Raw genomic sequence first — 57,671 nt, forward strand, 5'->3', positions numbered from 1 at the left:
CCACTTAAAAGTTGTTCATTTTGTACTTTCCAATTTTCCACCTTAATATCTTTAATGGATAAGTTGGACTTTATAGTGTTAGATAATTCATCTGCTTTAAATGGATCATCTACTTGCATTTCTATAGAAGAAATCTTATTATCAAGAGAAAATAAATCCTGTGAAGTTTTTAATGTAGTTATAACCCAGTTTTTATTTATACTAGCTACCTTTAAATCATAAAAACCTACTATTTTAACTTCCTTTTTATTACCTTTCGCAGTAGTTATGTTCACCTTATCTCCTAATTTTACACCAGATTCTTTTTGAAAGTCTTTTCCCAATATTATTTCGTTTTCTTCTTTTGGGTAACTACCTTCATAAATTCTATTTTTTAGATTATATATTTTATCCGCATCTTCAATGTTGAACCCTCTAACCAATATGGCATAATCATTGCTACCATTTTTAAGAAAGGCATTGAAATCTGCAGACACAGAAATATTTTTAATTGCAGAAATAGATTTTACTTTCTCAACTTTATCCTTCCAATTATCTATTAATTTGTCATCTTCTTTAGATAATATTGTTATTTGAGAAGAATTCCCTATAGTTGTATCAATTAAGCTCTTTTGAAGTCCTTGTATAAGAGAACCTATAAATATTTGCACTGATACTCCTATAGCTATTCCCAAAGCTATAAATAAAGTTTGTATTTTACTTGATTTTAAAAATCTAATAGCTATGTTATAAGCTAGCCTCATTATACCCTTCCTCTCCATTTTTTAGTTTTTTATAATTTTTTTAATCACTATAATCCATATAATACTTTTATTTAAAAATATTATAGAGTAATATATGTTATTTTTCAATAATAATTACGTTTTATTATTGAAAAAAATAAAAAGGCCTGATTTAATCAAAAACCTTTTTATTTTAGTAAAAACTATTTATTTTTAATATTTATAATGCTTCTATAAAATATATTTACTTCATTAATTCACAAAAATATATCTACTTCATTAACTCACAAATATTATTTGTAAACTCTACAGGGTCATTTATACTAAGTCCTTCTATTAACAATGCTTGATTATATAATAACTCAGTATATAATTGAAGCTTTTCTTTGTCATTTTCATAAGCGTCTTTTAGTGCTTTAAATACATTATGGTTTGTATTTATTTCTAAAACCTTATCAGCCTTTATATTTTGGTTATTAGGCATAGCACTTAATACCTTCTCCATTTCAATTGAAACTTCACCCTCATTAGCTAGGCATACAGCATGATTTTTCAATCTCTTAGATGCCTTAACCTCTTTAACCTTATCTTTTAAGATTTCTTTCATATGTTCAAATAGTTCTTTATTTTCCTTGTTTTCTTCTTCATTTGAGTTTTTATTTTCGTCTGAGTCTATACCTAAATCTCCACTTGAAACTGATTTAAACTCTTTCTCTTTATATTTTGCAAGGATTTTTATAGCAAACTCATCTACATCTTCTGTAAAGTATAGTATTTCATACCCCTTATCTAATACAACCTCTGTTTGTGGAAGTTTTTCAATTCTTTCTATGGACTCCCCTGTAGCGTAATAGATGTATTTTTGATCTTCTGGCATTCTAGAAACATATTCCTCTAGAGTTACATTCTTTTTCTCCTTTGAGGAGTAGAACATTAATAAGTCTTGTAATTCCTCCTTATTCATGCCAAAATCACTATATACACCATATTTTAATTGTAATCCAAAAGAGTCATAGAACTTCTCATATTTTTCTCTATCATTTTTTAATAAGTTTTCTAACTCACCTTTTATTTTATTTTTTATGTTTTTAGCAATAAGCTTAAGTTGTCTATCATGTTGTAATATTTCCCTGGATATATTAAGGGATAAATCTTCTGAATCTACTACCCCTTTTACAAATCCAAAATAATCTGGCAATAAGTCTGCACACTTATTCATAATTAGAACACCATTTGAATACAATTCTAATCCTTTTTCATATTCTTTGGTATAGAAATCATATGGAGTCCTTTCAGGAATAAATAAAATTGCATTATAGCTAACCACACCATCAACACTTATATGAATATGTTTTAGTGGAGTGTCAAATCCATAATGTTTTTCAGCATAAAAATTATTATAATCTTCCTCTTTAAGTTCCCTCTTGTTTTTTCTCCATATAGGAACCATACTATTTACAGTTTGTTCCTCTTTATACTCTTCATATTCTTCTTCACTGCCTTCTTTAAGTCTTTCTTCAGTTATGTCCATTTTTATTGGGTATCTAATAAAATCAGAGTATTTTTTAATTATAGATTTTAGTTTATATTCTTCTAAATACTCATCAAAGTTTTCATCTTCCGTATTTTCCTTTATTTTAAGTATAATTTCTGTTCCTACAGAATCTTTTTCACATGGTTCAATGGTGTAACCCTCTACCCCTTGAGATTCCCATTTATAAGCTTCATCACTACCTAAAGCTTTACTTATAACCGTAACCTTATCAGCTACTAAAAAAGCTGAATAGAATCCTACACCAAATTGCCCAATTATATCATAGCCTTCCTTAGCTTCAACTTCTTTTTTAAATTGAAGAGAACCACTCTTTGCTATAACTCCAAGATTTTCATCTAATTCTTCCTTTGTCATTCCAATACCAGTATCGGAAATCTTTAATGTTCTATTTTCTTTATCAGAACTTATCTTAATATAATAATTATCTTTTTCAAAGATTAAAGAATCGTCTGATAATGTCTTATAATAAATTTTATCAATTGCATCACTAGCATTAGAAATTAATTCTCTTAGGAAAATTTCCCTATGAGTATAAATTGAGTTAATCATAAGATCTAATAGTCTTTTAGATTCTGCTTTAAATTGTTTTGTTTCCAAGTAAACCTTCCCCTTTCGTAATAAAGAAATAAATAAATCTTATTAATTTTTTAAAATTATTAGCACTCTCTCTCCTTGAGTGCTAATATCTAATTATTATATACCATAACCTACATCTTATGTCAATATTAAATGACTCTCTTGTTTATTCTACTAAAGATATAATTGAAGCTGGTGGAGTGTTCTCCTATTCATAGCCTAAACATATTCCCCCTCCAATATCTCCAGAAATTTTTTTGAAGCTGGAGAAAGGGAAACACTCTTTAAAAAACAAAATCCAATGCTTCTTTTAGGTATCTCTTCTACTGTGGTAACTTCAAATAGGGTTCCATTATTAAGATATTCCTTAGAAAACTCCTTAATAACGCAAGCTATACCTAAATTTATTTTTGCAAATTCTAATAATAAATCATGGGATCCAAGTTCAATTTCTGAGTTTATTTTAATTCCTTTTGATAAAATATACTTTTCTACATATTTCCTAGAGTTTGACTTGGTGTCTAATAATATTAAGGGCAGCTTTGCAAGCTCTTCAAAATTTAAGGGCATAGAAAGAATACTTTTGTACTTATTGCCACAAACAAAAATATCTTGTACTTCCATACATTTTTTTATCTCCAAAGAAGGGTCTTCAATAGGAAAATTACAAATGGCAATATCAATTTCCCCTGACTTTAACATAGCACAAAGCTCTAAAGTGGTTTTATTTGCAATCTTCAGTTTAATATTAGGATACTTATTATGAAAACTATCTAAATATGGCAAAAGAAAATATCTTGAAATAGCATCTCCCACCCCTATTTTTAAATCTCCTAACATTACATTTTTAGATTCTAAAATCTTTTTTTCACCTGCCTTAATTAAATTAATAGCAGAGTTTGCATGCTCGAATAAAAGTTTACCTTCATTAGTGAGGGTTACTCCTCTTGCAGTTCTTGTAAAAAGTCTTACATCCAGTTCCTCTTCTAGCTGCATAATAGCTTGACTTGCAGCAGGTTGAGTCATGTAAAGCGCCTTTGCACCTTTAGAAAAACTTTTACATTTAGCTACTTCACAAAATACCTTATACAAATCTAATTTACTTATCATATAAGCACTCCTTATAACTCACATTACATTTATTTATTTTACTTATATCATAAAAGTATTATATAATACAAGTATAAGATATTAATTATACAACTTATATAAATTGAAAGTAGTTAAGGAGATATGAAAATGGAAAGAATGGTTGGAACTGTAGTTAGAGGTTTACGTGCCCCAATTATCAATAAAGGAGACGACATTGCAGAAATAGTGGTTAACACTGTTTTAAAAGCTTCTGAAATAGAAGGCTATTCTATTAATGATAAGGATGTAGTAACTGTAACAGAATCTGTAGTAGCTCGTGCTCAAGGAAATTATGCAACTATTGATAACATTGCAAAGGATGTTGAATCTAAGTTTGGCAAAGATACTGTAGGAGTAATATTTCCTATTTTAAGCCGTAACCGCTTTGCTATTTGCCTTCGTGGTATAGCAAAAGGGACTAAGAAAATTGTTTTAATGCTTAGCTATCCTTCTGATGAAGTCGGTAACCATTTAGTAGATATGGATATGCTTGATGAAAAAGGCATTAACCCTTGGACAGATGTGTTAACTGAAGAAGAATTCCGTAAACATTTTGGATATAAAAAACATGTTTTCACTGGAGTAGATTATATTGATTACTATAAATCTTTAATTGAAGAATACGGAACAGAATGTGAAGTTATCTTCTCCAACAATGCAAAAACCATTTTAAATTATACAAAAAATGTTCTAACTTGCGATATCCACACAAGATTTAGAACTAAAAGAATTTTAAAAGCAAATGGTGGAGAAAAAATATACAGCCTTGATGATATTTTATCAACATCTATTGATGGTAGCGGTTATAATGAAAACTATGGACTTTTAGGTTCAAACAAAGCTACAGAAGAAACTGTTAAGCTTTTCCCACGTGATTGTCAACCAATAGTTGATAAAATACAAAATATACTTAAAGAAAAAACAGGTAAGACTGTAGAAGTTATGGTTTATGGCGATGGAGCTTTCAAAGATCCAGTAGGTAAGATTTGGGAACTTGCTGACCCTGTGGTATCACCAGCTTACACTTCAGGACTTGAAGGTACACCTAGTGAAGTTAAGTTAAAATATCTTGCTGATAATAACTTTGCCCACTTAAAAGGTGAAGAACTTAAAAAAGCTATTTCAGAATATATTACAAATAAACAAGAAGACCTTGTTGGATCTATGGAATCACAAGGAACTACTCCAAGACAGCTTACTGACCTTATAGGTTCCTTATCTGACTTAACTTCAGGTAGTGGAGATAAAGGTACTCCTATAATATACATCCAAGGTTATTTTGATAACTATACAAAGTAGTAAGCTAATCTTATACTAGTTTTAAGGCTATCTTATGTTATTTGAAGTTGAGTACAAGGCTTTAAGAAACTAGATTATGGATTATTACTTATTATAATTAAATTGGGCTGTGGCATTAAGAATAAATACTGCAATATATTGTGCTAATTTAAAATTTGCAAATCAATATATTGCATGTAAATCCTTAGTTCCACAGCCCATAACTTATCCAATTGATAACCACTCTAATAATAAATCAGAATTCTATAGTTCTAAACCAATTTTTCACCACAATTAGAACAGAAGTTACCTTGTCCAGTTTTCTGCCCACAATTAGGACAGAAGTTAGGAATATTTTTATTTTCATTAGAGTTATTATTAGAATTTGTGTTTGTACTTTCATTTTTATTTTGGTTTATATTTTTCATCATCTCACTTGCCATATTCATGCCCATCATCATACCAGCCATATCAGAAGCTGCACCACCTCCCTTAACCTTACCAGAGGATATACCATCTACCATAGACACTTGCTGGTATTTATTAAGGTCTCCAACCATTCCATGGGAAGCTACCTTAGTTATCATATCTTGAATTTCTTCTGGATAGTTAAAACTCATAATGTTAAAACCTGTTATAGTAATTCCACTATCCATGCTTTGCATGTCCAAATCTTCTTTAATACCCTGTGCAATATCAAAAGCATTTGCTTGAAGATTAAACATGTCCTTTCCTTCTTTAGAAATCCACTTCATTAAAAGTTGATCTAAAATAGAAGTTATTCTTAGCTTAACATCATCTACAACATAACTATCCTTTACCCCTGCAATTTTATCTATTAGAGAAATATAATCACTAACTTTAAAATTAAAGGTACCATTGGCACGGATAGGCATACCACCAGGAAGTTGAGGTGTCGGAATATTAATAGCATTCTTTGTACCCCATTTTACGGTAAATTCCTTTGTATTTACAAATAATACCTCAACCCTCATACCACTGTTAAAACCAAACTTAAAACCTTTTAAAGTTGATAAAAATGGTATAATGTCGGATTCTATGTTATATTCACCTTCATCCTTGAATATTCCTTCTATTTTACCATTGTTTAAGAATATAGCATCTTGACCAGGACGAATAATCAATTTACTTCCCTTTTTAATCTCTCTATTGTTCCACTTCCAAAAAATCATATCATCCCTAAATTCTTCCCACTCAACTACATTAGCAAATTGTTTTGTAAAAAATGCCATAAGCTATCCTTCCCTTCATTTTCTTATTTCTTACAATATTTTAAAAGCTGCCTCCACTACCACTATGTGAGTGCCCACCTGATGTAACTCCTCCACCACCTCCAGAGCTACCCCCACTTGAACTATTATCGGATGATTTTTTAGTCCTTGTAACTGTGGTTCTTATGTAATCATCCCTTCCTTCAATAACTCTAGAATTTTTAGAATCTATATAAGTGTTTCCATTAACAGTTACTGTTCCGCCTGAGTTATAAACCATAATTATTACAGAAATAGCTGCTACTCCCAAAGAAACAACAATTTGAAACCATATTTGTAAAAATATATTATTAGGATTAACTCCAGGTCTTATCCCCATATATTTATAGGATGTTTTAATAAAAGTCTCAGAAGCCTTATAATAATTTTTATTTGTTAAATCAGAAGTAATTTTTTTTCTTATAATGGCAAGTCTATTATCATCTAAATATTCCTTAGCTTTATAAAAGCCCGCTAAGTAAACATATCTATTTTGCATATCTATAGTCAATATGGCACAGTTACCATGGGGTTTATCATATCCTAGTGCTTTTTCATCATAAAAGTCTTGCATATATTTTATAGTTTCCCTACCACCCGTTTCATTGGTAGTTAATATAATAAAATCTGTCTCCTTTTTAGAACTATATTCATTGCACATAATTTCAAGATCTTTTATTTCATCCTTGCTAAAAATTTCTGCAAAGTCATAAACCCTTTGCTTATTCTCAGCAAAAGCTATAACTGTATTACTTGCAAGTGGAATAAACATAGATAAACAAAGAAGAAAAAGAATAACCTTTAAACTTATTTTATTCTTCACCAAAAAACTCCCCCTATCATAAATGAAATCAATTTAAATAATAAAAATATAGTACTAAAAATGCCAGTAAACCACATGGCAACTTTAGGATAACTAATAGGGGGTTTCCCAACAACCTTTCCAGTCTGCCCATTCATAGCAAATATATGTTCAGATTTATTATAATCATAACAAATCATCCATATTGGAAAAAGTGTGTAATAGGAGCTTCTTTCTATAGTATTAATGTCTTTATTCCTATAGTCAACTGTATTATATCGTGTAATGGTTGAATTTATATACTCATTTATATATTGATCTATTTTATATTGAGCCCTTGGAAAAAGCTGATTATTATCATAATTATACTTTTCTGCAATATATCCCGCAAGATACGGTGTTTTAAAATCTTTTAGATTATTATAATCGTATGGTTCAAGCTTGTCCATAAGTTCATCATTCATTTTTATAGAAGCATCCACTGGTACCTTTAAATAGTTAAGATCAATATTTCTGTATACCTCATAATGCTTAGTTTCCGTATATATATAATCTCCTTCAGTATATGTTCTAACCTTAGTACAGTGAGCATCTACCTGAACCTGACTATTTAGGTCATATAACCAGAAAGGCACATACATTCCTGTAATATTCTTTACTCTATTAGCTGTCATAAATCCCTTTGGAGTAATACGTCCCTTTTTGCACCACTTTTTAAAGGCTTCCATAGCCTGTTCCTTACTAATAGTAAAAGGAATAACCTTCACTGGTGCCATGGTTCCTGATAACCTATCTAAAAGAACAACTCCTGAGCCACAAAAACTACAGGTAGTTGCTGTGGTTTCTGCTTCTGTAATAATTACTGCTCCACAATTCTTACAATGATATTCTTTAGCCTCATCTTCTGAAAAGTTAGTGCTTATAAATTCTTCTGAAAACTGCTCTATATTATCCTTTCTTCCACAACTATGGCAAGATAACATTTCTGATTCACTATCAAAAACCATATCACTACCACAACTAGGGCATTTATAGCATATTACCATTATTTATCCACCTCTTACTATTAATCTGATGACTATCCCCTTAGAATACCCTTTATTCTTCAAAGTTGGAGAAAAGAGCCACTACAAATTGTGCAGCTCTTATAAGTATTAGGTATTATTTACTTATTTAATCTTGCCTTAAGTTTAGCTAACTCATCATCTACATCTGTACTATCATCATATTTAGCCTCTAAATCTTTTATGTCATCCTTAGGCCCTCTATTTAATTCTGCCATAGCATTAGCTTCATCTAAAGCTCTATTAGCCTTTTCTTCCATTCTCTCAAAGGCAGATACAGATCTATTAGCATCATTTATAGAAGAACCCATTTTATTAAGCCTCTCCTGAGTTCTAGCCACAGACATTTTTCCCTTAATCATAGATTTGCGTGACTCTAATTCTCCTATATCCTGTACAAGTTTATTATGCATTTCTCTCATTTGAGCTGCATTGGTGGAAGCTAAATTATATGCTCCTCTAAGTTCTACTTCCTTATTTGTTAATTGAGATTTTTTTTCTAAGAACTTTCTAGCATCTTCTTCATTGTTAGCTTCTAATGCCTTTATTGCATACTTTTCCATCTTATTAGTCTCAGATATACATTCATCTAACTCTCTCTTTGCCCTTTGTTCCTCTGCCATAATAGAAGCAGTTTCAGCCTTTACTTTTCCTAGATCACTATTTAAATTTCTTAAACATTGATCAACCATTTTTTCTGGATCCTCAGCCTTATCTAATAATGCATTAATATTGCTTGACATAATTTCCCTAAACCTTGTTAGAATTCCCATAGTAATAACCTCTCTTATTCTAATTTATTTTACTAATATATAATTATAATCTATTAAATATCAAAGGGTTCTTAAGAAATTAAAGCCTAAATTTACTTATTACTTAGTATATAATTTCTTAAAGTCATCTGTAGCTTGCACAAGTTCACTTAAAATACCTGGCTCCATACCTGAATGTCCAGCATCCTTAACTATTATAAGTTCAGACTTCGGTAATAATTTATGAAGTTCCCATGCACCTGATATACGACAATCCATATCATATCTTCCATGAACTATTCTGCAAGGAATATGTTTTATTTTGTCCGTATTTTCTAATATATAATTATCAGATTCATTAAACATATTGTTTATGAAGTAATGACACTCTGTTCTTGCCATTGAAAGAGCTAGGGATGATGCTCCAAACTCCTCTATAGTTTTTTCATTTGGAATTAAATTTACCACATTACCTTCCCAAACACTCCATGCTTTAGCTGCTTTTAATCTTTCTTCTTCATTCTCACTAGTAAGTCTCTTATAATAAGCTTTTATCATATTCCCTCTTTCTTCTTCAGGGATTAAATTATAATATTCTTCCCATTTATCTGGGTAAATATTAGAAGCCCCTTCTTGATAAAGCCAATCTATATCCGTCTTTCTTCCTAAGAAAATTCCTCTTAAAATAAGCCCTACTACCTTTGAAGGATGATTTATAGCATAGTTTAGTGCTAATGTAGTTCCCCAACTGCCGCCTAAAACTATCCACTTTTCAATATTTAAATGCTCTCTTAATTTTTCAATATCAGAAACCAAATGTGCAGTTGTGTTCTCTCTTAATTCTGCATGAGGAGTGCTTTTACCTGCCCCACGTTGATCAAATAAAATAATTCTATAAAATTCAGGATCAAAATATCTTCTATAATCTGAACTTAAACCAGCCCCTGGGCCACCATGTAAGAATAGTATAGGCTTTCCCTCCGGATTTCCTACCTCTTCATAATACATTGTATGTAGCTCTGATACCTTTAACATACCTGTATTATATGGCTCTATTTCTGGATATAATTTTCTTTGTGACATAGCCTTTCCCCCCCATGATAATTTCTATCATTTTACTATAATTATAGCATATTGTCATTGAAAAAATATTATTTTTATGATTGGAGTTATAAAAATCTTACTAATAATATATTTTACTAAATTATAGATTATCCACTTAATATACGTTAAAATAATGATGTATAAGGAAGCTTGAGGTGATTATGTATGAAAAACAATCAAGTTATTTCAGTAAATATTGAAGAAAACATTGGTGAAAAGGAAATTGAGTTAGGTAAATTAAGTGAAAACTGTATTATTGGAAATAGTGATTACCTATTACCTAGATTAAAAGATGCATTTAAAAAAGCTACGTCTGTAGATATAATCGTAGCTTTTTTAATGGAATCTGGTGTTAAACTTTTAGAAAAGGATTTAAAAGAAATAATCACTAAAAATATTCCCATAAGGATTTTAACAGGAAATTATTTGAACATTACTGAGCCATCAGCATTATATAAGTTAAAAGATATTATGGGGGATAAAGTAGATTTAAGATTCTATAGTGAAACCAAAAGATCCTTTCATCCTAAAGCATATATATTTCAATACGAAAATGGAGGAGATATTTTTATTGGTTCTTCTAATATATCAAAATCCGCTTTAACATATGGTATTGAATGGAATTATAGAATTACAAAAGACCATAGTGAGGAAGATTTTAATTATTTTAGAACTGTTTTCGAAGATTTATTTTTAAATCACTCAATAATAATAGATGATGTAGAATTAAAAAAATATTCTGCTTCTTGGATAAGGCCTAAAGTCCATAAAGAAATTGAAAATACTACGGATTCTAAAGAAGATAAAATTATAAATATGTTTGAGCCTAGAGGGGTTCAAGTAGAAGCTATATATGAACTTAAAAAATCTAGGGAAGAAGGATTTAATAAAGGTATTGTAGTAGCTGCTACAGGCATTGGAAAAACTTATCTTGCAGCCTTTGATTCTAAAAATTTTACTAAGGTATTATTTGTAGCTCATAGAGAAGAAATAATAAAACAAGCTGCTAAATCCTTTAAAAATATAAGGCCAGATGATACCATAGGATTTTTCTATGGTGATTATAAAGATACTAGTGAAAATTTAATATTTGCAACAGTGCAAACCCTAGGTAAGGAAGAGTATTTAAATGAGGACTATTTTAAAAGTGATTATTTTGACTACATAGTTATAGATGAATTTCACCATGCCATCTCATGTAATTATCAAAATATATTAAATTACTTTAAACCTAAGTTTTTACTTGGACTTACAGCTACCCCTGAAAGATTAGATAATGAGGATGTATTTTCTATATGTGATTATAATGTAGTCTATGAATCAAGGCTCCATACTGCTATAAATAAGGGCTGGCTAGTACCTTTTAGATATTATGGAATATACGATGATAGCGTGAATTATAGTGAAATACAAATAAAAAAAGGTAAGTATGATGAGAAGCAACTTGAAAGAGCCTTAATGATTAATAAAAGAGCAGATTTGATTTTAAAGAATTATTTAAAGTATAATAGTAAATGCGCTTTAGGTTTTTGTTCCTCCAAAGAACATGCTGAATTTATGGCTGATTATTTTAATAAAAATCATATTAAAGCTTGTTCTGTATATAGCGGAAAACATGGAGAAAATACTTTTAATAGAGAAGAGGCTATCTCTGAATTAACTAAAGAAAATTTACAAATTATATTTTCAGTAGATATGTTTAATGAAGGAATAGATATCCCAGCAATTGATTTAGTTATGTTTTTAAGACCAACCGAATCTCCTACAGTATTTTTGCAACAGCTTGGAAGAGGTCTTAGAAGATTTAGATATAAAAAATATTTAAATGTCTTAGACTTTATTGGAAATTATAAAAAAGCAAATTTAATTCCTTTTTTACTAAGTGGCAAAAACAAAGACTATGATAAAAATAGAGTATTGGGAACTCAAATAAATGAAATAGACTATCCTGAAGACTGTTTTGTAGACTTTGACTTTAGATTAATTGATATATTTAAGAAGCAAGAAGAGCAAGAAAAAACTATTAAAGATAAAATTATAGATGAATTTTACAGGGTTGAAAATAAAGTTGGACATATACCTACCAGAGTGGAATTTTTTAAATATATTGATCCTGAAGTTTATAAAATGATGAAAAAAGTATCAAAATTAAATGTATTTAATGATTACTTAAGTTTTCTAAAAAAACTAGGAAAATTAAATATATCCGAAGAATTATTAGTTGAATCAATAGGTCATGATTTTATTAAAATTATTGAAACAACCTCCATGAGTAAAACTTATAAAATGCCCGTACTTTTAGCTTTTTATAATAGTGGAAATTTAAAATTAAACATTGATAATGAAGATATCTATATAAATTTTAAAGAGTTTTATTCTAATAATTCCAATGCCATTGATATGTTGAAACACAAAAGTACTAAAGATTTTAAAACTTGGAATAAAGACAAATATGTAAAGTTAGCAAAGGATAATCCAATAAAATTTCTTTCTAAAACTCATAGCGATTTCTTTTATATTCATGGAGACAAATTTTGTTTAAATGATGAATTAGATAAGTATAGAAATGATAAATATTTTTTAATGCATTTTAAAGATGCAATAGATTATAGAACCATACAATATTATAAAAACAGATTAGAAATGAGGGAAAGTGACTATGAAAATTTATGATAAACTAGTAAGAGACAGAATACCTGAGGTAATTGAAAAATCAGGTAAACAATGTGAAGTAACTTTAGTTAAAAATGAAGAAAAGAAAAATTTATTAGAAAAAAAATTATTAGAAGAAGTAAATGAATATATAGAAGATAAAAACTTAGAAGAATTAGCAGATATAATGGAAGTTCTATTTGGCCTTGCAGACTCCTTAGGATATTCTGAAGAAGATTTAATGAAAAAAAGAGACGAAAAAAGAGAAGAAAGAGGCGGATTTAAAGAAGGCATAGTTCTTAAAAAAGTTTGGTAATACGCATACGAGTTTTTTCTTAAATAAAGGTAATTTTAAAAGAACCCTCTTCTTTTAAATTACCTTTTTAATGTTTTATATTAAGTTTAAGCTTTGCTAACTTATGATTTTTATTCATCTATTAACCTATACCCAACTCCAACTTCTGTATAAATATATTCTGGTTCTGCTGGATTCTTCTCAATTTTCCTTCTTAAATTCGCCATAAATACTCTAAGTGATTGAGTTTCGTTTCCCACAGGTGCTCCCCAAATATCGTGGATAATAAAATTATGAGTTAGTACTTTTCCTGAATGTTTACAAAGTAATACTATTATTTTATACTCTATAGGTGTTAGATGTATATCTTCATTGTTTATGGATACTCGTCTCTTTTCAAAATCAACAACTAAATTTTTAACTTGAAATTTATCCTTGTTTTCATTTTCATTTTGATTTAATATTCCATGTCTTAAGGCTACTCTGATTCTTGCTAATAACTCCCCAATTCCAAAAGGTTTGGTTAAGTAATCATCTGCTCCTTTATCTAAGGCTTCTACCTTCTGTCTTTCATTGTCTCTTGCAGAAACAATTATTATAGGTGTTTTAGACCATGCTCTTATTTCCTTAATAACTTGAATTCCATCAATATCAGGGAGACCTAGGTCTAATATTATTAAATCAGGATTATATGACATTGAAAGTGCTATGGCTTCCTTTCCTTTATCTGTTTCAATATATTTAAATTCTTGTGCTGCTAAGGATGCTGTAATAAAATTTCTTATAGGTCTATCATCTTCAACTACAAGAATACAAGGTTTATTATTCACATTCACCATCCTCCTTTGGAATATAAAATCTAAAAATAGCCCCTCCCTCTTTTCTATTAAAAGCAGTAATTTCTCCTCCATGGGCTTCAACTATTGATCTGCAAATAGCAAGACCTAAACCTACACCTCTTCGTGAATCAGATATATCACTTCCATTTGTAAAAAACCTTTCAAATATATATGGTAATATTTCTTTTGATATCCCTGTGCCTTCATCAATAACTTCAAAGAAAACTTTTTTATTTTCTTCATAAGCTTTTATTTCTATTGTTGAGTTTGATTTTGTAAACTTTAAAGAATTATCAATTAAATTTATAAGAACTTGTTCCATTAAGGCACCATCCATAGGAGCCATTATTACATCTGCAGGAATAGTTATCTTAATCTTATGATCTTTACATTGCTTTGAAGTTCTTTGAACTACTTCGTAAACTACTTCTTCTACTAACTCCATGCTTTTCTTTATTTCTACTTTTCCTTCATCAAATTTTGTCATACTAAGAAGATTTTCTACTAATCTTATCAGCCATTCCGTATCATCATATATACCTTGAAGAAGTTCTTCATTTTTTTCTTTAGATATAAGTTTTCCATTTTCAATAATAGTACTTACTGATCCCTTAATTCCTGCAAGAGGACTTCTTAAATCATGTGAAATTGATCTTAGCAAACTGCTCCTTAGTCTCTCACTCTCTATTTCTAGTTTAGAGTTTTTCTGAATTTCTGAGAGAATCTCTCTGTGCAGAGCAATAGAAATCTGACTTGCAACAGTTTCAAAAATAAACTTTTGCTCTGGTTGAAGTATACCATTGGCACAGGAAATCCCTATAACACCTAATATTTTACCCTGACTTTTTAAAGGCATATAGTATCCTTTTAATCCATAAAATGTGTTTGTGCCTGCTCCTGATTCTTTATCGTTTAAAAATGTCCAATGTGCTGCTGCTTCCTCTTCATTATTGAGAATAATATCATTTTTCCCTTTTTTATCTAAATTATAAATAAAGGGAGTTGATAATTTATTTTCTTTTACTAAATAGCAAACAACATTCCTCTCTAAAAGCCTGGACATATATTTTATTCCTATAACCACCACATCTGCTGTACAGGTTGCACTTAATAGCTTTCTACTTACTCTATATAGAGATTGCGTTCTTTTTTCTCTTAAGGAGGAATTTCTAGCTTCTTTTTGAATTTTATTTGTAAGAGTTCCTATTATAAAGGTTACTGCTAACATTATAGGAAAGGTAGCTAAATAACTTTTATCAAAAAACTCTAATGAATACCTAGGTTCAGTAAAAAAATAATTAAATATTGTTATTCCTAAGGTAGAACATATAATACCTAGTGTATAACCAGTGGTCTCAATATGAACAATTATTACCCCTAAAATAAAAATCATAATTACATTTGCTTCACTAAACCCTAAACGATCAAAGATTATTGAAGTTATAGTGGTAATAAGCATTATTAATATTGATATTAAAACTTCTTTAAAGGAAATTTTATAATTTATTCTTTCCCTTAATTTTAGTCTACTAATTTTTTTATTATGAGTGGAATTAGGTATAACATAGACATCTATATAAGAATTGGAATCCATTATATTATCCACTATGTCTTTTGCATAAAAATTAAAGAAGTTATTAAGTTTTCTATGGTTCTTACTTATGATTATTTTGGTGACATTTCTGAATTTTGCATATTCAATTATTTGCTCAGCTATGTTGTCTCCATATAGTGTAACTATTTCTCCACCTAATTCTTCTGCTAAATTAAAGTTTGCAGTTAATTTTTCTTTTTCCTCTTTGCTTAATTTTTGTGATTTAGTTGTTTCTACATATAAAGCTATCCATTTAGAATGATGTGCCTCTGCCATTCTAGCAGCAGTACGAATAATTCTTGAAGATGAAGAGGAATTACCAATACAAGCTAATATTGAGTCTGCTGTAGGAACTACTGTTATTTGTCCTTTTGAGAGTCTTACACTTTCCACCTCATAATTTACTCTATCGGCGGTTCTTCTAAGAGCAATTTCTCTAAGAGCAAATAAGTTATTCATAGTAAAAAAATTCTTAAAAGCTTTCTTAGTCTGTTCCCTGCTGTATATCTTCCCTTCACTAAAACGCTTTAAAAGTTCTGTTGGCTCAATATCTATTAATTCTACCTTATCTGCATTATCAAATATCTTATCTGGAATCGTTTCCCTTACAAAAACATGGGTTATACTTTCCACTATATCATTTAAACTCTCAATATGTTGTACATTTAAAGTAGTATACACATCTATGCCCATATCCAGAAGTTCCTCTATATCTTGCCATCTCTTTCTATGCCTTTCAGTTGTAACATTGCTATGAGCAAGTTCATCTACTAATATTATTTCTGGTTTTCTAACCAAAGCCTTGTCTAAATCAAACTCTTTTAAAATTATCCCTTTATAATTAATAGTTTTAGGTTCTATAATTTCAAGTCCTTCTAATAGTGCCATGGTTTCTGGTCTTGCATGGGGTTCAATATAACCTATTACTACATCTTTACCATCTTTTTTAAGGTCATGAGCTTCCCTTAGCATTGCATAACTTTTTCCTACTCCTGCTGAATAACCGAAAAATATTTTTAATTTTCCTCTTATTGATTGATCTTCTTCCTTATTTACTTGATTTAAAAGATAATATGGGTCAGGTCTTCTATCCTTAATTATTAAACTCACTCCTTAATCTCACTTTTGAATAAGCATAAAGTACTTCTCTATTTATTTTACCTTTAATCTTGATGATATTTCAATGTTTACTTTTAGTACATTAACTCTCGGCTCTCCAAATATACCAAGGCTTTTTCCTTCAGCATGTTTATCTATTATTTTTTCCAGTTCCTTTTCACTTATGCCAGAAGCTTTTGAAACTGCAGGTATTTGAATCTTAGCAGATTTAGGACTGATATTAGGGTCAAGACCTGAACCTGAGCTTGTAAGTAAATCTGCTTGAATTTCTTCAGCTTTAACCTTTGGATTGGCTTTTAAAAATTCTTCCATATCCTTTTTTACCCTCTCTTGAAGGGCTTTATTTGATGGTGCTAAGTTTTCTGAACCTGAACCTACTCCACTATATTTTGCTTTATTATCCTCATCTAGTTTTGTATCTAATTCTGTATAGGTATTATAATCTATATATGACACTCTCCCCTTAAAAAATTTAGGATTTGTGAATTTTTGCCCTATAAGCTCTGAACCAACTTCTTTTCCATCAACTACAATAATACTTCCATTAGCTTTCTTATTGAAAGCTAACTGACTTATTCCTGTCATAAAAGCTGGGTATATAAGTCCACAAAGTATCATTAATACACAACTTACTAAAATGGATTTCTTTATTATTTTCATTTTAATATCTCCTTTTGCTTTTTCAAATATATCTTATCCTAAATTAAGAACTCTAACTAATGGATAAATTACCATGTCTATAATTTTAATACCTATAAAAGGTACGATTACTCCTCCTAAACCAAAAATAAGCATATTTCTAAGTAACATAGTTTCTGATTTCATAGGCTTATATTTTACGCCCTTCATCGCAATTGGTATGAGTAGTGGGATTATAATTGCATTAAATATTAATGCTGAAAGTATTGCACTATAGGATGTTGAAAGTTTCATTATATTCATAGCTTGCATTTCAGGTATTGCTGCTGTAAAAACTGCTGGTATTATGGCAAAATACTTAACTACGTCGTTTGCTATGCTAAAAGTAGTTAAAGCCCCTCTAGTTATAAGTAACTGTTTCCCAATCTCTACGACTTCTAGGATTTTTGTAGGATCGGAGTCTAAGTCCACCATGTTTGCAGCTTCCTTAGCAGCGGTGGTTCCACTATTCATTGCAAGTCCCACATCTGCCTGTGCAAGTGCAGGGGCATCATTGGTTCCATCTCCTGTCATGGCTACAATTTTTCCTTCTTCTTGTTCTTTTTTAATTGCTTCTATTTTATCCTCCGGTTTACATTCTGCAATAAAGCTGTCAACCCCTGCTTCCTTTGCTATGGTTGCTGCAGTTAAAGGATTGTCTCCTGTACACATTACAGTCTTAATACCAATTTCTCTAAGTCTTTGGAACCTTTCTACTAAGCCTGGTTTAACTGTATCTTTAAGATAAATTACACCATATACCCTATTATCAACAGAAACCACAAGAGGAGTTCCTCCTAGTTTTGCAACTTTATTAACTTCATCTTCTAAATCCTTTGGAAGTTCTCCACCCATTTCTTCTATTCTATTTTTTATAGCATCATAGGCACCTTTTCTAATCATGACACCGTTGCTTAAATTTATTCCACTCATTCTAGTTTGAGCTGTAAACTCTATAAATTCTAAGCCCTCATATTCTTTAGGCTCTAGGGTTGCCCCTAGTTTTTTTCCAAGTTCAACTATGGACTTTCCTTCTGGAGTATCATCTTTTAGTGAGCTAATTACAGCATAATTTATTAAATCTAAAGTCTTTGCTTTACCCACTGGTATAAATTCTGCTGCAAGTCTATTTCCAAAGGTTATAGTTCCTGTTTTATCAAGCAACATAGTATCTACATCACCACAGGATTCAACTGCCTTACCGGACATTGCTATTACATTAAATCTTGTAACTCTATCCATACCAGCAATTCCTATAGCTGATAAAAGACCACCTATAGTTGTAGGTATTAAACATACAAGAAGAGCAATTAATGTAGATATTTCAATTTTTACCCCTAAATAATTAGCAATAGGATAAAGTGTTACTATGACTATAAGAAATATAAGAGTTAAACTAACAAGTAGTGTATTTAATGCTATTTCATTTGGTGTTTTTTGTCTTGAAGCTCCTTCCACAAGTTTAATCATTTTATCTAAAAATGATTCTCCTGGTGTTGCTGTTATTTTAATTTTTATCCAGTCACTAACAACCTTTGTTCCCCCTGTAACTGCTGAGAAATCTCCTCCACTTTCCTTTACCACAGGAGCAGATTCACCTGTTATAGCTGATTCATCAACCGATGCAATTCCCTCTATTACTTCTCCATCATTTGGAATTATATCTCCGCTTTCTGCTAAAACTATATCTCCCTTTTTTAAGTCAATTGCGTTTATAACTTTAATATCTCCCTTAGAGTCTAAAAGTTTTGCTATGGTATCCTTTCTAGTTTTCTTTAAATTTTCAGCTTGTGCTTTTCCACGTCCCTCTGCTACGGCTTCTGCAAAGTTTGCAAAAATTACAGTTATAAATAATATTATTGATACTATTAAATTATAAATTCTTAAGTTATTACCTTGATCTCCAAATAAATTAGGTAAAAAAGTAAGCAATAAAGATATTATAAAACCAACTTCAACAACAAACATAACAGGATTTTTTATCATATATTTAGGGTTAAGCTTTTTGAAGGCCTCTCCTATAGCTTCTTTTAATATTTCCTTTGTAATAAACTTAGATTTGCCTTTTTTATTGTCCATATTATTATTCTCCTTGTCTAATTATTTCACAATAATTATGTCCTTCATCATTTCCAAAGTGTAAGATGTTCTGCAATAGGTCCAAGAGATAAAACAGGTAAAAATGTTAAGGCCCCTATTATTAAAACTATAAATACTAAGGTTATGGTGAACATAGTGTTATCCGTTCTAAAAGTTCCTGAATTCTCAGGTATAGCTCGCTTATATGACAATGACCCTGCAACAGCAAGAAGTATTACTGTAGATAAGTATCTACCATAGAACATTACAATTCCTGCGGCTGTGTTCCAAAAGATAGTATTGTCAGCTAAACCCTCAAAGCCAGAACCATTGTTGGCAGCTGCAGTTGTAAATTGATATAAAACCTGTGATAATCCATGGAAACCACCATTGCTTATACCTTCTAATCCCTGCTTGAATATTAAGGCTCCTGCTGAGAACATTAATATTAAAAATGGATGAATGATTATAGCAAGTGCAATTAACTTAATTTCCCTTCCTTCTATTTTCTTTGATAAAAATTCTGGCGTCCTTCCTACCATAAGTCCACATAAGAAAACAGTAAGTATTGCATACATAATCATATTCATAAAGCCTGCACCATTTCCTCCAAAAACTGCATTTAGCATCATATTAACAAGAGCTACAGCACCACCTAAAGGTGTTAAGGAATCATGCATATTATTAACAGACCCTGTAGTAAATGCCGTAGTTACACTAGTAAATAGGGAAGATTGTGCTATTCCAAATCTGACTTCTTTTCCCTCCATATTGCCCATTGCCTGACTTAGCCCTATACTTTCAAGAGCTGGGTTTCCTGCCTTCTCTGCAAAATAGCATATTGGAAGCCCTATAAGGAATAAAATTGCCATGGCAATAAATATAGCTCGTCCTTGTTTTTTATTTTTAACCATTAAACCAAAAGTATATACTAAGGCACCTGGTAATATCATCATCGATAACATCTCTATTATATTTGATATAGGTGTAGGATTTTCAAAAGGATGTGATGAGTTAGCTCCAAAAAATCCTCCACCATTAGTCCCTAAATGCTTTATAGATTCAAGAGCTGCTACAGGTCCCACTGCTATATCCTGCATTTTGCCCTCTATGGTAGTTACTGTTTTTGTTCCTGAAAAAGTTTGTGGCACTCCTTGAGATACTAAAAAAATCCCTACTATAATTGAAAGTGGTAATAAAACCCTTGTAACAATTCTAATTAAGTCTACAAAGAAATTACCCATGGTTTTTTTCTTTCCAATAATTCCTCTAATAAAAGCAAGAGCTGCTGAAAGTCCTGTGGCTGCTGAAGTAAACATCATAAATATAATAACAACCATTTGACTTAAATGAGAAAGCCCTGATTCACCAGCATAATCTTGTAAATTTGTATTTGTTATAAAACTTATTATGGTATTAAAAGATAAACTCTCTTCCATACCTCCTATTTTATTAGGATTTAAAAAATTAGTACCCTGAATGCGAAGTATAATATATCCTATAATCACCATAACACCATTTACTACAATAAGTGAAATCACATACTGCCTCCAAGTCATTTCTTCTTCTCTATCAATTCCACAAATCCTATATAGAAAATTATCTATTTTATTAAAAAGCTTGTCCCCAAATGCCTTTTCTCCAGTGCTTACATAATATAAGTATTTACCCATAGGTATTACAAGCAATACAAAGAGTATTAAAGTTATAAGTATTTGTAACCAGTCCATAAAAGTTGTCCTCCTATATTGATTAATTTCTATTATCTAAATTCTTATACTTAAAATTTCATCATATTAAGCCTTTCTTTTTTAGCCATTTAAATTAAAATTTTTCTGGATTAAATAATGCATAGCTTAAATAAATAAAAAGTAATATAATAATTACAATTAAAAACCACATTGTTAATTCCCCCATATAAATTCCATAATTCTATTTTTTTATAATTTGCTTTTCACACCAGTCTGCAAATGACTTAATAGATACATATCCTAGCAGTAAAGATAAAATAAAAATAACATCTAACATATAAACTAGCCCTCCATCACTTATTTTTTATATTTCATATAATATCATCTATAATATTAAGATGGTGTTAAGACTACCTTATGACGTATAAAGATTGTATAAAGATTTTTAGCTAAACATTTTGTATATTTTTCAATCTAGTTATAATAGTATTATCAACTAAAAGGTATCTACATAGTAATTCATAAAACAAAAAGACTATGAAGTTTGTAAGAGTATAAAACTTCATAGTCTTTTATATTTTTAAAATAATCTCATCTGCTCTTCAATTTTTAACCTTGAAGACACCATAAATTCATTCTTTTCCTCATGTTCTTCCTTACCTTTTACATGGTCCCCTTTTAAATACTGGGTTCCTGCCTTAAGTTTTGACTGAACTGTATTTAGTACATATATGTTGTTAAACCTATTGTATATAGAATCTCCACCTAAGCCAGTAAAACATATTAACTGAGTATTGCTTTTTTTAGCAATATCCATTAAAGGTTTTAAAAGGTGAGAGGAACTTGTTTGAGCAAATGGGTTATCCATTATTAAGACCTTTCCACTTTCATATTTAGTGAATATATCTTTAAAATCCTTTCTTATATAAGTAAGAAGGCTTGATAAAATTACAAAGGCTGATAGGAAACCTTCTCCTCCTGAATTTTTTGCAACTTCATCCCAGCTTATTTGTCTTTGCTTTTCTTCTTCGATTTTATATAGTTTTATTTTAACATTGCTAGTTCCTACGATTTCATTGTAGAGTTTATAGCTTGTTATTTTTGTGCTAATTGTATCTTCTATATTTTCATTTTTATCTAATATCAATAAACAATGCTCTCTAAGTTCTTCAATATAATCTTTTAATTTAATCTTATAGGACTCTTTATTTTCTTCCCATTCGGGAACATATATAAGAAGCATTTTAATTCTTTTAGCTCCTATATTTATAGTGGAGTTATTATCTATTTGGCTTAAATTATCATTAATATCTTTGATATACTCTAATAAACTTTCTATAATTTTTTCTTCCTCTTTGTTTATTAAGGATATATCTTGTAATAATTTTTTTATAAGGTCACTATATGATTGTTCTACTATATTTAATTGTTTTAAAAGCTCCCTTGGTTTTTCTAATAAATTATTAAAGGTCTGTATAGGCTGCCTAAAGGTTTCATCCTCAATAAAATTATTTTTTTGATATAACTTATAATTTATTTCCCTTGAAACTTTATTTATAACACTTTCTTCGTCTTTTGCTAGATTTCTTAAATCTCTTTTCATCATGCCTAAGGTGTCACTTAAGGTATTAATATCAAGTTCAATTTTTATTTCTTCCTTTATTTTTAAATCATTGTATTCTTTTAAATTATCAAGATTTTTATCTAGTTCCCTTCTTATTTTTGAAGTTTTTTCTTTTAATCCTAGGGTATTTTTAATTCTTAACTTTATTTTTTCTCTCTCTTCTTCATAATTTTTTTCAAATATAAGTTCTCTTTCTTTTAATAATTCTGTATTAAATTCTTCCTTTATTCTTTTCATCATAGCAGTAATTTCAGTTTCTAGTTTTACTATATCTTCTTTTAATTTTTCTGATTTTTTTCTTATTTCTTTTAAGTATTTTTCTTCACTTTTTAAATTTTCTTCTAATTCTTGTTCCTCGTGGATGTCATACTTAACTTTTGTATACTCCTCTTCTGAAAGAAGATATTGATTTTCTTTTAGACTAAGATTTCTTTGAGCCTCTTTAAACTTTTTATCTGATTCTGCAATTTCTCTAATTAATTCCTGTTCTGTACTGCTTATTTCCTTGTTAAGGGCTTCATATTCAGCAACTAAGTCCTCTTTATCTTTAAGTATTATTTCTCCTGTCTTATATATACTATACTTAGCTTTTTCCTCTTCAAGCTTTTGTCTTTCATTTATATAATTGTTTAAAATATTTCTTCCATCCTGAAGTCTATTTTCTATATCTTTTATTTCTGTGCTTAAACTATTAATTTTCTCACTTGTTACCTTAATTAATTCTTTTGCTTCTGAAAGTTCAAACCTTTGTTTTTTGTATTTACTATATTCTTCTTTTAATTCATTGAAATCTATAGATTTTTCTCTATTTAACTTTAGGGATTCCTTTATTTTCTCTATAGTATCTTTTAAATTATAAATTTCTTCTTTAACTTTTGTTAGTTCTTTACTTATTTTAATTTCATTTTCTCTTAATTCTTCTGCCTCGTTGTTTAAATCTTGTAATTGAATTTTTATATTTTCATAAGCTGCCTTTGTTAATTTAGAGGTTTTTATTATGGATTCCTTATCTCTATATAATTTTATATCTTCTTTTATTCTATTTAATTCTTCATTTTTTTCTTCTAAAATTCTCTTATTTTCTAGAATTAATTTTTTTAATTCTTCTTCATTAAGTAGTTTATTATTAAATGATATAAGAAACTCTATGCCATCTAAACTTACGATTGATTCCTTATAATCCTTCATATCATTTTTAATGCTTTCTCTCTTTATAATTACTATAGGGGTAGAAGTAAAAATATCTATGGGTTCTTTTTTTAGTATTTCTATTTCCCTCCAATCCATAATTAAGGAATATGGAATAAAAGGGTTATTTTTTATAATATCTAAATTTTCTTCCTCAGAATAACCATTTTTCTTTAACCACTCCATACCATATACTATTTTTATATCACGTTTTTTAAATTCATTTTCTAACTTAGTAGAAAGTTCTAATACCTTTCCTGTTTCAAGTTTAAATATTTCATTTTCTATATTTTCTATAGAATTTCTTATTTTTCTTTCCTCATCAGCAAATCCATTAATTTTACTATTAAAGGCAAAAGCTATTTTTTCAAGATTAAATAATTCTTCTTCCTTAAAATCAATATATTTTATAATTTCTCTACGTTCTTTTAGTTCTTCTTCAGCAAGATTTAATTCTTTATTTTTTTCGTCTAAATGCATAGCTATCTTAGTTTGGTTACTTTTATTTTTCTCTTTTTCACTTTCTAAGATTTTCTCTTCTTCTTTAGACTTAATTAATTTTTCTCCAAATTGCTTTTCTTCCTTATCTAAGCTTAAACTCTTATCACTTATATCTTTTTCTAAGTTTAAAACTTTCTCTTCATCTAATAAACCTTCAATATTTCTTTGAAGACTTTCTTTGTATTTTTTATTGAACTTTTCTTCTATTTTATTAAAGGATTCTAAATAAGCTATTAACCTTCCCTCTTTACCCTTTAATTCATTTATGCTTTTGTTATTATTTTTTAAATTTACTTCTGCAGTAGTTTTTTCTTCTTGCAAACTTTTAAGTTCTTCACTTCTCTTATCTTCTTTTTGCTTTATATCTTCTATTTCATTATTTATAATTCTTCCAATATTAAAACCTATATTATCTCTTCTTGGTGCCTTATCCTGATTTTTTTCTTTAAGAATTTTTAGCTCATTTTCAAGTTTTAAAAGCTTTTCTGAACGTTCAATATATTCACTATGAAGTTTTGAACATGTAAAAATATTTATTTTTCTCTTTAAGTTTTCAACCTTTTTTTCAAGTTCTTCCTCTTCTTTTTTGCTATGCTCATACTTTTCATTAAAATTACTTTTCTCTTCTTCTTTTTTATATACTTCTAAGGACTTTTCTTCATATTCTAAACTTTTAAGCTCTTCTTTAAGATTATTAAATTCTTCTTCTAAGCCCTCTTCTTCTCTAATTGATTTTTGAAGTTGACTTTCTAAATAAACTATGGTATTAGCTATTTCATTTTCTAGTGCTTCTCTATTTTCAATAATTTTTATAGCTTCCATAGTAGTTTCTTTTATTTCCTTTGAAAGTTTATTGAAGAGTTCTATTTTTTCTTTTTTATCTATTTTACTTTTATTTTCTTTGTATTGCTTTATATAACTATTTAAAATATCTCTATAATTTTTTATTCTATTTTCATCCCTAGTTATCTTGTCTTCAATTGCAGGTATAAACCACTCCTTAACCAAGCCCTCTACATTTTTAGCATTAGAAAAAAGCTCTGATAATCCTGACTCTTTTAAATTTATTTTCTTTATAATATTTTCCCATTCTTTGTGATTTATATCATAGATCATTAATTTATCAAAATATGCCCTTGTAGTTGTAGAACTTGTCATATCATAATAATTAAACTCAAAGTTTTTATCCTTCTTTAAATCTTCAAATAGCTTTTTACTATTTGCAAAGCTTTTAACCTTTTTCTTTCCCTCTATGTTTTCAATTATAGGTATATTTTCTATATCATATCCATTTTTATTTTTATACTCATAAATAAAGTTTATTATATCTAGTTTATCCTTTGAATCTTCATCACTAATATCTTGTTTTTTTCTAACCATCATACCAGTTAAAACATAGCCACCACCATTGTCAAGCTTCCATTCTACTAATATATATGTAGGTACCTGAGAGGTAAAATAACTCTCAAAGTTTCTCTCTTTTACATTTCTAAATCTTTTATTAACAAAGGGCGCCATTATCATCTGAACTAGAACAGACTTTCCCCCTCCATTTCTTAAGCTAAACATGGTATCTTCACTATCAAGATTAAATATCTCATCATCAACTCTCATAGAATTATTATTATAATTTAAGTTTACAATTCTAATACTATTAATTTTACTCATCTATTTTCTCTCCCATTACTCTTAAAACTCTTTCATAATTATTTTTATTAAGTAAGTTCCAATCCATAAAACTATCTAACTTAGGTGTAGTTTTAATAATATCATCATTTTGTATATAATAAATTAGTCCTTGTTCATCTAGAAATCTTAAAATCCCATCTACAAAACCTTCTTTTGTGGTTTTAGATGTAGTCTTTTTATCTAAGCTCTTTAAGGATTCAAATTTCTCTAATAAATCTTTAAAAATTATTCCTGAATCATTTTTATAATCTTCATCCTGTTCCCTATCTGCTTCCTTATTAGCTCCTTCTGTTAATCTATCGCTTATAATATTTAAAAATTCTCCTATTTTTATGTAATCTCTAGATTTACTGCTTATACCTTGTGAACTATAAAAATTTATAAGCAAGGTTAAGATTATAAACTGAGATAAATAATAATCCTTGTCCGTAGCTCCTGATTTACAAAGTACTCTTTTAAGCTCCCCCTTTGAAAAGCCTAAAAAATCATTTTCTTCCTTTGGAATCATATATATAACTCCACCATATTTTTTAATCATGGCATCTGAATCTTCTCCAAGTTCCTTTACCAAAGCTTCTATATTTTCATTATCTGAATACGCCTTGTACAATTCTTCTTCTCTGATATTTAATTCTCCATGCTTTAAAAGATAATAGTATATTTTATTACTTATTTTAATTTCTTCCATTAAATAACTCACAAAAATCCTCCTCTACTGTGTAACCCTAAATAAAATGTCTGAACAGATGAAATTTTTCAGCTCTCCGTCCTCATCTAATACTCCTGTAAGATGTATATCCTCATTACCACTTAACTTTTCTACTGAAATCTCTTTGATACTTTTTAAATTTATGTTTTCATCTATTATATCAAGAATGGTTTTATTTAATTGAAATTCTATTTCCCCACTTTCCACAGTATTTTCTCTCTCTTTTTTTATGTCCTCTATATTTATCTCTCTGTTTTTAATAAGCTCAATAATAACTTCTCTAAAAATTCTAACATTTGGTATTAACTTTTTAATAAGTATAGAACTGTCTTCAATTAGTTTTTTAATTTCACTAAGAGAAATATGCTGTTTTTCCTTTGCTAATTCTAATATAATTTGCAAAACACCTTTATATTTTTCTAATTTCTCTAATTTTCTTCTATTCTCTTCTTCCATAAACTCTTCTTCATTAAAAGTTAATAGTTCTTCCTCTTCATCACTATTATTTTTTCTACTCATTTTATATAAAAAGGCTTTATTTATATTGTAGGTTTTACGCAGCTTATTTTTAAATATAGGTCTTAAAAATATATGTATATCCCCTATTTTGCTTATATCTTCAATGACTTTATCATATATCTCATTTTTAAAATTAAAGCGTTCAATTAATGCCATTTTAGATATGTCTTCTAATTCTTTTCCATAAATATCTTTTATGTCATAGTGTTTTAAAAGAACCCTCTGATCTTCATCAATGGTTCTGCTTAAATACTCCTTAATAATCCTAAGATTATTTAAATTCTCTTTCTCTTCCTTATTTAATTCCTCTATATTAATATCCTTATGGATAAATTCTTTAATCTTCTCTTCCACATTTTCTCTATGTATACTAAACTTTTGCTTACTATTATTTATAAGTTCTAAGTTTCCATCTGTAAGTTTATTATACTCATCTACAGAGTAACTAAGTGGATTTTCTCTAATCCTTCTTATATCATCCTCAATTTTCTGAACTCTTATTCTAAATTGATTAAATATATTTTTTATATCATTAACTGCCTTATCATAGTCTGCCTTCTCTAAGTGCATTTTAAAAATAATTTCATCAATAGTAATCTTTAAGTTTTCTTCTACCTCTAAGGTTGAAAGCAACAGGGAATAACCTTCTTCAGTTAGAGAATAAGTAACTCTCCTAACTCCTTCTATATATTCCATTTTATTTTTTATAAAACTTATATTTATATCATTATATTCTCTTTCTTTAAAATTAAAGGCTCTAAAATACATTGCCCTTCCTTCATCGCAAAGTATTGTATTTACAATAAACTCTCCAAGTGCCTTACAATCTTCATAGGTAATTTCTTTTTTAAAATATAGTGAATTTATTTCATCAATAAAAACACTAATATGATCTAAGGTGCAGATCTCTTCCTTTAAAGATTGTTCCATTATATAAAGTAGTACTGCAAATATCATATTATCTTGCTCATATCCCTCTTCAAAACCGTATTTTTTCCAAGTTCCCTTAGCTATACTGTTTCTAAAAAGCAAAGCATATGCCCCTATTTTCTTCATTCTTATATGATGTGAATCTAAGAAACTAAAATCCATATTCCTCTCCTTATTACTTTTAAAAATTTTTATGTTAATTTAAGCTATACCCTTTAATAATTACTATAAATCAGTTCTCTTTATAGTAATGCCCCTAATCTATTCCATATTTATATATAGAGTCCTATAAATCATTAATATTTATAATTTCCTGTGGTATATACAGGTCTTCCTCTAATATTTCTAAAATTCTTTTTCTAATCTCTGGTGTAAAAGAATTCAAAAATTCATCACCTATATTTCTATTTTGTCCCTCTTTGGTCTTTTGCAAAGGAATATTTTCTGTAAAAGCCTTAGAAATCATGGCTTCATAGCCTTTAACAAAGGGAGTAATTTTGTAATTATTGTGATTTACCCTGCAAAGTCCTTCATATATTACGATGCCCTCATAATCAAGATCTCCAAAATATAATATTTCATTTTCCCTATTTGAAACATACTCCTCTACAGAAATTTGAAAATCTTTAAATGCCTTATTTATATTTTTTCCACCACCATAGATTACAGTGCTTATATCTTCCCCTAAAATATTATCTCCCTTACTAATTAAATGTCTTCTAAGGGTATAATAGGTATCCTTATTTTCTATAATTAAAACCTTCTGAGGTATATGCTTTGACGCTGAATAGTAAGCTAAGGGTTCCGATGTATCATAGTAATTTAGAAAGTCTAAGCTTAAGCCTAAATTTTTTAATATGGTTTTACCTTCACCCTTTTGAAGAAACTTCTCCATGCTCCATATCTGAAAGGCTCTTTCATTCATAGAAATTGGATTTAATAACTCCTCTTTATGATTTAAAATAAAATCATTAAGCTTTAAAATATACTCTCTATGTTCCTTGTATTTATCAATATGTTTTTTATAATAAGAAACATCAAAATCTACAGTGACTTTATAAGTTAATTCATCTATTAAAGCACTATTATCTTCTTCTTTTTTAATTATTCTATATCTACTATGTAGTGGTGGATTTTTTCCATTTAAATTACTACTTTTTACAGGCTCTATTTCACCTAATTCTATAGAATTGCAAATTTTATTATATAGGTTTAAATAATCATCTATCTTAAACATCTCTTTAATTTCATCTAGTGCAATAAAAGTATTTTTAAAATTTTGAAATTTAGACATTTTTCTCTCCTATTTATATTATTACATACAAAATAATTGTTCTATTCCTCTTAAATTTACTATAAGTTAATTTTTATGTCAAAATATTTTCTAAAAACTAAGGTTATATCTTATTCTTTAGAAAATGAACCATATAAAAAAGCAGTTATCATGTAATTCATGTAATAACTGCTTTTTAGATATTAAGCCTTATTAGAGGTTTCTGTAATAAATATTATACTAAGAGTTTTAATATTTGAACCTAGGCTGTTTTAAAACTTTAGAAATATTTTTCTAAATCTTTTATATCATCCATTTCAAAAATTTCTATTGCTATTATATCCATGGTATCAGAGGATAAAGTTTTAATTTTTTCCCTGTATTCATTAGGAACTTTCTTAAATTTTTTTATTAATTGTTTAATTAATATTTCATATTTGCCTTCAATCTTCCCTATAGTTTCTCCTTCTTTAAGACCTTCCTTAAGACCTTCTTTAAGACCTTCCTTAAGACCTTCATCTCTTATCATTTTTCCAATTTCAGTCATAGTAAATACCTCCTTAAATCTTCTTCTACTTTCATGGTCACCAAACTTTTCTAAAAGAGCATAAAGTAAACTTAAGCATTGAAGTTTATTGTTACCTTCTTTAATTTTACCAGCAAGTTCGATACTCTTTATAGTTCTTACTGATTTATCATCTTTACCACTCATAAGAGGAATAAATGTTAAGCTAAGAATCTCTTCTTTTGTTAATTCATCTCCTCTTTCTATCTTTTCTTTTAACTCATTATATTTTTTATCCCCATCTAGGCTACTCATATAAAAAGCATCTAATTCGTATTTTATAGTTCCAGCATCTAATTTTGTTTTTGCTTCTTTTATATTTGAAGAGTATATTACTAATGTTTTTACTTTTCTATTATGTTTATAGAAAAGAGATGCATCATAAAATTATTATAGCATAAACTTTCCTATAGGGAGTACTTCTTTAATTCACGTTTAATAAAACTTATAATGCCAGCATATAACCATCTTTTATACTATTTATAGTAAGTTCAATCATATATAGCATCCCGTTAAATCCTATAAATGGAGTTCTATTATATATTAAAACTTTACTTAAATTAGGATTGGATATTTGTATTTTTATAGGACTATCTGACATTTTAAGAAGAGCCCCATCTCCAACTATAATTTGTGGACTATACTGGTTAATTAATTCCATTTGTTCTTCTTCTGAAATGTTAATTTTTATTTTATCCTCTAGTCCTTCTTCTATATTAAAGTAGTTATTTCCCTTTTTATTATGTTTTACAATGCCACAACATATATTAAATCCCATTTCTTTAAGCATAGGATAAATTCCATTTACCATATCATAATATCCAGAGATTATAGTACTTTCACATTTATTCTCTTTTATAATTGTCTTTATCTTCATAATAGCATCTTCAATATATAATATTTTTTCATCTAAATAAGTTTTATTTCCTTCTACTCCTATAACATCTTCAATATCTCTAATCCATTTTAATGTATTCTTTAATCCATAAGGTCTTCCTAATATATATTCTTGATTATATCTTTCCTTAAGAATTTTAGCCCCATCTATTCCTTCTGACCTAATTACAATATTAAACTCTGCTTCTGATGCCTTTTTAATCTTTTCTAGGGATGTATCTGATGTAAATATGCAGTTACATGTATACCCAAAAACCTCTTTCATGATTTCCTTAATTTCATTTACATCAGATTTATAATTAAAATAATCTACTTGGCTTCCTATTATATTGTAAGTCTTAGCTTTCTTTTCTAGGGGAGCTTCTACGATTTCTTTACACAATAATTTAATTGTATTTCTAACTCCTAAGGTAAAATCTCCTTTAAAGCCTCCTGTATCAATAGGAATCAATGTTGCATTTACCTCTTTTTGAAGCATAAAGCAAATACTTTTAATATCAATACCTATAATTGCTGTAATAGATGAACCCATTACAAATATAACTTCTGGGTTATGAATTTTATCAACTTCCTTAATAGCTTTTTCTAATCTTTCATGGCTTCCAAAGGCTATATCTGATTCATCTAAATGAGTTGTAAAACACTTAGCTTCTTCTTGGGCATTTAATTGCATAAATCCTTCAATGGAAAAATGGGTTGTTCCTGCTGGTCCAAATTCCACAATATATGCATCTTTAATAGATCCAAGTGTCCATAATGTTCCCATTCTATCAGAAGGTACTGGAAAATATCTATATAAATTCATTACTTTTCCCCCTCTTTCATGTGTTTTTTCATCATGTAATTTGCCATTCCCTTTGGAACAACTTTCATCATCCTCATGGCTTTTAGCATTTGTGGAGGAATACTATCCATTTTAGATATGATTTCTTTCATCTCAGCTGATAAGAAATCCATGTTCATTATTTCTTCCATTCCTTCTGGCATACTTTTATCTTCGCTTTTATTTTCATTATCTTCATTCTTTTGATTTTTCATTTTCTCTAAGATTTTTCTAGCATGAAGCGGTATGTTGTCCACTTTTCCCATAAGAGAGAAGATATTTCTTCCACTTAATAGTACATCTATTACAGTTATAGGTACTTCAAAACCTAATTTTTCTCCTACTTCATCCATTACAATTTGCTTTATTCCTCTTTGTATAAGTTCCATAGGATTTTCATGACCTATATAATAATCTACTTTTAGCTTATCATAAAATTGTCTTAAAGGAGCTACATTTGCAATTCTTGAGATATATGGATTGTAGTTTTCCTTTATTTTTTCTATATAAATATTATCATTTTCATATAATTCTCTTACTTGTATTATTAAAGGTTCCATACCTAAGTCACATAAAAAACTTGAGAATTCAAAGGCATTCATAGGTGTATTTCCATATATAAAGGTTTTTCCTTTTAATTTTTCTTTGCTTCTATCTATGGTTTCTTTTAATTTTTCTTTTAATATTTTAATGTCTTCTGATAGGTCTATTTCTAAAACTCTTTCAATTTTTCTATAGGACTCTTCAATAGTATTTAAATCAAAATGCTTGTCAAAATACACATATTCAATATTAAAATCCTCTTTCATTTTTTTAGCTAATTTAAGTGCTGTAAAATCTGTAACTATATTCAATTTAGCTCTAGTTGCCTTTTCTAAACCCTCAATAGTACAATTGGAAGGTATACTTAAGTTTATATTTACATTATTTTTCTTTAATAATTTATATAATTCCGTATTTTCAATACCTGAATATCTGTAACCTAATATATTTATAGTTTTTTCTATACCCTGTGATGGTTTCATTAATTGTGTAAATGCTTCTAAGGTTCTTTCAATGCCTGGAATATGGCTGTTACATTTGAAATGCTCAGTTTTTACAACCATAAGTTTAGAATTAACTTTAGGTTTAATTTCTTCTACAATGGCTTCAAAATCTTCTCCAATAAGTTCAAGTACACAAGTTGTTACAATTAATATACCCTTAGGCTTAATTTCTCTATCTATTTTTAAAATAGCTTCTTGTGTTTTTTTATTACATCCAAATACTATATCATTTTTATTTGCTACAAAAGATATTACATTATCCTTTCCTTTTTGCCTAACATGGGCAAAATCCTTTGCATAGTATGTACATTCTTCTGTGCCTGCTACTAATATTACTAAATCTTTTACATAGGTACTTGTCATTATGCTACCAAATAAGGGACAATGTGTTCCTGGAAATTGAGCATAGGATAATTGTTTTATATCTTTATCTTCTTTAATATTATCTAATCTAACTGCTTTTGATAAATCATATAAATACTCCAATTTTTTCTCCTCCTATGCTCTTTCTATTATTTTATCTGCTAATTTAAAATAAATTTCACTCATATCTGAATCCGGAAAGGCTTCAACCACTGTTTTTCCTTGATGTTCTGCCTCTTGAATAGTTCTATTCCTTGGTATATAATGAACAACTTCTGTTCCTATTTCACAAGCTGTTTTTTGAACTAATTCTTCCTCATTTTCTACGTTTTTTGCATTTAAAATAAGTCCTTCTAATTTTGCATATCCTCTACTTTTAAACTGATTTACCGCATTTGAAATATTAGTAGCTGCATACATGCTCATCATTTCACCACTAGTTACTATATACACTTCCTTTGCATAGCCATTTCTAATTGGCATAGCAAAACCGCCGCAAACCACATCTCCAAGTACATCATATATAACTATATCTGGTTTATATTCTTCAAAAGCTTCAAGTTCTTCTAACTTTTCAAAAGCTGTTATTATGCCTCTTCCCGCACATCCTATACCTGGAGTTGGTCCCCCTGATTCTACACATAAAACTCCATTAAATCCTTCAACTACTATATCTGAAAGTTCTACATCCTCATCCTTTTCTCTTATAACATCAAGAACTGTAGGAATAAATATTCCTCCAACTAAATTTTTTGTAGAATCAGCTTTAGGATCACATCCTATTTGCATTACTTTATATCCTTTAAGTGATAGCGCTGCTGAAAGGTTTGAAACTGTAGTAGATTTCCCTATTCCTCCCTTTCCATAAATAGCAATCTTCCTCATATAAATCTCCTCCATTAGTCCGTCTATATGCTTTTTATTTATTGCAATTGATTTAATTTCATATGAAAACCTTAAATAAATGATATCAATTATCAATATTTATTGCTTATAATTTTTTTGGAGTTTTTATAATTTCTTTATATTCTCCCTTAATTATTAGCCTTTTTTCTCCCCCATCAGTACAGGTAACTATGGTTATATTTTTTTTATTTTTATCTTGTTCTAACACATTTATTTCAGTTGGCTCTACAACAAATTTATCAGTTATTTTATATTCAAATTTACCTTTTAAGGTTTTTAATATAATCTCATCTCCGATTTCTACTTTATAAAGATTATTTAAAATTTCTTTATATATAGAACTACTATGTCCTGCAACAGAAAAATTTCCATATTCTCCTGGCATAGCTGTATCTTTAAAATGACCTAATGCATACCGTAATTGATCTTTTCCTATTCCCTCTACAATTACAGATTTTAAATTTATAGAAGGTATTTCTATAGTTGATATTTCATCACCAATCTTAACTTCTTTTTTATTACTCTCATCTTCCCCATGCTTATGCTCAATTAATTCTCTTTCATTTTTTTCCGCATTTAATCTACTATTAAAATTATCTATTAATTGGGATTCTTTATTTTTAGAGTATACCTTTATACTTAAGGATGCTAAAATTAATGTTATTCCTAATATAATTAATAGAATAGATATAATATTTTTTTTCATGTTAGCTACTCCTTTTTATAATTGTTATATACGAAATAACATAGTTTTTTTGTAGTTTGTAATTTTTTATGGTTTAGCTATAGTTCTTAACTGTATAATTTTCACTACTTTCAGTGCAAGTCTTCTTAGGAATAAAAATAAGCTTTTCTCCAAATTGATTTCTCAATATGTTCATCTCCACGTTATAAACATTTTTTATTAATTCTTCATTTAATATGTCTTCTGGTCTACCTACAGCTTGTATCTCACCATTTTTTAATACCAAAACTTTATTGCTATACTTAGCTGCTTGATTTAAATCATGTAAAACCATGATAACTGTTAATTTTAAGTTTTCATTTAATTCCTTTACTAACTCTAATATTTCTATTTGATTATTTATATCTAAATAAGTTGTAGGTTCATCTAATAATAAAACCTTTGGTTTTTGTGCAAGGGCCATAGCTATCCAAGCCCTTTGACTTTCTCCGCCAGATATGCTAACTATTTTTTTGTTTTCCATATGCTTAAGATTAGTTTTTTCAATTGCCCAATCTACTATATCTTCATCTTCCTTGTTTAACCTTTCAAACCATGCTTTATGAGGGTTTCTTCCAAAGCTAACTAATTTTTTTATGGTCATATCCCCCTCAGCCATATTTCTTTGAGATAAACAGGCCATTTCTTTTGCTATATCTTTACACTTCATATCCCAAAGGAATTTTTTATCTAAATAAACAGTTCCATTCATAGGTTTAATTAATCTTCCTATGGCTTTTAAAACCGTTGATTTTCCTGAACCATTGGGACCAATTATGGTTATCATATCCCCTTTTTTTACATGCATATTAAAATCTTTAACTATAACCTTTTCTTCATATCCTATTTTAAAATCATTTACTTTAAGCATTACACTTTTTCCTCCTTAAAAGAAATAAGAAGAATGGGCAACCTATCATTGCCATCATTACACCTACAGGTAATTCTATAGGTCTTGCAATAAATCTAGCTAAGGTATCTGCTAAAAGTAGGGTAATTCCTCCTAAGACTGCGCTCATTGGTATTAAGTATTTATAATCATAGCCTAATATAAGCCTACATACATGTGGAACTATAATACCAATAAATCCAATGATTCCTACTGCAGCTGTACTTATTCCAGCTAAAAATACTGCAACTAAAGATATTAAAATTCTTGTCCTATTTACATTAACTCCTAAGTTAGTAGCAACTTCATCTCCTAGGGCCAATAAGTTAGCTCCCCTAATACAAAATAGTGCTAATATAAAACCAATAATGCAGTAAGGTAGAAAATAATTTACTTCTCTCCATCCTCTATAAGCCATGCTTCCATTAAGCCATAATAAAACCCCTTGAATTTTATCACTGTTCATAATAGCTAAAAGAGAAGTAGCTCCTGAAAATAAAGCATTAATGGCAACCCCTGATAGAATTACTCTCATAGGTTTTATACCATTATCCCAAGATAAGAAAAATACTAATGCACATGCTAAAATAGCACCTAAAAACGCCATCAAAGGCATAATTTTATAATGTTGTGGGAAATATAGCATCATCAAAATAGCTACTAAACTTGCCCCTGAGGAAACTCCTGTAATTCCTGGATCTGCTAATGGATTTTTCATAACTGACTGTAATAAGGCCCCAGATATTGATAAACTACTTCCTACAAAAGTTGCTAATATGATTCTTGGTAATCTCATGTTCATTATAATGCTTTCATTAATTTCAGTTCCTTTGTCTAAAAAAACATCTAGTATTTCTCCAATAGATATATTTACACTACCTAATCCTATGGTTATAACTGTTAAAAATAATAAAATTAAAAGAGAAAAAAATATTGAAAATATTTTTGTTCTATCTTTCATGTCCTTCATATCTTCACCATTTCCTTACTTTTTATATAAATATTCTTTCATTTTTTCTAAAGATTCCATTGCCTTTACATCCCCTGTTACTCCAAAATATATAGGGTCTAAATCATATATTTTTTCTTCTTTAACCGCTTTAAATTTACTCCATTGAGGATTTCTTTTAAATTCCTCATTTACTTGTTTTTTAGCTTCATCTATATATCCATGATACATTCTAAAGATTATATCTGGATTTTCCTTTAGTGCAACTTCTAAAGAAAATGGCACATAAGGTCCTTTAATTTTAGTGTCTACCTTAGAGGCAATATTTTCTCCTCCTAATTCAGCTATAAGACTTCCTGCAAAGGATTTTTCTGTAGCTAACATGAAATTTCCTGGTGCACCAAATAAAATCATTACTTTTACTTTTTTATTTGGATTAGTATCTTTTAATATTTCCTTTTCTTTATTTTCAAATTCTTTAAGGATTTTTTCACCCTTTTCTTCTTTTCCATACTCTTTAGCTAATTCTTTTATAGTTTCTTTTACTGCTTTATAAGAACTTAAATCACAATACTTAGCATTTATCCTATTAGCTTTTATCTGATCTCCTATCATCTCTTGCAACGCCCCAGATGTTACATATACATCAGGATTTAAACTTCTTATTTTTTCTAAGTCCGGTTTCATAGCTAGACCTATTTCTGGTACATCCTTTATTTTATCTGATATACCATATTGAGTACTTGGTCTTCCTACTATTTTAATATCTAACTTTGCTAGCATTTCAGCTACTGCCATGCTTCCAGCAACTATTTTCTTTTCCCCATTGTTTTTATTTACACAACTTTCTGTTTTATTTTCTCTTCCACAGGAAACAAATGTTACGCTTATTATAATAGCCATTAGTATACTTAAGAATTTTTTCATATATAAAATCCTCCACCATATTACTTGCTTATTAAAATAAACTCTATTTTAAGAGAGTAGATACTTTCTTAAAATAGAGTATTAAATTATATACTGTTTATAAACTAAGCTTTTTTCCTACTTTTTAATCCTAATCCTAATGTTACAGCTAAACCACCAATTATTGATAAGGTTTTGGTAGTAATAGGGGAACCTGTTTGAGGTAGTGTATCTTCCTTAGCAGTATCACCCTTAACCTCTACCTTTTCTGATGTGTTATTAGTATTATCTTTTTTTACAGTATTGTTTTTATCCGCATTATTAGCAGCCTTTATTTCATTATTCTTTGTTTTATTATTCTTTGATGGTTTGTTTTGTGAAGAATTACTAGATAACTTAGTAATATTATCATTAAATACAACTCTAAATTTAACTTCTGCATTTCCCATAGGTACTACATTCATTTTAAACTTAACATTAGTATTTAGATCTGGTACTTCAAATCTTATTGATGCTACTTTTCCTTCCTTATCTTTTTGTACTGTTTCATAGTTTACAGAATTATTATTTATAGATATTTTTATATTTTTCATCCAATCCATTCTAGTAATTTTTAAAGTAGCATATTTTTTATTATTTTTAACTTCTAAATCTACCTTCTTATTTACATATTGTCCAGCCATGGATAACTCTTCTGCATTTTCTTTAAAAGTTTCTATACCTACATTGTATTTTCCATCTTCTAACTTTGAATTTTTTACACCAGTTGCACTAGCATAAACTTTTATATCCTCTTTTTTAATTCCTTTTGCAAAAGCTTGTGCTGATGATAAAGTTACACAACTTGATAAAGCTATTACTGATAAAACCTTAAATATTTTTTTTCTCATATGACTGCCCCCTATATCTTTTAAATTCTATTTTCTATATTTTCTAAGTGCAAATCCTAAAGCTGTTATGATTGTTCCTAATGTAGCTAAAGCTCCTGTATTAAATGGCATCCCAGTTTTAGGTAATGCAGTTTTCTTTTTAATTGTCTCTTTTTTATCTTCTTTGCTTATTTTTTTATTTATTTTATTGCTTGTCTCATTGTTTATTTCTTTATTTTTATTTTGAATCATATCTTGATTTGTTTCTTTGCTTGTCTCATTATTTATTTCTTTGATTACATTTTGAGTTGTATCTTTGTTTGCTTCTTTGCTTACTTCTTTGTTTGTATCTTTATTTTCTTCTTTGTTTGTATCTTTATTTAAATCTTCTTGTAAATTAGTAGATTCTTTTATTAAAGTAAGAGTATTTTTATCTGGTACCAATCTAAATGCTACTGTTGAATTTCCCATTGGAACTACATTCATATGCAGCATTATCTTTGAATTTAAACTTCCTATTTGGAATCTTATCTTTCCTTGCTCTTCTCCATTTTTGTTTTTAATTCTATCTGTAATTTGTGGAGTTATTTCTTTTCCATCTACCGTTACTTTAAGGTCTTTCATCCAATCTATTCTATTTAAAGATACTGTTATATACTTATTACCATTTTCTATTTCGCAATTTATATCTTTAATATACTGAGCTGCCATAGATGGATCATCACTATTTTCCTTTAAGATTTTTGCATTTAAACTATATACTCCATTTTTGAACTCTTTTTTATCCTCTGGTTTTTGCTCTGGTTTAGTATTCTCACCCTTTTTAGCTACTGCATTCGCTATATCACTAAATATAAGGCGTTCAAATCCACCTGCTGAAATTACTGATTTAATAATTCTATATTCATTTCCCTCTTTCATATCAGGATCATTATATGTTCCTTTGGTAACATCTTTTTCGTTTTCATTGACAGCATCTTCAATTGTAATGTATTTACCATTTGGCTCTTTCTTTTGTATCTCCGTTACAATTCTCCAGTCATTACTCTTTTCACGTAAATATTCTTCAGGTGTTTTTCCATTTAATTTTTTATTATATTCATCAACTGAACTACAATTATCCATATATGTTTCCCAAAGATACATATCTAATGCTGATAAATCTTGCTTCCATGTTAATTTACCATCTTTAGCAGTTAACTGTAAGTTAAAGGTGTTTTTTTGCGGATAAAATCCCTTTTTAGATAAATTAGTTATATTTGGTTTTCTATTTAACCTGTTTAATCTAAAATTAAATTGTCTAACATTTGGCAAAAGTTCTTTTATATTTTCTGGAACATATGTTAACTCGTTATCATATATTTCAAAAGTTGATAAATTTCTAAGATTTTTATAAACTTTATCTGGTATTTCTTTAATAAAATTATTGTTTAAATGTAAATTTGTTAAATTGCTAAGTTCACTCAATTCCTCTGGTACTTTTTCAATCTTATTTGCATTTATAGATAAATTTTTTAATTGTTTTAGTTTTCCGATTCCAGTAGGAATACTTTCTATTTTATTGTCATATAAATATAAACCTTCTAAAGCTGTTAATTTATTAAAAATACCATCTGGTAATTCATTTAGTTGATTCTCTGAAAGTCCTAAGGATTTAAGATTTTTTAGTTTATCAAATGTACCTTTTTGTAATTTAATAATATAATTTTTACTTAAGGATAAGTCTGTTAAATCTTTTAAATTGTCAAATATACCTTCTGGTAATTCAACTATTCTATTTGTGCTTAAAGACAATTTTTCTAATCCTGTCAATCCATCAAATACCCCTTTAGGTAAGTAACTAATATTATTTCCATTTAAGTATAATTCAGTAACCCCACTTCCAAGATGGCGAAGTCTAGATATATCTTTTATCTTTTTACTTGATAATTTAACTGCTCCTGTAGCCTTTCCAATTTCTTCATCAGTAACAATTCCATCTCCATCTTTATCTAAACCAGCATCTATCAAGGCTTTATTAAATTCAGCGCTTGCATCAATTGCCTCTTTATCTTTATTAAATCCATCCCAACCCTTTATACAATTCTTATCAAACACAAATCTTACTTTTTTATATTTATCAAAATTTCCAATCTGACTTTTTCGACCACCCATATCACTAACAAGTACGCATGCTAAATGATCTGAATTTAAATCTGATATTGGGATTTCAAATGTTTTCATTTGATAATTTCCTTGACTATCTGGCTCACCTTTATATGTTGCTTTCGTTTCTGGGTATTCCCCATTACTTTCCATTCGGAAATCAAGTAAACTAGATGCAAGAAGAGTATTTAACATTGTTAAAGTAACTTTACCATCTTTAACCTCAACCTTTGCCTTTTCATCAAAGAATCCGCCTAGCATTGATTCATTTTCAGGTATATCTGCTCTATAAGCTTTAAAACCTATGGTATAAATTCCATCAGTAAGATTATCTGTAGATACATTACCTTGAGTTACAGTTACTTTTCTTGTTTTACTTTCGGTTTGTCCATTATAAGTTACAGAATAAGTCACTTCATAAGTTCCTTCTTTAGGATTTTTCACATCCAATTTTCCTGGATTAACTTTTACTTCATCTGTTAAATCTATTTTTTCTTTACCTATTACATAAGCAAGTACACCAGACTTCAAATTGATGGGCTCACCAGCTGTTACAGCTATGTCTTTCATTATATTTATTTGAATATTTTCTTTTATTGAAGTTCCTACTGTAGATTCTTCTTGACTTATTAATGTTCCGTCTTTCTTTATTTTTATTCTCATATCATTGTAGCCATCTACTTTAACAATGATTGTATTTATATCTTCCTTAAATGCCTTATCGTTTAATTCTAAACCACCCATATAACTTAAATGGTATTGATTGATACCAAAATTAAAATTCTGCTCATATCTAACTCCGTTTACAGTTACTTCTGCTGGTTTAGTTTTTTCATTGTAAGAACTGCAAGCATTTACGTATTTTTGAAGTTTGTCATTTTGCTCAAAGCTTATTTCATATTCAACTCTTCCATAAATTTCACCATATCTAGTATTAGCTATCTTAGGTAGTGTAGTTACACTCTTCCATTCCTCAGTTTGCTTATCAGTATCTGCTGAGTTAGTTGGTTTTTCAGGCTTGGAAATACTTCCATCATCAGATGCTGCTTTATCTAAACTTACCTTCTCTCCATCTTTTTTGACTTTTATTGTCATGTCTTCATATCCATCAGCTTTAATAACAATTGTATTGCTTCCATCCTTAAATGCACTTGGATTAAGTTCAAATCCTATTAATCCAAAACTATAACTATTTTCCTTTGTTACATCTCCACTATTGTATTGGATTCCATTTACTGTTACTTTATTTGCTTTATTTACAACTGTCCTATATTTATCAACGCAGTTCCAGTCATCATCTGTTTTAGAAAGAAAGTTAATTCTATATTTCATTAAATCTGAATAAAACTTTCCATATTCCACCTTTTCAATTTTAGGCAATTCAAGTTTAACTTCTTCTTGAGGCTTTGTATTATCTACATCCTCTGATTTTATTTCTTCTTCACTTACAAATGTACCATCCTTTTTAATCTTTATTTTCATATCATTATAGCCATCAGCTTTAACAATAATTGTATTTATATCTTCTGTAAATGCACTTGGATTAATATCGAGTCCTAATGTTCCAAAATGATAATTGTCTTTTTCATTTACAAGTCCGCTATTATCATATTTAACTCCGTTTACTGTTACTTTATTTGTATCATTTATAGCCTTTATATATTTTTCAAACTCTTCAAATTCTTTATCTGTTGTACTAGGAAAGCTAATTCTGTATTTATCATAATCTCCATAAAACTTGCCGAGTTCTGTTGTCTCAACTTTAGGCAATGTAGTTACATTAACTTTCTGACCTTTTGATTCTTTTCCATTAACCTTTGCACCTATCTTGTTTGAAGTTATACTAGTAGCTTCTACCTTAGATTCTGTAGCTGCAATAACAACTTTAGATGTTCCACCAAGCATTAACGTTGTAGCTACTAAAATGCTTATCCCCTTATTAAATCTTTTAATATTTTGCATATAATCGCCCCTTATTTTATTTATTTTTCTTTAATTCAGCATATAACCAGTAAAATAGTTGACTGCCAGATTCAATCTTATATAAAATCCAATGTTATATTAGAAATTATTTGATTATTTACTTAAAATTATTAACTTTTAAACCCTAATAAATGATATCAGTTATCATTTATATTTTCTTATACTTTTTTTCGATTTTCTATAAATATTTTTGTATTTGAAAAATATTATGATATAATATTGACACTCATTACTAAATGATAAAAGGAGATGTATATATGATTACCTTTTTTAGAAAAGATGGGCGAATAATACTACCTCATTTAGACTACATATTAAAAAGCTACTATTTCTCTACAGAAATAAACGTTATTGCAATTGATAGTAATGGAAATAAAATTCTGTCTCAAGGAAATCACTACATAGAGAAAACCCCTTATAATGTAGACTTACAAGAGGTTGACTTATTTATTAAAACTAATATAGATTCAAAAAATATAAACTCAAAAGATACTTTTCTATATAATCATATGAAAAAATTAACCTACATTATTGCTCCTTACTTTCATAATAAAACTTATAAAGGTGCACTTATTGCAGGTCCTATACTCCTAAACCCTAAAACCCCTAAAGATGTAGATGAGATCTTGCAATGCAAGGGTTTACCCATAAGTTGTACCCCGGAAATTTTAAAAATTTTATCTGAAACTCCTATAAAATTTCCTCCTCGAAATTTCTTTTTAGCTCAACTTTTACACCATATTATGAGGAATGGTATTGATATTGGAATGCAACATATTGAAGAAAAAGATATGAAAAATACATTTATAGGTAAAAGTTTCAACCCCGAAGAGTTAAAAAAAGCTCCATGTTCATATAATTTAGCCATTACAAAGCAACTTACTAAAACTGTACTTTTAGGAAATATAGAAGAAGCTGTTACTATTTATAGAAAAAGTTTTAATTTGCAAAGCTATGAATATATTAAAGATTTAAATCCTATTAGAATGATAAAATATAATTTAATTTCACTATGTATAAATTTAATTAATGCAAGTATTGCTAATGTAGGAATTTTAGAAAAGGATATCCTTGAACTTAAAAACAAACACATACTAATTATAGACAAGCAAAATACTATACAAGATTTACTATGCTCTGGAGAATTTATGGTAAAAGATATAACCTGTTTTGTAAATAAATATTCCTTAAAAGATAAATCCAAACCTATTCAAAATGCTATTAATTACATTAATAATAATTATAAGCATCCAATTACTTTAGATGAAGTAGCAAATTATGTACACCTAAGTACTAGTTATTTTTCTACAATTTTTAAATCGGAAATGAAAGAGAGTTTTAAAAGTTATTTAAATAAATTGAGAATAGAATATAGTAAATCTATGTTAAGTACTGGTAAGGAATCTATACTAGATATAGCTTTATCTGTAGGATTTGATAATCAAAACTACTTCTCTACAGTATTTAAAAAATATACTAATATGAGTCCAAAGGAATATATTTCTTATCATAAAAATTTATAACTAATTTATAAATAAAAGCACAGAAGTAGTATAAGATAATTTAAAATAACCATCTCTTTAATTATTAAAAAGATGGTTATTTTCTTAGTTATATGCTACTTAATTATTAAAACTTCTTTGAATCAGAAAGTATTCTTAAATAGTGGTTGGCCTCTCTAGTTACATGATCTCCAAGCAGTGCTGGCATTATAGCCTTTATCTTACATAATAATAGTCCCTCTGTTCCTTGCTTTTTAAAATTTCTTAATTCTGTAACTAAGTTATAACTTCTTCTTGTAATCTGATTAATATTATTAGGATTGGATAAAAGCTTTTTAGTATCATCTTCTAACTTATCAAATTCATCTACAAAATGATCTGCAACTTCAAATAATTTCTTCTCAGAAGGATCTAAGTACCCTCTTATAAACTCTGAATGTTCTTCCATTATGTGATTCCAAAAAATTTCTTCTTCTATAAGCTCTTTTAGTGTAATATCTTTTCCTTGTCTATTTTCAATTTTAGTAAGAAGTTTTACGTAAACATAAGCTTCTTCTATAACATGTTTAAGGTTTGATGGGTACATATATACAAATGCCTTACAAGATAAAACCTGATTAAGCATATTGTTTTGGAAATCTATAACTTCTCTTACCATTGCTAATATATCTTTGTTAAGTACAGATATACTCTCTAAGGTTTTATTGGCATTATAATATTTTCTATAACCTAAGTTCATTTCCTTTAAAGTAATAGAAGTATCTATAGGCACACCAGTTAAAGATTGAGCTGCCCTCTCTGCTGGCAATGTGAGATTAGTAACCAGTTCCCCATTAGTCATAACTTCCCTACTTATATTTCCCTCACTTAAGGATATGACTCTAGAAAGTAATCTATCTAAATTCCTATTCATTGAAACAAGTTGCATTGAAATAGGAGCTGCTTTAGGTGGTAATGAAACTGCTAAGAAAAAGTTATGCTCTTTTACAATTCTAAGGAAAAATAGATTTAATTCTAAAGAAAGTTGCATATATTCATTACTTGATAACATGATTACCCCTCTTATAATTTATATACAATATTTATATTATGTATAAAATTTATTCTATGTTACAATTCAAGTAACTATTATATTTTGCGTTTTTAAGATTTTCTTCTATAAATTTACCATTTTGAATAAGAATTGTAGGCATATCTCCCAATATCTTCCTACACTTAATACTTTTAAGTGTTATTTGTGACATTACTATGGGGAAAATAGCATATACAATAAGCCCTGTTAATCCATGAGTATATGATATTGTATCATCTACTGCAAAATTTGCAGCTATAGATCCAATAGAAATTCCAACTACATAATCAAAAAAGTTTAATTGAGAAATCTGTTTTTTTCCCATAAGCCTTGCTGATGTAAATAAAACTACTAAAGATACTACACTTCGAAGAGTTATATTAAAAATATCCATTATAACACTGCTATTCATATAAAATCCTCTCTTCTTATAAAGATATTATGAATGTTCTATTATTATAGTTGCTAATTCTAAGGAAATTATTCTTGGAGGAAATTTAATCTTTTAATAACTGAATTTATAAATTAAACTTTTATATTGAATTTTTATACTGTATGTATTATTCCTTTCCAAATTATGTTGTTGAGGTTTATTTATTAGGAATTGAAAGTAAAACATTGATTTTAATATGTATTCCCCTTAAAAACCCCGTAAATTCATTTAAACACCTTTAAAACTAAAAAAATTTAAAACTTTTTAATATAATTCACTATATAATTGCCCTAATATATTGTATAATCTTGTTGATGTAATATATAGTTTATAAAAAATTACTTATGGTGTTTATAACTTGCCTTTTTTACTAAGTTATAGAATGGACAAGTTATCTATATAATAATAAAGGGGTTATCAAAAGCTTCTTTGGGGCTTTTGACAGTATTGGTAACTACAAGGAGGTTATTTTATATGAAACATTTTAAAATTGCTTACAGTGCAGAAGCTAGAGAGTATTTTTCAACTGCTAGAGACTTAGTTTTAGCTGAAGAAACAGATTATACTGACATAGCTGCTGCTGTATTAACTGATTCCGATTCCAAATTAATTAACGATGTACATAATACAAAATTTGGAATACCAGTATTTGTTGTTTTAAAAAATGGGGATAAACTTGACAGCGAATTATTAAAAAAAGCTTATCGTGTAATTGATGCTAATAAATTTGATGCTAAGCTTTACAATAGAGAAATCGAAACTGCTGCAAGCCAGTATGAAGAAAATGTACTACCACCTTTCTTTAAAGCATTAAGCGAATATGTAGAAAGTGGTAATATACAATTTGACTGTCCAGGACACCAAGGTGGTCAATATTTCCGTAAACACCCAGCTGGTAGATATCTTTATGACTTTTATGGAGAGAATATTTTCCGTTCAGATATCTGTAATGCCGATGTGGCATTAGGAGACTTATTAATACATGAAGGTCCTGCAAAATTAGCTTCAATGAATGCTGCTAGAATATATAATGCTGATAAAACTTATTTTGTAATGAATGGAACTAGTACTGCTAATACAGTTGTTATAGGCTCAATCGTTGCACCTGGGGATTTAGTTTTATTTGATAGAAATAACCATAAATCCGTGTATAACTCAGCTTTAGTACTATCAGGTGGTACTCCTGTATATTTAGAAACAGGTCGTAATCCATTTGGATTTATTGGTGGTATTGATGCTCATTGTTTTGATGAAGATTATTTAAGAAAAGAAATAGCTAAGGTTGATCCACAAAGAGCTACAGAGAAAAAACCATTTAGATTAGCTGTAATTCAACTTGGAACTTATGATGGAACAATTTATAATGCTAGACAAGTAGTTGATAAAATTGGACATCTTTGTGATTATATTTTATTTGACTCTGCTTGGGTTGGATATGAGCAATTTATTCCAATGATGAGAGACTGTTCTCCTCTACTATTAGATTTAAATGAAAATGATCCTGGAATATTTGTAACTCAATCTATCCATAAACAACAAGCTGGATTCTCACAAGCATCACAAATTCATAAAAAAGATAGCCATATTAAAGGACAACAACGTTATGTAGATCATAAACGTTTTAATAACTCTTATATGCTATATGCTTCTACTAGTCCTTTCTATCCTCTATTCTCAACTTTAGATGTTAATGCAAAAATGCAAGAGGGTGAAGCTGGTAAACGCTTATGGTCAGAGTGTATAAAATTAGGTGTTGAAGCTAGAAAATCTGTATTAAAAAATTGTTCTTTACTTAAACCATTTATCCCACCAGTGGTTAACGGCAAAAAGTGGGAAGAGTATGATACAGAAGAAATTGCGAACAACATAGACTTCTTCAAATTCGTTCCAGGAGAAAAATGGCATTCATTTGAAGGCTATGGGGAAAATCAATATTTTGTTGACCCTAATAAATTCATGTTAACAACACCAGGTATAGATGTTGAAACTGGTGAATATGAAGACTTTGGTATTCCTGCTACTATCCTTGCTAATTACTTAAGGGAAAATGGAATTATTCCTGAGAAAAGTGATTTAAATTCAATATTATTCTTATTAACACCTGCAGAGACTTCAACAAAAATGGAGAACCTTGTGGCACAACTTGTTCAATTTGAACACCTTGTAGAAGAAGATGCCCCATTAAGTAGAGTATTGCCTACAATTTATAAGAGTAATATAGAGCGTTATAAAGGATATACAATTAGAATGTTATGTCAAGAAATGCATAATTTCTACAAAGATAGCGATGCTAAAACGTATCAAAAGAGATTGTTTAGAGCAGAATATCTACCAGAGAGAGGAACAATTTCAGAGGAGTTTAATATTAATAACCCTGCTTTTGCTGAAGCAACAGCTGCATTACAAACTTCTAAAGAAAACTCTACTTATACTAGACTAATGACTGCTCAAGATGCTAAATGGGCATTAGTAAGAAATGAAGCTAAGTTAGTTGCTCTAGAGAATATTGTTGGAGAAATTGCCTTAGAAGGTGCACTACCATATCCACCAGGAGTATTCTGTGTTGTTCCAGGAGAAAAATGGAGTGAAGTAGCACAAAAATACTTCTTAATATTACAAGATGGAATAAACCAATTCCCAGGTTTTGCTCCAGAAATTCAAGGAGTATATTTAGAAGAAGAAAATGGTGCTGTTAAAGCTTACGGATATGTACTAGATAGAAAATAATCTAATATAAATAATTAGCTTATGATATAATTAGAAAAATTACGAAATTATATCATAAGCTTTCTTTATAAGTTTTCCTTATAAGTTTAAACTTCTTCATTGTTTAACACGACGTAGTGAATTCGTGATTAAGTGATTTTCATATGAACAGTTTTATCTAACACGTCCTTACTAAAATAGCCCTTACTGGAGAAGCCTCACTTCCCTTAATTTTAAGGGGAAGGCAGCTTAAAAAATACTCCCCTTCTTCTACTTCTTTTAAAGCTAAATCTTCTATAATCACAATATTTTTTTCTAAGATTATTTTATGTGAAGAATGACTTTTCTTATCCCTTTCAACACTCATGGCATCAATGCCTAAGGTTTTTATACCAATATCTGCAAGATATTTTGCAGCATCTTCTTCTACATATATAAACTTAGGATTATACTCTGTATCATAGGAATTTTTAGTTTTAAATATAATAATATCTTCAGGTTTAATATCTAAATCTTTAATATGCTCCTTAGTAATATAATTTTCAACACTAGTAAGATCAAAGACTTTACACTGTCCAACTAATTTATATAAATCCATATTCTCTATGGTGTTACCATTTTCAATCATATGCAGTGGTGCATCTATATGGGTTCCACAATGCATATCTAAGTCAAGCCTAGATTCATAATAGTCCCCTCTTTCATAGTTCATTACTATATTTCTTTTAATACGCTTTTCATCTTTGTTTTTATATACAACCATTTCTTCTGAAATAGTTCTTGAAATATCTATTATTTTCATTATTATCTCCTACATGCTAATTATATTTTTAACACTAATTTACTCTTACCCTTTTAATAAAAAATATAGAATCTAAGTTTTTAATTTAATTAAAACGTAAAACATATTACCCAATCAATATTAAGCATAAAAAGCATTGATTTTTCTAATAACTTATAAAAAGCATAGCCCTAGTTATAAACCCATAGTTTATTATCTTTTTCTAATAAGTCATCTGCTTCCTTAGGTCCTAGGGTATTAGGTTTATAACTATAGAGTTTATTAGAACTTAATCTATAACTTTCTAATATTTTATTAGCATAATTCCAGCTCACCACAATTTGCTCCCAATTTGAAAATAAACTTCTATCCGAATCCATACAAGCTTTTAATAATCTTTCATAGGCTTCTGGAGTGTTTATTCTATTTTCCAAAATACAACTTTGACAAAAGTCCATGCTCACCTTTTGAACGGTATCCTCAGTACCAGGTTTTTTTATATTAAAGTTTAAATAAACTCCTTCATCTGGTTGAATCTTTATTATTAATACATTTCCTTCTACCTTCTCATTAGCGGGCTTAAACTTAACTACAATTTCTGTTTCTCGTTTATTCAGTTTCTTTCCTGTACGAATATAAAAAGGTACGTCTTTCCATCTTTCATTTTCAATAAGTATTTTCATGGCAACATAAGTTTCTGTTTTTGAGTCTTTATGAACATTTTTTTCCTCTCTATACCCTTCATATTGACCCATAACTATATATTCATCAACTTCATTAGGTTCTATATTTTTCATTTCACTTAACACTTTAAGTTGAACTTCCTTAATAAAATCACTTTTAAGTTCCTTAGGTTCTTCCATGGCTACCATGGATAATAACTGAAATAAATGATTTTGAACCATATCTTTTAGAGCACCACTTTTATCATAATATGCTCCTCTACCATCAACACCTACAGTTTCAAAAGCATTAATCTGAATATTATCAATAAAGTTCCTGTTCCAAATTCCTTTAAATATTGCATTGGAGAATCTTATATTTATAATATTTTGTATCATTTCTTTTCCTAAATAATGATCTATATGATAGATATTATTTGGACTAAATGCCTTAGAAAGCTCTTCATTTAAATAGGTAGCTGATTTTAAATCCTCCCCGAAAGGCTTTTCAACTATGACTTTTGCACTTTCAAGGCAACACTGATTTTCCTGTAATCCTTTAGTAATTGGAATAAAAAATCTTGGTGCAACAGCATAATAGTAAATATGATCTTCAAAAATTCCCCTATCCTTATAATATTTAATTAATCCTTTATATTCTTCTGTATCTTCAATATCCATTTTATAATAAGTTATAATTTTACATAACTCATTAAATTTATGCTCGCTATAATCTACTCTAGCAAATTCTTTAACGCCAGATTTAATATGCTCTAAATACTCTTTTTTGCTATAATCTCTTCTTCCAATGCCTATAATATTATACGAATCATCTATACTGCCCAGGATATATAAATTATATAAAGCGGGAAATAACTTACGATAAGCTAAGTCTCCAGTACCACCAAAAATGGTTATAGCCTTATTCTTCATAATTATTCACCCAATCAAAATGATAGTTTCCTTCCATATCAACACGCTGAAAGGTGTGTGCTCCAAAATAATCTCTTTGTGCCTGTATCAAATTAGCTCCTAGCTCCTTAGAACTATAAGTATCAATATATCCTAGGGCACTACTCATAGCAGTTACAGGAATTTTATTTTTAATGGCAACGGATATGGTTTTACGTAAGCTTTCATCATTTTTCTTTAAAGACTGTGAAAATCCCTTGGTGAGCATTAAATTTTCAGCATTATTATCTTCCTCATAAGCCTTAATTATATCACTTAAAAACTTAGCCTGAATAATACATCCACCTCTAAAAATTCTAGCAATATTTGCATAATTTAAATCCCAGTTGTATTCTTTAGCAGCAGCTCTTAACAATTGAAAGCCTTGAGCATAACATGCTATTTTACTAGAATATAAGCTTTTTCTTACTAATTCAATTAATTCGTCTTTATCTACCTTAGTAAAATTTTTAGTATTACTTTCTAAAATTTTATTAGCCTTTACCCTTTCTTCTTTTAGGTTTGACATAAATCTAGCATTTAAAGCACTAGATATAATAGATACATCCACACCTAAATCTATAGCTTCAATATTAGTCCATTTTCCAGTGCCTTTTTGAGAAGCCTTATCTAAAATCATATCTAATAAATAATTGTCACTTTTATCATCCTTTACAGTTAAAATATTAGAAGTAATTTTAATTAGATAACTTTCCAATTCTCCTTTATTCCACTGCTTAAAAATATTATGCAGTTCCATATTGTTAAACTTACCTAAATGCTTTAATATCATATAAGCTTCACTAATCAATTGCATATCTGCATACTCAATTCCATTATGAACCATCTTAACATAATGTCCTGCTCCATCACCGCCTATATAATTACAACAAGGCTCTCCATTAACCTTTGCAGCAATATCCTTAAAAATACCTTCTACATTTTTATAAGCCTCAAAATCTCCACCAGGCATTAGAGCCGGTCCTAACCTAGCCCCTTCTTCTCCTCCTGAAACTCCAACTCCTAAAAACCTTATACCTTTTTCCTTTAAATACTGTGCTCTTCTTCTTGTATCTTTAAAATAAGCATTTCCACCATCAATTAAAATATCTCCCTGCTCTAAATGTGGAAGCAGCTGTTCAATTAACATATCTACAGCCTCTCCAGCCTTAACCATAAGCATAATCTTTCTTGGTGTTTCCAGCTCCTCTATAAGTTCTTTTAAACTATAAGTCCCAAATAAATTAGGATGCTTATACTTCTCTAGTACCTCATCCACCACTTTAACAGTACGATTAAAAATGCCTACCTTATATCCCTTATCTCCTATGTTAAGCGCTAAATTTCTACCCATTACAGATAATCCAATTAAACCAATATGTTTTTTACTCATATACTTAAACCGCCTTTAACTTTTGTATTTTCATATCCTTAAGTGAATTCCTTAAGTCCATTTTTATTTTTTCATATAAGCTGATTATTTATTCTTTGAAATGAGCAAATCATAGGTCTTTATACTAAATACGTATTAAAAGCTCCTAAAAATATTAATTACTAAATTCAAATTTATGAAATTATGATTTTTAAGTTGTTTTAGAGCATAAAAAAGGACCTATCTAGGATAAGTCTTTTTTATAACTTAATATTTTAATTATATCTTTTCAGAAATTCTTTAATTTCTTTATTAAAATCTTATTTATAAAATTTATCTTTTATAAAATTTATACTCATAATCTTCTCTATTAAAATCCTTAATAAAGGGAGAAACCTCTCCTTCTGTTTTTGCAAAACATATTAGCTCTAATTCCTTTTTAGCTCTAGTTATACCAACATATAACCTCTTTTTTTCAATATTTATTAAGTCTTCATAATCTTTTATTTCACTATCTTCATATTTATTTCTGGTCTCTTTATCACTTAAGTACTTACTAAGTTTCTCTATTTCTTTTTTACTTGGATAATGATATCTATCAAAATGTAATAAAAATACATAATCAAATTCTAAACCTTTTACATTAAATAAATCTGTGAAAATTACTTGTTTTTGATTTCCAAATTCAAATTTTTTATTATATTGTTCTATTCCAATTATTGAAGAATATCTTCCTAAATATTTTCTTATATTACTGTGATTACCACAGGATATGGACTCTTCTTCTCTTGTAATAATGGCAATATTGCTATTGGGCTCACTTTTTTGAATTTCTAATATTTTTTCTCCAATATGTTTCATTGCTTTTTGGGGATTTGCAAAAGATAAAATCTTAGGCTTTTGGCCCTTATTTTTATAGCTAATAATACTCTGCTCTTTTAGTATATCATTAAATTTTAAAGAATTAGCTAACTTCATTATTTCTTCTGTTGATCTATGATTTTCTCTTAGATTCCTATTGTTATTTTTAACATCGATCCCTAAACTAGCATAACTATGTGGTGTCTTTTTATATATTTTTTGCTTTGAATCCCCTGCCATAATTAAAAATTTAGGAGAAAGCATGGCTAGAAGTTTAATTTGTGCAGCATCCAAATCTTGAACTTCATCTATAAAAATATAGTCATATTTTTTACTTTCAGGGATTTCATGAAACTTTCCTATTAATGTTAAGGCATAGTCTTCTAAATCAATATTAGTTTCAGTCCATTTTCGATTTCTCGCCTGTTCCCTATAATCTTCATAAATTTTAAATATGGTCTTCCTTTGATTTTTAGTTAATCTTGGCGTGTTTCCTCTTCCAGCTCTTTCACATTCTAAATAATCTTCTAGACGGATATATTCATTAGCCTTCATCCATAGAATTTCATCTCTCACAAAAGTAAAGTCGTGAGTTTTATATAATCTCTCATCAAGATTCAACTTAGGATATAATTCTCCTTCTGTATATTTATGAAGTATAGATGCCACTCTTCTAGCTGAGTTTCCTCTCATCCTTTCTATGGTTTTATAATTTATATTTAAATCTTTTACTTCTGGATACCCTAAATCCTTTAGTATATTCGCTGCAAATTGATGGAAAGTGCATATATCAACCTTATGATGATTATTTTTAAACTTTTCAAATTCTGGATACTTGTTTGCTCTTTTCTTTGTATCATCTATTAATATTTGATTATAGCTTATATATAAGAATTTTTTTGGTTCTTTTTCTTCTATCATGGATTTTATAAGCTTGTACAATAGAACTGTACTTTTTCCACTACCTCCAGAACCATTAATTAATAATTGACTGTTATCTGCATTTAGCACTCTTTTTTGTAATTCTGATAATCTGATTCCTTTAATAAACTCATAAGAAATATATGATTGCCAAGCTTTCACTGTCTTATTAAAAAATTCTCCCATACCCTTATAAAATTCTTCATAATTTATTTCATTATCTATGGATAATTTATCTACTTCTTTCAATTGCAAATTCCCCCTTACAACATATCATATTGTGAGGGCACATATCACAATGATAGCCCTTAATGTATGTTACTGTATCATACTTCATATCTTCTTTTATAAATTCATTAAAATATTTTTCATTAAGAATATTCATATTCCTATAGGCATTTCTTCTCTTTCTCCTATGATTTTCATAGATTTTACTTCTAAGAATTTGAATATCCTTCATATGATAAGGGAAGTATATATTTTTAAATTTATATTCACTTCTAATTTCTCTTTTATATGATGTTTCAATTAAGTTATCCTTAGTAGTCTTATTCCATTGTGGAAAAAGGGGATAGAAATATTTTTCTACATCATTGCCTTCTTTAAGCTGGGATTTAAATAGTTTACCTAATATAGCAAATACAATTTTTTGATGGAATTCTGATTCATATACTGGATTATGGCATAATACTCCTGAATAATAAAACTTTCTAGGACAAAAATCTAAATCTAACCAAGCTATAGGAGCTATTTCACTGCTACAACTTACCTCTGTTTTCTTTCCTAAAATTTTATTGATTTCAGCAATAGACTTTGAATTGTTTTTGTATAAAACTCCCTGTTCCTTTAATCTCTCATATTCAAATTGCAGTTCTCCTTCAATATCATAGTATACACTTTGCCTTTTAGAATTTTCATTATATATGCTCTTAAGTATTTTATATATGGATGATTCTTGATCACTATCATTTATATCATTGATCCAACTAAATTCTATTTTTGCTTTGCTAAAGGATGTTATGGTAGCCAGATAATATTTTATAAAATTAATAACTTCCTCACTAGAAATTTTTGATTGCATTAAAATATTATTTTTTTCTTGTAAATTATAAGTTCTATCTAATTCTCTTAAATCTTCCTTTAGAATCTTGGATTTTGTATATTTAGGAATAAACCTTCTATTTTTTACATATTTATTTATACTCTTCTCTGACATATCCGTAACATATATCTCTCTAGTTCCATTTATCATGATTCCTTCTATTTGATCAAAAACTTTTATATAGTTATACCTATCTTCTTCTGAATCATCATGGTCCTTTTTATTACTTAATTTTAAAATAATATTCATGTATTCTCTTGTTTCATAAAGCGTCATGGGTGTTTCTATTAACTCAGCATTTTTTAAGTTAGAGTAAGTTCTTATATATATCCTATTTGATTTTATAAACTTTATTAATCTTTTTTTATTGACTTCACTTTTTTCAGTATTATACTCCTTTTTCAACTTAAAATATTCATTTAAAATAGATTTTATATAGCTTATATTTCTCCAGTAATCATACAATTTATTTTTATGTTCTTGAATATTTATAAAATTATCCTTTGGAATAAGTTCTTCTAACATGGTTTTTAATTTTTTAGTTAATTGAATTAATTGCTTTACAGTAATACCATATCTACTATTATCTACATAAGATAAAGTTTTCAAAGGATTATGAAGATATTCCTTTACTTTATCTCCATCTGTCTTTTCCTTAGATAATTCTGTAAATGCATTGCTAAAGTCTTGCAACAAAGTAAGCTTATTTAATCTATTAATAATATCCTCTAAGGATTTAATTCCGTTCATGTAAGGTTCTAGGTCTATTAATAAGTCTATACCATCTACCCCTGAAATAATATTACTTTTGCTTTTTATCTCTAACCATCCTGAAGAAATTAATTGGACAAAATCCTTATACTCCATCATAATTTTAGTCTTTTCTTCATTCCAATAAGACTTATATAATCCAATTATAAATCTTCCTTCTTTATAATTTAAAAGGCTATCCTTCTTATCTTTATAGTTTAAAATTGTTCCATTAAATAAATCATTATATTTATTTTTTGAAAAGGTTATATATTCTCTAATATATTTATAGCTTTTATCTTCACTATCACATATATAACTTAATCTTTTAACTTTAAGTCCTATAATGCTACTTTCCACGCCTTTATTTTTTAGATATTCTTTATATTCATTTGTATTTTGAAAAATAGGATAATTTTCTAACTTTTGTTTAAATGCACTTACGTCTATATATTCTTTAAAACTTATTTTGTCATTATTATAATCCTTTAGATCTTTAACACCATTTAAATATCCTATATATGGATTCCACTCTAAATTAACTTCATTATTGTATGAAATACTTTTCCATTTATCTTTACTAACAAATCCATATACCCGTTCCCAAGGCCTGTTTAAAGCTTGAAAATTTTCATGTATTGGAATCCTAAATATAACCTCAATACCTATATCATTAAGTTTTTTAAAAAAGGAAAGTCTCATTCCATCAATATAGGTCAAATTATAAAAATAAATTTTTTTAATGTTTTGTATTCCATCTGTTATACCTTGATCTTTAAATTCTCCCTTAAATACTTCGTTATAATATTTATTTAGCCTATTCGTAAATTCCTCTAAATCAAAGCAGCTCTCTCTTATATATATATTGTTTATTAGTTGACTCTTTGCAAAACTATTAAAAACTCCTCTTATAACTTCAATGTTGGGATCAACTTTTTCCATGCTAGGTAAGGCAAATATTCCTGTTTCTATATAGTATTTATAATCATTTAAAATTTCATCTATATCATTTAACAAGTACTTTTTTATTGTTATATCCTTGCACAGCTCTTCTATAAGTTTTCTAATTTCAGCCTTCATCTTTATTTGATTTATTGACTTATTCCATTCTGTAAAAACTGCATTTTGAATATTTGCATATGTCCATATATGATTTTTATTTTTCTTAAATTGCTTAAGATCTTTTAAGTGCATTGATAACGCCGATGTACCAACAATATGCAAGGAATCATTTTTAAAATCAATATTTTTGTAAAAATAGCTTGGATCATTATAGGTTTCAACCCTTAAATTATGCATCTTTAAGATTCCCCCTCTCCAAAAGATCCATCCAGTTGTGTATTTTACCGCTATTATCCATGATTTCATTTTTATTTAAGTGAATGGTTTTTTTAGCCCTAGTTAAAGCAACATATAAAAGCCTTATTTCCTCAGCAATTATTTCCTTATTTTCTTCCACTATAAATTCACTGTATACATCATTTTTTAAAGTTAAATCATCTAAATTCACTAGATAACCAATATTATGCTTTTCTACTTTTTCATTTAAGAAAATCTTAACCTCATTATTATTATTTAAAAAACTGTTACTTGTCTTTGGAATTATTACATGATCGAATTCTAAGCCTTTGGCTTTATGAACAGTCATACATATTGCATCGTATTTATTTTCTTTATTGTTATAATCTAGCATCTTTTCATCTTCTAAATCATCTGTTTTAATCATAAGTTCCAAAAATCTAATAACATCTATTATGCTAGCATCTATAGAATTAAACCTTTTATCTAGTATAGTAAACAAATGCTCTAAATTCATCTTATAGTTTATTACAGCTGTTTTAACACTTTTTATTGTTTC

Annotated in this window: 41 protein-coding genes (2 of these 41 cut by a window edge); 5 read left to right on the top strand and 36 right to left on the bottom strand. The window is 28.4% G+C overall.

Features of this window, described 5'->3' with window-relative positions:
* From FNZ64_RS13510 to FNZ64_RS13520, 3 genes are all read right to left on the bottom strand, one after another.
* Positions 1–743 carry the 5' portion of an ABC transporter permease gene (locus FNZ64_RS13510; RefSeq protein WP_142415535.1) on the bottom strand. It extends 415 nt beyond the left edge of the window, so the window shows 743 of its 1,158 coding nt (coding positions 1–743); it begins with the start codon at positions 741–743; its stop codon lies beyond the left edge, outside the window.
* A 250-nt stretch (positions 744–993) separates the two neighbouring features.
* The gene (htpG, locus tag FNZ64_RS13515; RefSeq protein WP_142415536.1) at positions 994–2,874 is read right to left on the bottom strand and encodes a molecular chaperone HtpG; all 1,881 of its coding nucleotides are present in this window, start codon (positions 2,872–2,874) and stop codon (positions 994–996) included.
* Positions 2,875–3,072: 198 nt separating this feature from the next.
* Complete coding sequence (locus FNZ64_RS13520) at positions 3,073–3,963, bottom strand: LysR family transcriptional regulator (protein WP_142415537.1); 891 nt, start codon at positions 3,961–3,963, stop codon at positions 3,073–3,075.
* Between the two features lie 129 nt (positions 3,964–4,092).
* Here FNZ64_RS13520 and FNZ64_RS13525 point away from each other — a divergent pair, with 129 nt between their 5' ends.
* The gene (locus FNZ64_RS13525; protein WP_142415538.1) at positions 4,093–5,283 is read left to right on the top strand and encodes a coenzyme F420-0:L-glutamate ligase; all 1,191 of its coding nucleotides are present in this window, start codon (positions 4,093–4,095) and stop codon (positions 5,281–5,283) included.
* Positions 5,284–5,534: 251 nt separating this feature from the next.
* On the opposite strand, the gene FNZ64_RS13530 is transcribed toward FNZ64_RS13525, so the two are convergent.
* The 5 genes from FNZ64_RS13530 to pip form a co-directional block, all read right to left on the bottom strand.
* Positions 5,535–6,515 carry an SPFH domain-containing protein gene (locus FNZ64_RS13530; RefSeq protein WP_142415539.1) on the bottom strand — a complete coding sequence of 327 codons (981 nt, stop codon included), beginning with the start codon at positions 6,513–6,515 and terminating at the stop codon, positions 5,535–5,537.
* A 40-nt stretch (positions 6,516–6,555) separates the two neighbouring features.
* Positions 6,556–7,356, bottom strand: a complete 801-nt coding sequence (locus tag FNZ64_RS13535; RefSeq protein WP_142415633.1) for a TPM domain-containing protein — start codon at positions 7,354–7,356, stop codon at positions 6,556–6,558.
* Positions 7,353–8,381, bottom strand: a complete 1,029-nt coding sequence (locus FNZ64_RS13540; RefSeq protein ID WP_142415540.1) for a TFIIB-type zinc ribbon-containing protein — start codon at positions 8,379–8,381, stop codon at positions 7,353–7,355. Before FNZ64_RS13540 ends, FNZ64_RS13535 begins: the two co-directional genes overlap by 4 nt.
* 119 nt (positions 8,382–8,500) lie before the next feature.
* The gene (locus tag FNZ64_RS13545) at positions 8,501–9,172 is read right to left on the bottom strand and encodes a PspA/IM30 family protein (RefSeq protein WP_142415541.1); all 672 of its coding nucleotides are present in this window, start codon (positions 9,170–9,172) and stop codon (positions 8,501–8,503) included.
* 99 nt (positions 9,173–9,271) lie between these two features.
* Positions 9,272–10,234 (bottom strand): prolyl aminopeptidase, encoded by a 963-nt coding sequence (gene pip / locus FNZ64_RS13550; protein WP_142415542.1) that lies wholly within the window; start codon positions 10,232–10,234, stop codon positions 9,272–9,274.
* A gap of 186 nt (positions 10,235–10,420) precedes the next feature.
* On the opposite strand from pip, the gene FNZ64_RS13555 reads away from it, so the two are divergent.
* Positions 10,421–12,928, top strand: coding sequence for a DEAD/DEAH box helicase family protein (locus tag FNZ64_RS13555; RefSeq protein WP_142415543.1), 2,508 nt, complete (start codon positions 10,421–10,423; stop codon positions 12,926–12,928).
* Positions 12,915–13,223 carry a nucleoside triphosphate pyrophosphohydrolase gene (locus FNZ64_RS13560; protein ID WP_142415544.1) on the top strand — a complete coding sequence of 103 codons (309 nt, stop codon included), beginning with the start codon at positions 12,915–12,917 and terminating at the stop codon, positions 13,221–13,223. Before FNZ64_RS13555 ends, FNZ64_RS13560 begins: the two co-directional genes overlap by 14 nt.
* A 110-nt stretch (positions 13,224–13,333) precedes the next feature.
* On the opposite strand, the gene FNZ64_RS13565 is transcribed toward FNZ64_RS13560, so the two are convergent.
* From FNZ64_RS13565 to FNZ64_RS13660, 20 genes are all read right to left on the bottom strand, one after another.
* Entirely contained in the window at positions 13,334–14,032 is a 699-nt protein-coding gene (locus FNZ64_RS13565; RefSeq protein WP_142415545.1) for a response regulator, read from the bottom strand.
* On the bottom strand, positions 14,025–16,745 hold the full coding sequence (locus FNZ64_RS13570) for an ATP-binding protein (RefSeq protein WP_423244954.1): 2,721 nt from the start codon (positions 16,743–16,745) through the stop codon (positions 14,025–14,027). Before FNZ64_RS13570 ends, FNZ64_RS13565 begins: the two co-directional genes overlap by 8 nt.
* 42 nt (positions 16,746–16,787) lie before the next feature.
* Positions 16,788–17,414, bottom strand: coding sequence for a K(+)-transporting ATPase subunit C (locus tag FNZ64_RS13575; RefSeq protein ID WP_142415546.1), 627 nt, complete (start codon positions 17,412–17,414; stop codon positions 16,788–16,790).
* 33 nt (positions 17,415–17,447) lie between these two features.
* Positions 17,448–19,511, bottom strand: coding sequence for a potassium-transporting ATPase subunit KdpB (gene kdpB / locus FNZ64_RS13580; protein WP_142415547.1), 2,064 nt, complete (start codon positions 19,509–19,511; stop codon positions 17,448–17,450).
* Positions 19,512–19,558: 47 nt separating this feature from the next.
* Entirely contained in the window at positions 19,559–21,241 is a 1,683-nt protein-coding gene (kdpA, locus tag FNZ64_RS13585; RefSeq protein ID WP_142415548.1) for a potassium-transporting ATPase subunit KdpA, read from the bottom strand.
* A 94-nt stretch (positions 21,242–21,335) separates the two neighbouring features.
* A complete protein-coding gene (gene kdpF / locus FNZ64_RS15175) occupies positions 21,336–21,428 on the bottom strand; it encodes a K(+)-transporting ATPase subunit F (protein ID WP_207705533.1) in 93 nt (30 codons plus the stop codon).
* 354 nt (positions 21,429–21,782) lie between these two features.
* Positions 21,783–26,183, bottom strand: coding sequence for a coiled-coil domain-containing protein (locus FNZ64_RS13595; RefSeq protein ID WP_142415549.1), 4,401 nt, complete (start codon positions 26,181–26,183; stop codon positions 21,783–21,785).
* The gene (locus tag FNZ64_RS13600; RefSeq protein ID WP_142415550.1) at positions 26,176–26,904 is read right to left on the bottom strand and encodes a DUF6063 family protein; all 729 of its coding nucleotides are present in this window, start codon (positions 26,902–26,904) and stop codon (positions 26,176–26,178) included. The genes FNZ64_RS13595 and FNZ64_RS13600 overlap by 8 nt, the downstream gene beginning before the upstream one ends.
* A gap of 12 nt (positions 26,905–26,916) precedes the next feature.
* Positions 26,917–28,524 carry a hypothetical protein gene (locus FNZ64_RS13605; RefSeq protein ID WP_142415551.1) on the bottom strand — a complete coding sequence of 536 codons (1,608 nt, stop codon included), beginning with the start codon at positions 28,522–28,524 and terminating at the stop codon, positions 26,917–26,919.
* A gap of 124 nt (positions 28,525–28,648) precedes the next feature.
* Positions 28,649–29,656: a Wadjet anti-phage system protein JetD domain-containing protein gene (locus FNZ64_RS13610; protein ID WP_142415552.1), complete on the bottom strand. Its 1,008-nt coding sequence runs from the start codon at positions 29,654–29,656 to the stop codon at positions 28,649–28,651.
* A gap of 259 nt (positions 29,657–29,915) precedes the next feature.
* Positions 29,916–30,455, bottom strand: a complete 540-nt coding sequence (locus FNZ64_RS13615) for a DUF4351 domain-containing protein (protein WP_243129290.1) — start codon at positions 30,453–30,455, stop codon at positions 29,916–29,918.
* 190 nt (positions 30,456–30,645) lie between these two features.
* On the bottom strand, positions 30,646–31,902 hold the full coding sequence (locus FNZ64_RS13620) for a nitrogenase component 1 (RefSeq protein ID WP_142415553.1): 1,257 nt from the start codon (positions 31,900–31,902) through the stop codon (positions 30,646–30,648).
* Positions 31,902–33,452 (bottom strand): nitrogenase component 1, encoded by a 1,551-nt coding sequence (locus FNZ64_RS13625; RefSeq protein ID WP_142415554.1) that lies wholly within the window; start codon positions 33,450–33,452, stop codon positions 31,902–31,904. The genes FNZ64_RS13620 and FNZ64_RS13625 overlap by 1 nt, the downstream gene beginning before the upstream one ends.
* Before the next feature lie 12 nt (positions 33,453–33,464).
* Positions 33,465–34,214, bottom strand: coding sequence for a nucleotide-binding protein (locus FNZ64_RS13630; RefSeq protein WP_142415555.1), 750 nt, complete (start codon positions 34,212–34,214; stop codon positions 33,465–33,467).
* A gap of 106 nt (positions 34,215–34,320) precedes the next feature.
* Positions 34,321–34,941 (bottom strand): class D sortase, encoded by a 621-nt coding sequence (locus tag FNZ64_RS13635; RefSeq protein ID WP_142415556.1) that lies wholly within the window; start codon positions 34,939–34,941, stop codon positions 34,321–34,323.
* Positions 34,942–35,014: 73 nt separating this feature from the next.
* Positions 35,015–35,830 carry an ABC transporter ATP-binding protein gene (locus FNZ64_RS13640; RefSeq protein WP_142415557.1) on the bottom strand — a complete coding sequence of 272 codons (816 nt, stop codon included), beginning with the start codon at positions 35,828–35,830 and terminating at the stop codon, positions 35,015–35,017.
* Positions 35,823–36,818, bottom strand: a complete 996-nt coding sequence (locus FNZ64_RS13645) for a FecCD family ABC transporter permease (RefSeq protein ID WP_142415558.1) — start codon at positions 36,816–36,818, stop codon at positions 35,823–35,825. The genes FNZ64_RS13640 and FNZ64_RS13645 overlap by 8 nt, the downstream gene beginning before the upstream one ends.
* 15 nt (positions 36,819–36,833) lie before the next feature.
* Positions 36,834–37,724 carry a heme ABC transporter substrate-binding protein IsdE gene (gene isdE / locus FNZ64_RS13650; protein ID WP_142415559.1) on the bottom strand — a complete coding sequence of 297 codons (891 nt, stop codon included), beginning with the start codon at positions 37,722–37,724 and terminating at the stop codon, positions 36,834–36,836.
* A gap of 104 nt (positions 37,725–37,828) precedes the next feature.
* Positions 37,829–38,593 carry an NEAT domain-containing protein gene (locus FNZ64_RS13655; RefSeq protein ID WP_142415636.1) on the bottom strand — a complete coding sequence of 255 codons (765 nt, stop codon included), beginning with the start codon at positions 38,591–38,593 and terminating at the stop codon, positions 37,829–37,831.
* A 27-nt stretch (positions 38,594–38,620) separates the two neighbouring features.
* The gene (locus tag FNZ64_RS13660; protein WP_142415560.1) at positions 38,621–42,679 is read right to left on the bottom strand and encodes an NEAT domain-containing protein; all 4,059 of its coding nucleotides are present in this window, start codon (positions 42,677–42,679) and stop codon (positions 38,621–38,623) included.
* A gap of 278 nt (positions 42,680–42,957) precedes the next feature.
* Between FNZ64_RS13660 and FNZ64_RS13665 the strand changes: the two genes are divergently transcribed.
* A complete protein-coding gene (locus FNZ64_RS13665; protein WP_185903797.1) occupies positions 42,958–44,223 on the top strand; it encodes a helix-turn-helix transcriptional regulator in 1,266 nt (421 codons plus the stop codon).
* A gap of 106 nt (positions 44,224–44,329) precedes the next feature.
* Here the strand turns inward: FNZ64_RS13665 and FNZ64_RS13670 are convergent, their stop codons facing one another.
* Both FNZ64_RS13670 and FNZ64_RS13675 read right to left on the bottom strand, forming a co-directional pair.
* Positions 44,330–45,253 carry a DUF2935 domain-containing protein gene (locus FNZ64_RS13670; RefSeq protein ID WP_142415562.1) on the bottom strand — a complete coding sequence of 308 codons (924 nt, stop codon included), beginning with the start codon at positions 45,251–45,253 and terminating at the stop codon, positions 44,330–44,332.
* A 49-nt stretch (positions 45,254–45,302) separates the two neighbouring features.
* Positions 45,303–45,686, bottom strand: coding sequence for a DUF421 domain-containing protein (locus FNZ64_RS13675; RefSeq protein WP_142415563.1), 384 nt, complete (start codon positions 45,684–45,686; stop codon positions 45,303–45,305).
* Positions 45,687–46,181: 495 nt separating this feature from the next.
* On the opposite strand from FNZ64_RS13675, the gene FNZ64_RS13680 reads away from it, so the two are divergent.
* Entirely contained in the window at positions 46,182–48,434 is a 2,253-nt protein-coding gene (locus tag FNZ64_RS13680; RefSeq protein WP_142415564.1) for an ornithine decarboxylase, read from the top strand.
* A gap of 157 nt (positions 48,435–48,591) precedes the next feature.
* Here the strand turns inward: FNZ64_RS13680 and FNZ64_RS13685 are convergent, their stop codons facing one another.
* From FNZ64_RS13685 to FNZ64_RS13710, 6 genes are all read right to left on the bottom strand, one after another.
* Positions 48,592–49,215 (bottom strand): cyclase family protein, encoded by a 624-nt coding sequence (locus FNZ64_RS13685; protein WP_142415565.1) that lies wholly within the window; start codon positions 49,213–49,215, stop codon positions 48,592–48,594.
* 170 nt (positions 49,216–49,385) lie between these two features.
* The gene (zwf, locus tag FNZ64_RS13690) at positions 49,386–50,789 is read right to left on the bottom strand and encodes a glucose-6-phosphate dehydrogenase (protein ID WP_142415566.1); all 1,404 of its coding nucleotides are present in this window, start codon (positions 50,787–50,789) and stop codon (positions 49,386–49,388) included.
* Positions 50,779–52,200: an NADP-dependent phosphogluconate dehydrogenase gene (gene gndA / locus FNZ64_RS13695; protein WP_142415567.1), complete on the bottom strand. Its 1,422-nt coding sequence runs from the start codon at positions 52,198–52,200 to the stop codon at positions 50,779–50,781. Before gndA ends, zwf begins: the two co-directional genes overlap by 11 nt.
* Before the next feature lie 312 nt (positions 52,201–52,512).
* Positions 52,513–54,210, bottom strand: coding sequence for a UvrD-helicase domain-containing protein (locus FNZ64_RS13700; RefSeq protein WP_142415568.1), 1,698 nt, complete (start codon positions 54,208–54,210; stop codon positions 52,513–52,515).
* A complete protein-coding gene (locus FNZ64_RS13705) occupies positions 54,194–57,112 on the bottom strand; it encodes a hypothetical protein (RefSeq protein ID WP_142415569.1) in 2,919 nt (972 codons plus the stop codon). Before FNZ64_RS13705 ends, FNZ64_RS13700 begins: the two co-directional genes overlap by 17 nt.
* Positions 57,105–57,671, bottom strand: partial view of a UvrD-helicase domain-containing protein gene (locus FNZ64_RS13710; protein ID WP_142415570.1) — the final stretch only. The gene runs 1,950 nt beyond the window's last position; only the last 567 of its 2,517 coding nucleotides appear in the window; the start codon falls outside the window, past its right edge — the gene reads right to left on this strand; its stop codon occupies positions 57,105–57,107. Before FNZ64_RS13710 ends, FNZ64_RS13705 begins: the two co-directional genes overlap by 8 nt.

The organism is Hathewaya massiliensis (assembly GCF_902143515.1).
Taxonomy (GTDB): Bacteria; Bacillota; Clostridia; order Clostridiales; family Clostridiaceae; genus Hathewaya; species Hathewaya massiliensis.

Excerpts from the sequence above, each read along its gene's own strand:
- FNZ64_RS13520 (WP_142415537.1), bottom strand. The coding sequence starts at position 3,963 with ATGATAAGTAAATTAGATTTGTATAAGGTATTTTGTGAAGTAGCTAAA.
- FNZ64_RS13525 (WP_142415538.1), top strand. The coding sequence starts at position 4,093 with ATGGAAAGAATGGTTGGAACTGTAGTTAGAGGTTTACGTGCCCCAATT.
- FNZ64_RS13530 (WP_142415539.1), bottom strand. The coding sequence starts at position 6,515 with ATGGCATTTTTTACAAAACAATTTGCTAATGTAGTTGAGTGGGAAGAA.
- FNZ64_RS13540 (WP_142415540.1), bottom strand. The coding sequence starts at position 8,381 with ATGGTAATATGCTATAAATGCCCTAGTTGTGGTAGTGATATGGTTTTT.
- FNZ64_RS13545 (WP_142415541.1), bottom strand. The coding sequence starts at position 9,172 with ATGGGAATTCTAACAAGGTTTAGGGAAATTATGTCAAGCAATATTAAT.
- pip (WP_142415542.1), bottom strand. The coding sequence starts at position 10,234 with ATGTCACAAAGAAAATTATATCCAGAAATAGAGCCATATAATACAGGT.
- FNZ64_RS13555 (WP_142415543.1), top strand. The coding sequence starts at position 10,421 with ATGAAAAACAATCAAGTTATTTCAGTAAATATTGAAGAAAACATTGGT.
- FNZ64_RS13560 (WP_142415544.1), top strand. The coding sequence starts at position 12,915 with ATGAAAATTTATGATAAACTAGTAAGAGACAGAATACCTGAGGTAATT.
- FNZ64_RS13575 (WP_142415546.1), bottom strand. The coding sequence starts at position 17,414 with ATGAAAATAATAAAGAAATCCATTTTAGTAAGTTGTGTATTAATGATA.
- kdpB (WP_142415547.1), bottom strand. The coding sequence starts at position 19,511 with ATGGACAATAAAAAAGGCAAATCTAAGTTTATTACAAAGGAAATATTA.
- kdpA (WP_142415548.1), bottom strand. The coding sequence starts at position 21,241 with ATGGACTGGTTACAAATACTTATAACTTTAATACTCTTTGTATTGCTT.
- kdpF (WP_207705533.1), bottom strand. The coding sequence starts at position 21,428 with ATGGGGGAATTAACAATGTGGTTTTTAATTGTAATTATTATATTACTT.
- FNZ64_RS13595 (WP_142415549.1), bottom strand. The coding sequence starts at position 26,183 with ATGAGTAAAATTAATAGTATTAGAATTGTAAACTTAAATTATAATAAT.
- FNZ64_RS13605 (WP_142415551.1), bottom strand. The coding sequence starts at position 28,524 with ATGGATTTTAGTTTCTTAGATTCACATCATATAAGAATGAAGAAAATA.
- FNZ64_RS13610 (WP_142415552.1), bottom strand. The coding sequence starts at position 29,656 with ATGTCTAAATTTCAAAATTTTAAAAATACTTTTATTGCACTAGATGAA.
- FNZ64_RS13615 (WP_243129290.1), bottom strand. The coding sequence starts at position 30,455 with ATGAGTAGCCTAGATGGGGATAAAAAATATAATGAGTTAAAAGAAAAG.
- FNZ64_RS13620 (WP_142415553.1), bottom strand. The coding sequence starts at position 31,902 with ATGAATTTATATAGATATTTTCCAGTACCTTCTGATAGAATGGGAACA.
- FNZ64_RS13630 (WP_142415555.1), bottom strand. The coding sequence starts at position 34,214 with ATGAGGAAGATTGCTATTTATGGAAAGGGAGGAATAGGGAAATCTACT.
- FNZ64_RS13635 (WP_142415556.1), bottom strand. The coding sequence starts at position 34,941 with ATGAAAAAAAATATTATATCTATTCTATTAATTATATTAGGAATAACA.
- FNZ64_RS13640 (WP_142415557.1), bottom strand. The coding sequence starts at position 35,830 with ATGCTTAAAGTAAATGATTTTAAAATAGGATATGAAGAAAAGGTTATA.
- FNZ64_RS13645 (WP_142415558.1), bottom strand. The coding sequence starts at position 36,818 with ATGAAGGACATGAAAGATAGAACAAAAATATTTTCAATATTTTTTTCT.
- isdE (WP_142415559.1), bottom strand. The coding sequence starts at position 37,724 with ATGAAAAAATTCTTAAGTATACTAATGGCTATTATAATAAGCGTAACA.
- FNZ64_RS13655 (WP_142415636.1), bottom strand. The coding sequence starts at position 38,593 with ATGAGAAAAAAAATATTTAAGGTTTTATCAGTAATAGCTTTATCAAGT.
- FNZ64_RS13660 (WP_142415560.1), bottom strand. The coding sequence starts at position 42,679 with ATGCAAAATATTAAAAGATTTAATAAGGGGATAAGCATTTTAGTAGCT.
- FNZ64_RS13665 (WP_185903797.1), top strand. The coding sequence starts at position 42,958 with ATGATTACCTTTTTTAGAAAAGATGGGCGAATAATACTACCTCATTTA.
- FNZ64_RS13670 (WP_142415562.1), bottom strand. The coding sequence starts at position 45,253 with ATGTTATCAAGTAATGAATATATGCAACTTTCTTTAGAATTAAATCTA.
- FNZ64_RS13675 (WP_142415563.1), bottom strand. The coding sequence starts at position 45,686 with ATGAATAGCAGTGTTATAATGGATATTTTTAATATAACTCTTCGAAGT.
- FNZ64_RS13680 (WP_142415564.1), top strand. The coding sequence starts at position 46,182 with ATGAAACATTTTAAAATTGCTTACAGTGCAGAAGCTAGAGAGTATTTT.
- FNZ64_RS13685 (WP_142415565.1), bottom strand. The coding sequence starts at position 49,215 with ATGAAAATAATAGATATTTCAAGAACTATTTCAGAAGAAATGGTTGTA.
- zwf (WP_142415566.1), bottom strand. The coding sequence starts at position 50,789 with ATGAAGAATAAGGCTATAACCATTTTTGGTGGTACTGGAGACTTAGCT.
- gndA (WP_142415567.1), bottom strand. The coding sequence starts at position 52,200 with ATGAGTAAAAAACATATTGGTTTAATTGGATTATCTGTAATGGGTAGA.
- FNZ64_RS13705 (WP_142415569.1), bottom strand. The coding sequence starts at position 57,112 with ATGCATAATTTAAGGGTTGAAACCTATAATGATCCAAGCTATTTTTAC.